This is a genomic window from Aquibium pacificum (assembly GCF_040839445.1).
GTDB lineage: Bacteria > Pseudomonadota > Alphaproteobacteria > Rhizobiales > Rhizobiaceae > Aquibium > Aquibium pacificus.
In genome coordinates this window covers 1-56087 of the sequence record NZ_JBDPGJ010000011.1, presented here as the reverse complement: position 1 = coordinate 56087, position 56087 = coordinate 1, and the positions used below count along the sequence as shown (strand labels likewise).

General features: G+C 65.6%; 57 protein-coding genes, 2 tRNA genes and 2 pseudogenes (1 of these 61 running past the window's edge). 35 read left to right on the top strand and 26 right to left on the bottom strand.

Going from position 1 to position 56087, the window contains the following annotated elements; translation table 11 throughout:
• The 3 genes in view from ABGN05_RS29085 to ABGN05_RS29075 are tightly spaced (each overlapping or abutting the next) and all read right to left on the bottom strand, a layout consistent with a single transcriptional unit that may run on beyond the window.
• A protein-coding gene (locus ABGN05_RS29085) for a sigma-54-dependent transcriptional regulator (RefSeq protein WP_373695997.1) crosses the window boundary here: on the bottom strand, positions 1–53 show its 5' end (the start). It extends 1270 nt beyond the left edge of the window; the window shows 53 of its 1323 coding nt (coding positions 1–53); its start codon is at positions 51–53; its stop codon lies beyond the left edge, outside the window.
• Entirely contained in the window at positions 43–1506 is a 1464-nt protein-coding gene (locus ABGN05_RS29080) for a sensor histidine kinase (RefSeq protein ID WP_367957538.1), read from the bottom strand. Before ABGN05_RS29080 ends, ABGN05_RS29085 begins: the two co-directional genes overlap by 11 nt.
• Entirely contained in the window at positions 1503–2393 is an 891-nt protein-coding gene (locus tag ABGN05_RS29075) for a substrate-binding domain-containing protein (protein WP_373695994.1), read from the bottom strand. The genes ABGN05_RS29080 and ABGN05_RS29075 overlap by 4 nt, the downstream gene beginning before the upstream one ends.
• A gap of 243 nt (positions 2394–2636) precedes the next feature.
• Between ABGN05_RS29075 and ABGN05_RS29070 the strand changes: the two genes are divergently transcribed.
• From ABGN05_RS29070 to ABGN05_RS29055, 4 genes are all read left to right on the top strand, one after another.
• Positions 2637–3158, top strand: a complete 522-nt coding sequence (locus tag ABGN05_RS29070) for an arsenate reductase (azurin) small subunit (RefSeq protein ID WP_367957537.1) — start codon at positions 2637–2639, stop codon at positions 3156–3158.
• 11 nt (positions 3159–3169) lie between these two features.
• Positions 3170–5638 (top strand): arsenate reductase (azurin) large subunit, encoded by a 2469-nt coding sequence (locus ABGN05_RS29065; RefSeq protein WP_367957536.1) that lies wholly within the window; start codon positions 3170–3172, stop codon positions 5636–5638.
• A gap of 123 nt (positions 5639–5761) precedes the next feature.
• Positions 5762–6094 (top strand): c-type cytochrome, encoded by a 333-nt coding sequence (locus tag ABGN05_RS29060; RefSeq protein WP_367957535.1) that lies wholly within the window; start codon positions 5762–5764, stop codon positions 6092–6094.
• Positions 6091–7350: a molybdopterin molybdotransferase MoeA gene (locus ABGN05_RS29055; protein WP_367957534.1), complete on the top strand. Its 1260-nt coding sequence runs from the start codon at positions 6091–6093 to the stop codon at positions 7348–7350. Before ABGN05_RS29060 ends, ABGN05_RS29055 begins: the two co-directional genes overlap by 4 nt.
• A gap of 99 nt (positions 7351–7449) precedes the next feature.
• On the opposite strand, the gene ABGN05_RS29050 is transcribed toward ABGN05_RS29055, so the two are convergent.
• The 8 genes from ABGN05_RS29050 to ABGN05_RS29015 form a co-directional block, all read right to left on the bottom strand.
• Positions 7450–9096 (bottom strand): dihydroxyacetone kinase subunit DhaK, encoded by a 1647-nt coding sequence (locus ABGN05_RS29050; RefSeq protein ID WP_367957533.1) that lies wholly within the window; start codon positions 9094–9096, stop codon positions 7450–7452.
• Between the two features lie 10 nt (positions 9097–9106).
• Positions 9107–10102, bottom strand: a complete 996-nt coding sequence (locus ABGN05_RS29045) for an ABC transporter ATP-binding protein (protein ID WP_367957532.1) — start codon at positions 10100–10102, stop codon at positions 9107–9109.
• The gene (locus ABGN05_RS29040; protein ID WP_367957531.1) at positions 10095–11213 is read right to left on the bottom strand and encodes an ABC transporter ATP-binding protein; all 1119 of its coding nucleotides are present in this window, start codon (positions 11211–11213) and stop codon (positions 10095–10097) included. The genes ABGN05_RS29045 and ABGN05_RS29040 overlap by 8 nt, the downstream gene beginning before the upstream one ends.
• A 4-nt stretch (positions 11214–11217) precedes the next feature.
• Positions 11218–11514, bottom strand: coding sequence for a hypothetical protein (locus ABGN05_RS29035; RefSeq protein ID WP_367957607.1), 297 nt, complete (start codon positions 11512–11514; stop codon positions 11218–11220).
• Entirely contained in the window at positions 11511–12449 is a 939-nt protein-coding gene (locus ABGN05_RS29030) for a carbohydrate ABC transporter permease (protein WP_367957530.1), read from the bottom strand. Before ABGN05_RS29030 ends, ABGN05_RS29035 begins: the two co-directional genes overlap by 4 nt.
• On the bottom strand, positions 12446–13393 hold the full coding sequence (locus ABGN05_RS29025; RefSeq protein WP_367957529.1) for a carbohydrate ABC transporter permease: 948 nt from the start codon (positions 13391–13393) through the stop codon (positions 12446–12448). Before ABGN05_RS29025 ends, ABGN05_RS29030 begins: the two co-directional genes overlap by 4 nt.
• Positions 13394–13471: 78 nt before the next feature.
• Positions 13472–14797 carry an ABC transporter substrate-binding protein gene (locus ABGN05_RS29020; RefSeq protein ID WP_367957528.1) on the bottom strand — a complete coding sequence of 442 codons (1326 nt, stop codon included), beginning with the start codon at positions 14795–14797 and terminating at the stop codon, positions 13472–13474.
• Positions 14798–14922: 125 nt separating this feature from the next.
• Positions 14923–15948, bottom strand: a complete 1026-nt coding sequence (locus tag ABGN05_RS29015; RefSeq protein WP_367957527.1) for a LacI family DNA-binding transcriptional regulator — start codon at positions 15946–15948, stop codon at positions 14923–14925.
• A 169-nt stretch (positions 15949–16117) separates the two neighbouring features.
• Between ABGN05_RS29015 and ABGN05_RS29010 the strand changes: the two genes are divergently transcribed.
• The 9 genes and pseudogenes from ABGN05_RS29010 to ABGN05_RS28970 all read left to right on the top strand — a co-directional run bounded on the left by ABGN05_RS29010 (position 16118) and on the right by ABGN05_RS28970 (position 24269).
• On the top strand, positions 16118–16942 hold the full coding sequence (locus tag ABGN05_RS29010) for an AraC family transcriptional regulator (protein WP_367957526.1): 825 nt from the start codon (positions 16118–16120) through the stop codon (positions 16940–16942).
• Positions 16943–17042: 100 nt separating this feature from the next.
• The gene (locus ABGN05_RS29005; protein WP_367957525.1) at positions 17043–17483 is read left to right on the top strand and encodes an SRPBCC family protein; all 441 of its coding nucleotides are present in this window, start codon (positions 17043–17045) and stop codon (positions 17481–17483) included.
• An 11-nt stretch (positions 17484–17494) separates the two neighbouring features.
• Positions 17495–18289 carry an FAD binding domain-containing protein gene (locus ABGN05_RS29000; protein WP_367957524.1) on the top strand — a complete coding sequence of 265 codons (795 nt, stop codon included), beginning with the start codon at positions 17495–17497 and terminating at the stop codon, positions 18287–18289.
• Positions 18290–18328: 39 nt separating this feature from the next.
• Positions 18329–18763 (top strand): annotated as a pseudogene (locus tag ABGN05_RS28995) ((2Fe-2S)-binding protein); the annotation flags it as partial.
• Between the two features lie 63 nt (positions 18764–18826).
• Positions 18827–20191 (top strand): xanthine dehydrogenase family protein molybdopterin-binding subunit, encoded by a 1365-nt coding sequence (locus ABGN05_RS28990; RefSeq protein ID WP_367957601.1) that lies wholly within the window; start codon positions 18827–18829, stop codon positions 20189–20191.
• Position 20192: 1 nt separating this feature from the next.
• A complete protein-coding gene (locus ABGN05_RS28985; RefSeq protein WP_367957523.1) occupies positions 20193–21200 on the top strand; it encodes a xanthine dehydrogenase family protein molybdopterin-binding subunit in 1008 nt (335 codons plus the stop codon).
• A 185-nt stretch (positions 21201–21385) separates the two neighbouring features.
• Positions 21386–22258, top strand: coding sequence for an AAA family ATPase (locus ABGN05_RS28980; RefSeq protein WP_367957522.1), 873 nt, complete (start codon positions 21386–21388; stop codon positions 22256–22258).
• Positions 22255–23382, top strand: coding sequence for a vWA domain-containing protein (locus ABGN05_RS28975; RefSeq protein ID WP_367957521.1), 1128 nt, complete (start codon positions 22255–22257; stop codon positions 23380–23382). Before ABGN05_RS28980 ends, ABGN05_RS28975 begins: the two co-directional genes overlap by 4 nt.
• Positions 23382–24269, top strand: coding sequence for an amidohydrolase family protein (locus ABGN05_RS28970; protein WP_367957520.1), 888 nt, complete (start codon positions 23382–23384; stop codon positions 24267–24269). Before ABGN05_RS28975 ends, ABGN05_RS28970 begins: the two co-directional genes overlap by 1 nt.
• 648 nt (positions 24270–24917) lie before the next feature.
• Here ABGN05_RS28970 and ABGN05_RS28965 read toward each other — a convergent pair.
• Positions 24918–25883, bottom strand: a complete 966-nt coding sequence (locus ABGN05_RS28965) for a glycoside hydrolase family 25 protein (RefSeq protein ID WP_367957519.1) — start codon at positions 25881–25883, stop codon at positions 24918–24920.
• A 265-nt stretch (positions 25884–26148) separates the two neighbouring features.
• Here ABGN05_RS28965 and ABGN05_RS28960 point away from each other — a divergent pair, with 265 nt between their 5' ends.
• The gene (locus ABGN05_RS28960; RefSeq protein ID WP_367957518.1) at positions 26149–26811 is read left to right on the top strand and encodes a thermonuclease family protein; all 663 of its coding nucleotides are present in this window, start codon (positions 26149–26151) and stop codon (positions 26809–26811) included.
• Between the two features lie 15 nt (positions 26812–26826).
• Here ABGN05_RS28960 and ABGN05_RS28955 read toward each other — a convergent pair whose 3' ends face one another.
• Complete coding sequence (locus ABGN05_RS28955) at positions 26827–27021, bottom strand: hypothetical protein (protein WP_367957517.1); 195 nt, start codon at positions 27019–27021, stop codon at positions 26827–26829.
• 200 nt (positions 27022–27221) lie between these two features.
• Between ABGN05_RS28955 and ABGN05_RS28950 the strand changes: the two genes are divergently transcribed.
• The 8 genes from ABGN05_RS28950 to ABGN05_RS28915 all read left to right on the top strand — a co-directional run bounded on the left by ABGN05_RS28950 (position 27222) and on the right by ABGN05_RS28915 (position 33609).
• Positions 27222–28346, top strand: a complete 1125-nt coding sequence (locus tag ABGN05_RS28950) for an S-(hydroxymethyl)glutathione dehydrogenase/class III alcohol dehydrogenase (protein WP_367957516.1) — start codon at positions 27222–27224, stop codon at positions 28344–28346.
• Positions 28347–28424: 78 nt separating this feature from the next.
• Positions 28425–29243 carry a hypothetical protein gene (locus ABGN05_RS28945; RefSeq protein ID WP_367957515.1) on the top strand — a complete coding sequence of 273 codons (819 nt, stop codon included), beginning with the start codon at positions 28425–28427 and terminating at the stop codon, positions 29241–29243.
• A 163-nt stretch (positions 29244–29406) separates the two neighbouring features.
• On the top strand, positions 29407–29874 hold the full coding sequence (locus tag ABGN05_RS28940) for an MAPEG family protein (RefSeq protein WP_367957514.1): 468 nt from the start codon (positions 29407–29409) through the stop codon (positions 29872–29874).
• Positions 29875–29903: 29 nt separating this feature from the next.
• Positions 29904–30926 carry a methionine synthase gene (locus tag ABGN05_RS28935; RefSeq protein WP_367957513.1) on the top strand — a complete coding sequence of 341 codons (1023 nt, stop codon included), beginning with the start codon at positions 29904–29906 and terminating at the stop codon, positions 30924–30926.
• Complete coding sequence (locus tag ABGN05_RS28930) at positions 30919–31404, top strand: YaiI/YqxD family protein (RefSeq protein WP_373695993.1); 486 nt, start codon at positions 30919–30921, stop codon at positions 31402–31404. The genes ABGN05_RS28935 and ABGN05_RS28930 overlap by 8 nt, the downstream gene beginning before the upstream one ends.
• 143 nt (positions 31405–31547) lie before the next feature.
• On the top strand, positions 31548–32138 hold the full coding sequence (locus ABGN05_RS28925) for a DUF1353 domain-containing protein (RefSeq protein ID WP_367957512.1): 591 nt from the start codon (positions 31548–31550) through the stop codon (positions 32136–32138).
• 149 nt (positions 32139–32287) lie between these two features.
• Positions 32288–33148, top strand: a complete 861-nt coding sequence (gene fghA / locus ABGN05_RS28920) for an S-formylglutathione hydrolase (protein ID WP_367957511.1) — start codon at positions 32288–32290, stop codon at positions 33146–33148.
• A gap of 77 nt (positions 33149–33225) precedes the next feature.
• Positions 33226–33609, top strand: a complete 384-nt coding sequence (locus ABGN05_RS28915) for a helix-turn-helix domain-containing protein (RefSeq protein ID WP_367957510.1) — start codon at positions 33226–33228, stop codon at positions 33607–33609.
• 27 nt (positions 33610–33636) lie between these two features.
• On the opposite strand, the gene ABGN05_RS28910 is transcribed toward ABGN05_RS28915, so the two are convergent.
• Complete coding sequence (locus ABGN05_RS28910) at positions 33637–34674, bottom strand: hypothetical protein (RefSeq protein ID WP_367957509.1); 1038 nt, start codon at positions 34672–34674, stop codon at positions 33637–33639.
• Between the two features lie 78 nt (positions 34675–34752).
• The gene (locus ABGN05_RS28905) at positions 34753–36282 is read right to left on the bottom strand and encodes an NAD(P)H-hydrate dehydratase (RefSeq protein ID WP_367957508.1); all 1530 of its coding nucleotides are present in this window, start codon (positions 36280–36282) and stop codon (positions 34753–34755) included.
• A 304-nt stretch (positions 36283–36586) separates the two neighbouring features.
• Between ABGN05_RS28905 and ABGN05_RS28900 the strand changes: the two genes are divergently transcribed.
• The 6 genes from ABGN05_RS28900 to ABGN05_RS28875 all read left to right on the top strand — a co-directional run bounded on the left by ABGN05_RS28900 (position 36587) and on the right by ABGN05_RS28875 (position 40304).
• Positions 36587–36925: a P-II family nitrogen regulator gene (locus ABGN05_RS28900; RefSeq protein WP_072604158.1), complete on the top strand. Its 339-nt coding sequence runs from the start codon at positions 36587–36589 to the stop codon at positions 36923–36925.
• A gap of 47 nt (positions 36926–36972) precedes the next feature.
• Positions 36973–38382, top strand: a complete 1410-nt coding sequence (gene glnA, locus ABGN05_RS28895) for a type I glutamate--ammonia ligase (protein WP_367957507.1) — start codon at positions 36973–36975, stop codon at positions 38380–38382.
• Positions 38383–38519: 137 nt separating this feature from the next.
• On the top strand, positions 38520–38816 hold the full coding sequence (locus tag ABGN05_RS28890; protein ID WP_367957599.1) for a type II toxin-antitoxin system RelE/ParE family toxin: 297 nt from the start codon (positions 38520–38522) through the stop codon (positions 38814–38816).
• A gap of 1 nt (position 38817) precedes the next feature.
• Positions 38818–39132, top strand: coding sequence for an addiction module antidote protein (locus ABGN05_RS28885; RefSeq protein ID WP_367957506.1), 315 nt, complete (start codon positions 38818–38820; stop codon positions 39130–39132).
• Between the two features lie 46 nt (positions 39133–39178).
• The gene (gene xth, locus ABGN05_RS28880; RefSeq protein WP_367957505.1) at positions 39179–39967 is read left to right on the top strand and encodes an exodeoxyribonuclease III; all 789 of its coding nucleotides are present in this window, start codon (positions 39179–39181) and stop codon (positions 39965–39967) included.
• 46 nt (positions 39968–40013) lie between these two features.
• Positions 40014–40304: a hypothetical protein gene (locus tag ABGN05_RS28875; protein ID WP_367957504.1), complete on the top strand. Its 291-nt coding sequence runs from the start codon at positions 40014–40016 to the stop codon at positions 40302–40304.
• Positions 40305–40313: 9 nt separating this feature from the next.
• On the opposite strand, the gene ABGN05_RS28870 is transcribed toward ABGN05_RS28875, so the two are convergent.
• The 8 genes from ABGN05_RS28870 to ABGN05_RS28835 all read right to left on the bottom strand — a co-directional run bounded on the left by ABGN05_RS28870 (position 40314) and on the right by ABGN05_RS28835 (position 49134).
• Complete coding sequence (locus tag ABGN05_RS28870; RefSeq protein WP_367957503.1) at positions 40314–41114, bottom strand: tetratricopeptide repeat protein; 801 nt, start codon at positions 41112–41114, stop codon at positions 40314–40316.
• A gap of 321 nt (positions 41115–41435) precedes the next feature.
• On the bottom strand, positions 41436–42368 hold the full coding sequence (locus ABGN05_RS28865; protein WP_367957502.1) for a TerC family protein: 933 nt from the start codon (positions 42366–42368) through the stop codon (positions 41436–41438).
• Positions 42369–42543: 175 nt separating this feature from the next.
• Complete coding sequence (locus ABGN05_RS28860) at positions 42544–45453, bottom strand: valine--tRNA ligase (protein WP_367957501.1); 2910 nt, start codon at positions 45451–45453, stop codon at positions 42544–42546.
• A 120-nt stretch (positions 45454–45573) separates the two neighbouring features.
• Positions 45574–46290: a PopZ family protein gene (locus tag ABGN05_RS28855; RefSeq protein ID WP_367957500.1), complete on the bottom strand. Its 717-nt coding sequence runs from the start codon at positions 46288–46290 to the stop codon at positions 45574–45576.
• Between the two features lie 148 nt (positions 46291–46438).
• Complete coding sequence (locus tag ABGN05_RS28850) at positions 46439–47794, bottom strand: TolC family outer membrane protein (RefSeq protein WP_367957499.1); 1356 nt, start codon at positions 47792–47794, stop codon at positions 46439–46441.
• Between the two features lie 179 nt (positions 47795–47973).
• Positions 47974–48645, bottom strand: a complete 672-nt coding sequence (locus ABGN05_RS28845; protein ID WP_367957498.1) for a protein-L-isoaspartate O-methyltransferase family protein — start codon at positions 48643–48645, stop codon at positions 47974–47976.
• 78 nt (positions 48646–48723) lie between these two features.
• Positions 48724–48797 (bottom strand) — tRNA-Cys (locus ABGN05_RS28840).
• A gap of 103 nt (positions 48798–48900) precedes the next feature.
• Positions 48901–49134: a hypothetical protein gene (locus tag ABGN05_RS28835; protein ID WP_367957598.1), complete on the bottom strand. Its 234-nt coding sequence runs from the start codon at positions 49132–49134 to the stop codon at positions 48901–48903.
• 320 nt (positions 49135–49454) lie between these two features.
• Here ABGN05_RS28835 and ABGN05_RS28830 point away from each other — a divergent pair.
• Both ABGN05_RS28830 and ABGN05_RS28825 read left to right on the top strand, forming a co-directional pair.
• Positions 49455–49529, top strand: a tRNA-Asn gene (locus ABGN05_RS28830).
• A 51-nt stretch (positions 49530–49580) separates the two neighbouring features.
• A complete protein-coding gene (locus ABGN05_RS28825) occupies positions 49581–50321 on the top strand; it encodes a class I SAM-dependent methyltransferase (protein ID WP_367957497.1) in 741 nt (246 codons plus the stop codon).
• Between the two features lie 76 nt (positions 50322–50397).
• Here ABGN05_RS28825 and ABGN05_RS28820 read toward each other — a convergent pair whose 3' ends face one another.
• Positions 50398–51087 (bottom strand): DUF1236 domain-containing protein, encoded by a 690-nt coding sequence (locus tag ABGN05_RS28820; RefSeq protein ID WP_367957496.1) that lies wholly within the window; start codon positions 51085–51087, stop codon positions 50398–50400.
• A 166-nt stretch (positions 51088–51253) separates the two neighbouring features.
• On the opposite strand from ABGN05_RS28820, the gene ABGN05_RS28815 reads away from it, so the two are divergent.
• Positions 51254–51445, top strand: a complete 192-nt coding sequence (locus tag ABGN05_RS28815; RefSeq protein ID WP_367957495.1) for a hypothetical protein — start codon at positions 51254–51256, stop codon at positions 51443–51445.
• Positions 51446–51530: 85 nt separating this feature from the next.
• On the opposite strand, the pseudogene ABGN05_RS28810 reads toward ABGN05_RS28815, so the two are convergent.
• Positions 51531–51698, bottom strand: a pseudogene (locus tag ABGN05_RS28810) (EF-Tu C-terminal domain-related protein); the annotation flags it as partial.
• A 167-nt stretch (positions 51699–51865) separates the two neighbouring features.
• Between ABGN05_RS28810 and ABGN05_RS28805 the strand changes: the two are divergent.
• The 4 genes from ABGN05_RS28805 to ABGN05_RS28790 all read left to right on the top strand — a co-directional run bounded on the left by ABGN05_RS28805 (position 51866) and on the right by ABGN05_RS28790 (position 55828).
• Complete coding sequence (locus ABGN05_RS28805) at positions 51866–52978, top strand: glycosyltransferase (RefSeq protein WP_367957494.1); 1113 nt, start codon at positions 51866–51868, stop codon at positions 52976–52978.
• Entirely contained in the window at positions 52978–54687 is a 1710-nt protein-coding gene (locus tag ABGN05_RS28800; protein ID WP_367957493.1) for a sulfotransferase, read from the top strand. The genes ABGN05_RS28805 and ABGN05_RS28800 overlap by 1 nt, the downstream gene beginning before the upstream one ends.
• The gene (locus tag ABGN05_RS28795; protein WP_367957492.1) at positions 54684–55568 is read left to right on the top strand and encodes a glycosyltransferase; all 885 of its coding nucleotides are present in this window, start codon (positions 54684–54686) and stop codon (positions 55566–55568) included. Before ABGN05_RS28800 ends, ABGN05_RS28795 begins: the two co-directional genes overlap by 4 nt.
• Positions 55569–55642: 74 nt before the next feature.
• A complete protein-coding gene (locus ABGN05_RS28790) occupies positions 55643–55828 on the top strand; it encodes a hypothetical protein (RefSeq protein WP_367957491.1) in 186 nt (61 codons plus the stop codon).
• A gap of 83 nt (positions 55829–55911) precedes the next feature.
• On the opposite strand, the gene ABGN05_RS28785 is transcribed toward ABGN05_RS28790, so the two are convergent.
• Positions 55912–56087, bottom strand: a 176-nt coding sequence (locus ABGN05_RS28785; RefSeq protein ID WP_507237410.1) for an EF-Tu C-terminal domain-related protein, incomplete at its 5' end; no start/stop codon positions are given.

The window sequence follows — 56087 nt, the reverse complement described above, 5'->3', positions numbered from 1 at the left end:
CCCATGACCGGATCGTCCTCGACCAGCCCGACGCGGGCGCGCTCAGGCGGCATGATTGCGTTCATGGGATGCTTCCTCCTTGATCGGCAGGATCAGGGTCACGACCGACCCTCCCGACGGTCTTGCTTCGACGGTGGCCCTTCCCCCGCAGGCTTCGACCATGCGGCGCACCATCCAAAGGCCGAGCCCTCTTCCGGCGCGGACGGCCGGGCCGGGATCGTCGTCGCTGAGCATGGCGATCGAATCCCTGGGCATTCCCGGACCCTCGTCCGAGACCCAAATCTTCAACCGGTGCGCCGTCCGCTCGACCCTCAGACCGATTTCGCCTGCCTCCGGCGTGGCGGCGCTGGCGTTGAGCAAAAGGTTCAGCACCGCCTGCCGCACCGGACCGCCAGGGATCGCAGCAGTGAACCCGGCCGGCCAGTCGACCCGCCAGTCCAGTCTCTGCCTGCGCCGGCGCAGCTCGGGTTTCATCAGTACCTTGATGTCCTCGAGGTCGTCGGCGCTCAGAGGCCGGGCGGATCGTTCGGGGCGGTAGGTGGCGAGCGCGGCCTCGACGACCTCGCGGATGCCGTTCAGCCCGCGCTCGATCAGACTGATCGAGGTGTCGCGCACGCCCGGCGTCCGCCCGTGCGTCTTCAGGGTGTCGATGGCGTTGAACAGACCGCCGAGCGGATTGTTGATCTCGTGCGCCATGCCCGAGGCCAGCCGCCCGAGACTTGCCAGCTTCTCCTCCTCGGCAAGCTGCATGGCGAAGTTGGCGCGTTCGCGCTCGGCATGAACGAGCGCATTGTAGCCGCTGAAGAGGCTCGCCACTTCGCCGCCCCGCGACGGGAACTCGCGCGACGAAATGGGTTCGGCGACACCGTTCGCCGCGGCGCGCATGTGATCCTCGAGCACGCGCATCGGCTCGATCATGCGGCGGACCAGCAGGAAGCCGCCAAGCGAGAAGATCGCCGCCAGTACGCCGTTGGTGACAAGCAGCGTCGCCAGGATCTCGCGGCGTTCGGCAAAGATGTGCGAGGCGTCGAAGGCGGTGTGGATCGCACCGATCTTCTGGCCCTGGTAGACGAGGTCGCGATAGGCGAAACCCGTGTCCGCCTCCCGGTCGAAGGTCACCGTGCTCGCCCCGTAACGCGCGGCATAGGCCTCCGGAAGCTCCGAGAAGGACGGGATGCGCGTCGGATCGGTGGCCGCCAGAACCTTGCCGTCGGCACCGGTGACGACGGCCTCGATCGGCGACAGCGCCTGGTAGGACTTTTGCGACCGGTCGAGCGCGTCGAAGACTTCCCAGACGTCGCCGCGCAAGACGGCGGGCAGCACCGCCGCGGTCAATCCGTCGAGATAGCTGCCGGCGAGGCCGTCGATGAAGGCTTCCTGCGTGCGCGACAGGCGGTCGAGCACCCGTTCGGAGATCACCGCGCTGATCGTCACCATCAGCAGCGCCACCAGGATGGGCACGCGGTACGAGACCGGAATGGCGCGGAGGCGACCGAAGACCCTCATCCGAACCGCCTCACCGCATCGACCTTGGCGGCGATCGTGTCGAACAGGGCCGGCTCGGTGGCGACGAAGCCGTCGAGCCGCAGCAGCGCCAGGACCTTGCGGCCTTCCTCGTGACGGTCCATCCCCGTCAATGCGTCCTTGAGGCGGGCGAGGCGCGCGTCGCCGGCAAGCGCGCGGGCCGAGGCGACGGGCGGAAATCCCAGCCATTCGGAGCGGCGCACGATCCGCGTCTGGTCCACGAGGCCGGGCTCCATCTCGCGCATGACGTCCCAGACATAGCCGTCCACGCTGCCGGACTGGGCGAGACCCGACGCGACCGCGCGGATCACGTTGCGGTGGCCGTAGGTGTAGAAGCTGCGGGCGAAGAAGCCTTCCGGCTTCAGCCCGTTCTCGGCGAGTAGTGCGCGCGTGACGAGGAAGCCGGAGTTGGAGTCGGGATCGGAAAAGGCATGAATATCGCCCTTCAGGTCTTCCCACCGCTCGGTTTGCCTGTCGGCGGCGGCGATCAGATAGGACTGGTAGAGCGGCCTGCCGTGCCAAGACGGGGTGGCCACGAGATCGAGCTCCGACTTGAACTGCACGTAAGGATAGCCGCAGATCCACGCCGCATGGAGCTGGCCCGCGACGAGCAGCGCCGTGATTTCCTGATAGGTCCGACGGCTGACCAGTTCCACGGGTTCGCCGATCGCCTCGGTGAGATAGGCGCGCAAGAGCGCGAGCAGTTCGAGATCGTTCGACAGGAAGACCGGCGTCAGGCCGAACTTGAATCCCTCCTGCGCGGAGGCTCGCCCTGGCGCAAGCACGAGCGAAACGGCTGCGCCGCCGCACAGCGCAAGCGCCGAACGGCGGTCGAGACCCTGGCTCGTGGCTGGGTGCCGCGCGGTCACGTCATCGTTCCTCCCGCTGGATAGAATAGCGCCGCGGGGCGTCGAAATCGACCGGAATCCTGAATTTGCGGCTCCGTCCGGGTTTCCGGACCAACGGCGGCGCAGCATGTCCGGAAATCCGGACGCAGCTTTTTCGCACGTTCCGCAAGTGCCTGAATTTGCTCGTGTCGGCCGTTCCTCCCGGACTGGCACCCTCCTTGCAGCATCCCCTCGCGTACCCACTCGCGAACCAGGGAGGATGGAATGGATCGCTGCACCAAATTGGTCGATGTCGGCCGTCGACAGTTTCTGCGAGGCGGCGCACTTGCTGCCGCCGCTACCGCCACCGCCGTTGCGCTGCCAGCCGCGCCAGCAAAGGCGGCTGCCCTTGCGCGGGTCGACTATCCTTCCAACCGGCTTGGAAACGTCGCCGACCTCAAGCCGAACGAGCCGTTCGACGTGTCCTACCCGGACGAGAATGCGCCGGGCGTGCTCCTGAAGCTCGGCACCCCCGTCGAGGGCGGCGCCGGCCCGGACGGCGACATCGTCGGCTTCTCGACCATCTGCCCGCACAAGGGATTTCCGCTCAACTACGTCGCCGCCGACCGCACGCTGAACTGCCCCGGCCACTATTCCCGCTTCGACTGCGAAGCCGGCGGCCAGCAGGTCTGGGGTCAGGCCACGCAGAACCTGCCGCAATACGCGCTGAGGGTGGACGAGAAGGGCGACATCTACGCCGAGGGCGTGGATGAGTTGCTCTACGGCCGCCTGTCGAACGTGCTCTGAGGGAGGGGAAAATGGCCTACAAGCGACAGATCGACCGCCTGCCGATCATTCCGGCTGATGCCAAGAAGCACAATGTCACCTGCCACTACTGCATCGTCGGATGCGGCTACCATGCCTACACCTGGCCGGTGAACAAGCAGGGCGGCACCGACGCCGCCGCCAACGCCTTCGGCGTGAACCTCGCCGAGCAGCAGCCGGCCGAGACCGACGCCTGGTATGCGCCGTCGATGTACAACATCGTCAAGCAGGACGGAAAGGACGTCCACCTCGTCATAAAGCCCGACCATGGCTGCGTGGTGAACTCCGGCCTGGGCTCCGTGCGCGGCGCGCGCATGGCGGAAAACCGCCGCTCCGACAAGACCGGCACCCAGCAGCAGCGTCTGACCGAGCCGATGGTGTGGCGCTACGGCACCTGGCAGCCGACCAGCTGGAACGACGCGCTCGACCTCGTTGCCCGCGTCACGGCCCGCGTCATCGACAAGGACGACGAGGACCACCTGTTCGTCTCGATGTTCGATCATGGCGGTTCGGCCGGCGGCTACGAGAACACCTGGGGCACGGGAAAACTCTATTTCGGCTCAATGAAGGTCAAGAACTGCCGCATCCACAACCGGCCGGCCTACAATTCCGAGGTCCACTCGACCCGCGACATGGGCATCGACGAACTGAACTACGCATACGAGGATTATACGCTCGCCGACACGATCATGCTTGTCGGCACCAACCCGCTGGAATGCCAGACCAATCTGTTCCTGAACCACATGGTTCCGGGCATGCGCAACGGCGCCAAGGTGATCATCGTCGATCCCCGCCGCACCGTGACCGCCAATGCGTGCGAGGTGGAAGCCGGCGCGGACAACGTGCTGCACCTGGCAATCAAGACCGGCACGGATCTCGCGCTGTTCAACACGCTGTTCACCTACATCGCCGACCAGGGCTGGGTGGACAAGGACTTCATCGCGGCCTCCACGCTCCAAGGCGACGTCGCTGTGCCGCAGGACGAGGCGCATCCGGCGGCGCTCGGCTCGTTCGAGATGGCGCGGGCGAAGTGCAAGATGTCGCTCGCCGAAGGCGCGTCGATCACCGGGCTTGCCGAGGCCGACATCGTCAAGGCTGCCGAGTGGATCGCCAAGCCGAACGAGGACGGCTCGCGCCGCAAGTGCGCCACGGGCTACGAGAAGGGCATCATCTGGGGCAACGACAACTACCGCGTCATCGGCGCGCTGGTGAACATCGGCCTGGCGACCGGCAATATCGGCCGGGAGGGCGGCGGCGTCTGCCGTCTCGGCGGCCACCAGGAAGGCTATTTCCGTCCCTCGGACGCGCATGTCGGGCGGCCCGCGCCCTACATCGACCAACTCATCATCGCTGGCCACGGCAAGGTGCATCACATCTGGGCCAACGACCACTACAAGACGACGCTCAACGCGACCGAGTTCAAGCGCGAATACAACCGCCGGACCAACATGGTGAAGGACGCCATGGACGCCCATGCGGGCGCGACGCGGGAGGAACTGGTCGAGGCCATTGTCGGCGCGATCAACGCGGGCGGGCTGTTCTCGGTCAACGTGGACATCATCCACAGCCAGATCGGCCAGGCCGCTCACGTCATCCTGCCGGCGGTCGAATCCGGCGAGATGAACCTGACCTCCATGAACGGCGAGCGCCGCATGCGGCTGGTCGAGAAATACATGGACGGTCCGGGCAACGCCAAGCCGGACTGCCTGATCGCGGCGGGGCTCGCCCAGAACCTCGAGCGGGTGCTGCGCGAGGAGGGCCGCGAGGCCTATGCCGACCAGTTCAAGGGCTACGACTGGAAGACCGAGGAAGACGCCTTCATGGACGGCTATCATTCCGGCAATCCGGAAGTGACCTACGACCGGTTGCGCGCCATGGGCAACAACGGCGTGCAGGAACCCGTCGTCGGCTTCGAGAACGGCCAGCTGGTCGGGACGAAGCGTCTCTACACCGACGGCAAGTTCACGCGGCACGGCCGCGAGGACGGCAAGGCGCTGTTCTGCGGCGGCGAATGGCGCGGGCTGCAGGCGCCCGGCAAGGCCTACCAGAGGGACAACTACGCGTTCCTCATCAACAACGGCCGCGCCAACGTCATCTGGCAGAACTGGTTCCTCGACAAGGCCAACGACTTCGTCTCCGACCGTTTCCCGATCCCCTATATCGAGATCAATCCGGAGGACATGGCCGAACTCGGGGTCAAGGCCGGCGACCTGGTCGAGGTCTTCAACGACGTCGGCGCCACGCAGGCGCTGGTCTATCCGACGCCGACCGCACGGCGGAAGGAGACCTTCATGGTGTTCGGCGCCCCCAACGGCGCGCAGGGCAACATCGTCAATGCCGGGACGAACGAACTCATCCTGCCCAACTACAAGCACACCTGGGCCAACATCCGGAAGATCTCCGATGCGCCGGCCTCGGCGGCGGATCTCTCATTCAAGTCGATGGAGTACAGCGCGGGCTGACCACCGCGCATCGCGCCGCCGGGCAACGGCCCGGCGGCGCCTTCAGCATCAGACCGGAGTGCATCGTGACGTCATCGACCATGACGGTCGTGGGGGGGGGCAGCTTTTGTCTTCGTCGCATCCTTGGCCCACGCCCAGGACACCGAGGCCGGCAAGGGCGTCTTCAAGAAATGCGCCGCCTGCCATGCCACCGACACCACCACCAACAAGGTCGGCCCGCATCTCGGCGACGTTATCGGCCGAACGGCCGGCACCGTCGAAGGGTTCAACTACTCGAAGGCCATGAAGGACGCGGGCGCCGCCGGTCTCGTCTGGGACGAAGCGCATCTGACCGAATATCTCGCAGCACCCAAGGCGAAGGTGCCCGGCACGAAGATGGCCTTCGCCGGCATCAAGAAGCCGGACGAACTTGTCAATCTCGTCGCCTATCTGAAGACCCTGCCGGAGTCACCATGACCCTGACCGCCCTCGCTCTTCCGGATCATTGCGAAGCCGGCGCGACCGGGGCGGTCATTCCCGTCGACATCGCCGCCGCCAAGGCGACCTCGGCGGTGGTGCCGGTCGCAGAGACCGAAACGCTCGACCTGCTCGCCGCGATCGGCCGCGTGCTCGCGATGGACGTCGTCGCAAGCCTGAACCTGCCGCCGTTCGACGCCTCCGCGATGGACGGGTACGCGGTAAAGGCGGACGCCTTCGCGGGACAGGGTCCGTGGCGTCTCAAGGTGACGGGGCGCATCGCGGCAGGCGACACTCCCGCGCAATCCTCTGAAGGCTCGGTCCGCATCCTGACCGGCGCGCCGGTCCCGCAAGGATTCGACACCGTCGTCATGCAGGAGAAGTGCCGCGTCGACGGCGACTCCATCGTCATCGACCAGAAGCAGCGTTCGGTCCAGAACGTGCGGATCGCCGGAGAGGACGTGCGCCGGGGCGAGTCTCTGCTGGAGGCGGGCGAGACTCTGAAACCCCAGCACCTTGCGCTGCTTGCCGGTCAGGGCATGGCCGGGATAGCGGTCCGCAGAAAGATCCGCGTGGGGTTGATATCGACGGGCAACGAACTGCGTGAGCCGGGCCAGCCGATTCATCCCGGACAGATCTTCAACTCGAACCGCGTGATGCTGCGCGCCAGTCTCGACGCGTGCCGCTGGGCCGAGGTGCTCGACTTCGGCATCGTCCCCGACACGCGCGAGGCGATCGCCGCGGCCCTGGCTGGGGCGGCCACGAAATGCGACGCAATCATCACCACGGGCGGCGTTTCGGCCGGAGAGGAAGACCACGTCACCTGGGCCGTAGGCTCCGGCGGCGGCATGCTCGACGTCATGAAGGTCGCAATGCGGCCCGGCAAGCCGGTGAAGGTCGGGAAGCTTGGCGGAGCGCTCTTCCTCGGCCTTCCCGGCAATCCCAACGCCACGCTCGTCACCTTCCGCATGATCGCGCTACCGGCCCTGCGCAGGCTGTCGGGCCTGTCGCACACCGCGCCGACCTGGACGCAGGCCGTCGCCGATTTCACCTACGAGAAACGTCCCGACCGCACGGAATTCGTGCCGGTGTGCCTCGGCGCCGCAGGTTCGGACGGATTGTCGCGTGTCACCATGCTCGGCCGCGGCTCCTCGGCCAGCCTGCGGGCGATCTCGCGGGCGGACGGAATAGCGCTGCTTCCACCGGGCGTGGACCGCGTCGAGCCAGGGATGCGTGTCGTCTTCGAGGCGATCTGAGCCGCCTTGATCATGTCCAACGATGCACGCTGCCCCTGCTCGCCGCCGCGCGGCTAGGGCTACGATCGACGGCGCAAGGTTGCGTCTGCGGTCCCTGCCCTACTCGGCGGCCTCGCCGACGTGCCGTGCCTTGTGCAGCCGCTCGAACAGGCGCGCGACCGCCTCGGCTCCCGGATCATTGATGCCTGCGAGGCGGTCCTGCGAAATGTAGCTGGCACGGCCGGCCTTCGCCTTCTTCATCGACCCCGTCGCGTCGGCGCCCTTTCGGGCCGCCACGGCCGCCGCGCCGAGCCCCTCGGGCAGTGCCGCCAGCGCCGGCATCAGCGCGTCCACCATGGTACGGTCGCCGGGGCCGGCGCCGCCCACCTGGCGTATCCGGTCGAGCCCGGCGGCGAGCGCGGAGATCCAGTCCTTGCCGCCGGCGGAGGCGTCGCCAGCGGCGGTGAAGAAGATCGCGAGCAGCACGCCCGAGGAACCGCCCATGGTCTGGCTGAGTTCCATGCCCACCGCCCGATAGAGCTGGGTCAGGTCGGCCAGCGGCAGCCGGTCGAGCGCGGCGACCAGCGCGCGCGCGGCCGTGGCGAGTGTTGAGCCCGTGTCGCCGTCGCCGGCGCGCGCGTCGAGCGCGTTCAGGTCCGCCTCGGCGGCGATCAGGATGTCGCAGCACGTCTTGATGAGCTCCCGCTTGGCCGCGTTGGCCGACGGCATCGGCTGGATCGGCGTCAGCCCGTCCGGCAACGGCAGGATCTCCACCCGGCCGAACGACGAGAGCCCCGGCCATGCCCACGGCACCACGGGTGCAAGCAGCGCCGTCTCGGCTTCCTTCGACAGCGGCAGCATGGAAAGCGAAAATCCCTGCATGTCGAGCGAGGTCATCATCGCCGCCGGTCCGATGATCCAGCGGATCTGTCCTGCAATGGACGAGCGCGCCAGTTCCTCGGCCAGCACCGACATTTCCAGATGCGTCGCGCCGCCGAGATTGTTCAGGAGCGCCACGTGCGGACCGGGCTTCATGCGCGGCGCCAGCCGGCCGATGACGGCCTCCATCGCCTGCCGGGCATCCTTGAAGCTCACCTGCTCCGCGCCGGCCTCGCCATGGATGCCAAGGCCGAGTTCTGCGTGCCCCGGCCGAATGCGCTCGTCCTTCGGCGAACCGGGGATGGTGCAGGTGTCGAGCGACATGCCGATCGAGACGACGCCGTCGATGACGCGTTTCGCGGCGGCCGTCACGGCCTCCAGGTTCTCGCCGGCCTCGGCCAGAGCGCCCGCGATCTTGTGCACGAACAGCGTGCCGGCCACGCCGCGCGCCTGCGGCAGGTCGGGCAGCGCCACGTCGTCATCGACGATCACCATGTTCACCGCGAGCCCGAAGGCGCGGGCGCGCTCCGCCGCGAGGCCGAAATTGAGCCGGTCTCCGGTGTAGTTCTTCACGATCAGCAGGCAGCCCGCCTTGCCCGTGACGCTCAGGATGGCGGCGAGCACCGCGTCGACCGACGGCGAGGCGAAGACGTCGCCGCAGACCGCCGCCGTCAGCATCCCCTGCCCGACGAAGCCGGCATGGGCGGGCTCGTGGCCGGAGCCGCCGCCCGACACGATCGCCACTTTCGACCTGTCCCAGTCGGTGCGCAGCACGACCTTGATGTGCGGATAGCCGTCGAGCCGGGCAAGCCGGCCTCCAGAGCCGCGCAGGAGACCGTCGATCGCCTCGACGACCAGGGCTTCCTTGCTGTTGATGAACTGCGTCATGCATCCCTCCTCAGATGACACGGTCGCCATGGGCGTCGAAGTAGAGCGGTTCCTGCGGCCTCAGCGAGATCACATCGCCGCTTCGGAGCGGCGTATGCGGATCGGCGAGCGTGACCAGCGGATGGCCCTCGATGGCAAGGTGAAGCCGCGTCTGGTCGCCGAGATGCTCGACCCGCGTCACGCGGGCCTGCCGCCCCTCGCCTTCCCGGATGTGCTCGGGCCTCAGCCCGATCCATTGCGCACCCGCCGGCGCCGGTCCGAACAATCCCGCGGGAAGCGTGTTGATGCGCGGCTGGCCGAGCCTGGTCGCCACGTAGACGCTGACCGGATTCTCGTAAATCTCGCGCGGCGTGCCGAACTGGACCAGCCGGCCGGCATCGAGCACGCCGACATGCGTTGCCATGGTCATCGCCTCGATCTGGTCGTGTGTGACGTAGACGAGCGTCGAGCCGAGGTCGGACTGGATGCGCTTCAGTTCCACGCGCAGGTCGGCGCGCAGCTTGGCGTCGAGCGAGCTCAGCGGTTCGTCCATCAGGAAAACCTGCGGCTTGCGCACCAGCGCGCGGCCGATCGAGACGCGCTGCATTTCGCCGCCGGAAAGCGCGGTCGCCTTGTTGTCGAGCTTGTGGGAGATCTGCAGCACCTCGGCCACCTCGGCGACACGGCGGGCGATCTGTGCTGGCGGCGTGTTCAGGATCGGCGACTTGAGCGGAAACTCGAGGTTCTGGCGCACCGTCAGGTGCGGGTAGAGCGAATACTGCTGGAAGACCATCGCCACGTTGCGCTGCGCCGGGCTGTCCGCCAGCACGCTGCGCCCGTCGATCAGGATGTCGCCCGCGTCCGGTTGTTCCAGCCCCGCGATGAGGCGCAGCGTGGTCGTCTTGCCGGCACCCGTCGGACCGAGCAGCACGACGAATGCGCCGTCGGGAACCGAGAGATCCATGCCGTCGACCGCTACCGTATCGCCGAACCGCTTGGAGACGGACGTGAGAACGACCTCAGCCATGGGTTGTCTCCCTGACCTCGCGCCCGCGTACCGGCTCGCGTTCCAGCGCGAGCGCGCGGCCGGTCTCGGCATCGAACAGCGACAGCGTCTGCGTCACGAAGGAGAGGCCGACCCGCTCTCCCACCTTGACGGGATCCGAGGATGCGATGCGCGCCTTGAGGTCTCCGTTCGGCGTGTCAAGGGTGACGATCTGGGTGGTGCCGAGATATTCCACCGCAATCACATCGCCCCGGTAGGCGCCGTCGTCACTCAGCCGGACGTGTTCGGGCCGTACGCCGAGCGCCGCCCGCGCGCCGCTCGTCGCCTCCAGGGCCTGCGGCACCGGAACCTCGACACCCGAGAGCCGCACCGTCCGGGCGCCCGCCGCGACTTGTTCGTCGAAGCGGAGGAAGTTCATGGGCGGCGAGCCGATGAAGTCGGCCACGAACATGGTGGCGGGGAAATCATAGATGTCCTGCGGCGTGCCCCACTGCTCGACCACGCCGCGGTTCATGACGACGATCTTGTCGCCCATCTGCATGGCTTCCAGCTGGTCGTGGGTGACGTAGACGGTGGTCGCGCCCATGCGGTCGTGCAGGGCGCGCAGTTCCTCGGCCATGCGTTCGCGGAACTCCGCGTCGAGCGCGCCAAGGGGCTCGTCCATCAGGAAGGCCTTGGGCTCGCGCACGATCGCGCGGCCGAGCGCTACGCGCTGGCGGTCGCCGGACGACAGGCCCCCGACCGGCCGATCGAGGATGTCCTCGATGCCGAGGATGCCGGCCACCTCGCCCACGCGGCGGCGGACCTCGGCGCGCGGCATGCCCTGGCTCACCAGTGGATAAGAGATGTTTCGCCGCACGTTCATGTGCGGATAGAGCGCGAACATCTGGAACACGAAGGCGATGTCGCGGGCGCTCGCCGGCACCTGCGCGACATCCTTGCCGTCCAGCAGGATCTGCCCCGAGGTCGGCAGTTCGAGCCCCGCGATCATGCGCAGGGTCGTCGTCTTGCCGCAGCCCGAGGGGCCGAGCAGCATGAAGAACTCGCCGTCCTCGATGGTGAAGTCGGATTCCCGCACCGCGACGAAATCGCCGAATTCCTTGCGCAGGTTGCGGATGACGATCTGCGCCATCGGGCTACTCCGGGAAGTGGCTGACGATGATGAACATCACCGTGCCCACCAGCGTGACAAGGAAGGACCAGGAATAGGCCCACATGAAAAAGGGCTGCATAAGCATCACCACGCCGACGCCGATCGTGATCGACGCCGCCATTTCCCATGGTCCACGGACAAGAATCCGCTGTGCCGGGTGAATGCGATAGCGCGCCTTCGGCCGCTCGTTTGCCGAAGCGGCATCGGGCCGCGGCACGGTGTTTTCGGCGTCGCGTTCCGCCTTCGTCAGCGTGTCGGCGGAGGAGAATGGCTGTCTCATTTGCGCACCGCCCCGAAGGTGATGCCGCGCAGCAGGTGCTTTCGCAGCAGGATGGTGAACACCATCACCGGGATCAGGAACAGGGTGGTGCCGGCGGCGACCGCGGGCCAGTCCTTGCCGATGCCGATGATCGTCGGGATGAAGGGGGGCGCGGTCTGAGCCGTGCCCGAGGTGAGCAGCACCGCGAAGGCGTATTCGTTCCACGAGAAGATCAGGCAGAAGATGGCGGTCGAGGCGATGCCGGTTGCCGCCTGCGGCAGCACGACCTTGTAGAACGCCTGGAACCGCGAATAGCCGTCGATCAGCGCCGCCTCTTCGTATTCGCGCGGGATCTCGTCGATGAAGCCCTTCAGCAGCCAGACCGCGAGCGAGATGTTCACCGCGGTGTAGAGCAGGATCATGCCGAGATGGGTGTCGGACAGCCCCAGCGTGCGGAACATCAGGAAGATCGGGATCGCCACCGCGATCGGCGGCATCATCCTCGTGGAGAGGATGAAGAACAAAAGGTCATCCTTCAGCGGCACCTTGAAGCGGGAAAAGGCGTAGGCTGCGAGCGTGCCGAGGAAGATCGACAGGAACGTCGAACCGAAGCCGATGATGACCGAGTTCAGGAACCGCTCGCCGAACCGGGACGGCCCCGAGATCACCATGTCGTACTGGCGCACGATGCCGTCGTACCAGGTCTGGGGCGGTCCCAGCGCCTCGAGCTGGTCCGGGTTCATGCGCGTGCGCGTGGTAAAGAGATTGACGTAGCCCTCGAGCGTCGGCGTGAAGATCACCTTCGGCGGGTAGGCGATGGCGTCGCTGGGCGACTTGAAGCCGGTGGCGACGATCCAGAACAGCGGGACCAGCGTCACGACGGTGTAGGCAGCCACGAGCAGGCCCGCGATCCACTTCTGCCGCGCAGACGCCTCCGTGATGGAATATCCGCTCATCGCTGCTTCACCTTGTTCAGCGCCTTCACATAGATCGAGGCGAGGCCGAAGACGGTCACGAAGAGGATGATGGCGTAGGCCGACGAGTAGCCTGTCCGCCACTTCTCGAAGGCCTCGCGCTTCAGATTGATCGAGGTGAGTTCGGTGGTCGACCCCGGCCCCCCGCCGGTGAGCAGCGTCACCATGTCGAACATCTTGAAGTTCTCGATGCCGCGGAAGAGCACGGCCAGCATCAGGAACGGCAGCACCATGGGCACGGTGATGGTCCAGAACTGTCGCCAGGGTGAGGCGCGGTCGATGGCCGCGGCTTCGTAGATGTAGTCGGGTATTGAGCGCAGTCCTGCCAGGCAGATCAGCATCACGAACGGTGTCCACATCCAGGTGTCGACAATGACGATCGACCAGGGCGCCAGCGAGACGTCGCCGATCATCGAGAAGGACGACGGATCGATGCCGGTGAAGAAGGAGACCACGTAGTTGAACAGGCCGATCTGCGGCTGGTAGAGGAAGGTCCAGAAGTTCCCCACCACGGCGGGCGACAGCATCATCGGCAGCACGATGATCGTGGTCCACAGGTCGTTGCCCTTGAACTTGCGATTGATCAGCCAGGCGAGCGCGAAGCCGAGCGCCACCTGCAGCACGATGGTCCAGATCAGGAAGTGCGCCGTCGCCTGCATCGACAGCCAGATGTCGCCATCGGTAAGGATGCGTGTGTAATTGCGGATGCCGACCCATTCGAGCTCGGCACCGGCGCGGTTGGCCCGGTAGTTGGTCAGGCTCAGCCGGATGGTCCAGACCAGCGGGAAGATGTTGATCGCCAGAAGCAGCGCAATCGTCGGGGTCACGAAGATCCAGGCCAGCGCCCGGTCCGACAGTCCGCGTGCGCGCGAGGCAATGGCTGGCGGAGTGGCGAAGGCGACGCGCTCGATTGGACTGTGGGTCATGTTCGTCTCTCTGCCCGGGCCGTCGGGTCCGCGCGCGGACCCGACGGTGTCCTCAGGACCTGAACTCAGGTCGTCCTGTCAGAGCTTGCCTTCATCCTCGAAGGTCTCGGTCCAGTCCGCCACGAGGCCGTCGAGCGCTTCCTGGGCGGTGCCCTGCCCGGCCACCACGTAGTCGTGGAAGCGCTTCTGCGTGTCCTGCAGGAGTGTGGCATAGGACGGCTCGGCCCAGAAGTCCTTCACGATCGCCATGGAGTCGAGGAAGGTCTGAGCATAGGGCTGGCTCTGCGGGAAGTCGGGCGCGAGCGTCACCGCCTTCAGGCAAGAGAAGCCGCCCATCGACCACCACTTGGCCTGCACGTCGGGCTGGGCGAACCACTTGATGTACTCCAGCGCCGCGTCCTGCTTGGTCGAGGCGGCGACGACCGATATCCCCTGCCCGCCGAGCTGGGCGAACTGGTCGCCGTCAGGCCCCGCCGGGTTGGCGAAATAGCCGGTCTTGCCACGGCCGACGTCCATGTCGGTCTCGAAGCCCGGCCAGGTGAAAGCGAAGTTCATCTGCAGCGCCACCTGGCCCGATTTGAAGGCGTCGATGCCCTCGGACATGTAGGTGTTGGACGTGCCCGGCGCGACGCAGCAATCATAGAGCGCCTTATAGTATTCGAGCCCTGCGACGGCCCCCGGACCGTTGACGTAGCCTTCCATATCGTAGGGCTTGTCGGGGTTCTCGTACTTGAAGCCAAACGAGTAGAGCACGTCCATCGCGCCCATCGTGATGCCTTCCGAGCCACGCTCGGTGTAGATCGAGGCGCCGTAGACGGTCTTGCCGTCGATCTCGCGCTTCTGGAAGAACTCGGCGATGTCCTTGAGCTCGGCGAAGGTCTTGGGCACCGCGAGGTCGCGGCCGTACTTCTCCTTGAAGGCGGTCTGGATTTCGGGGCGCTCGAACCAGTCCTTGCGGTAGGTCCAGCCGACAACGTCGCCAAAGGCGGGCAGCGCCCAGTAGTTCGGCGTGTTCTTTGGCCATTCGGCGTATCCGGTCACGGTCGCATCGATGAAATCGTCCATCTTGATGCCGTTGGCATCGAAGAAGTCGTTCAGCTTGACGTACCAGCCGTTCTCGGCGGCGCCGCCGATCCACTGGCTGTCGCCGATCATCAGGTCGCAGAGCTGTCCGCCCGAATTCAATTCATTGAGCATGCGGTCGGCGAAATTCGGCCACGGCACGAACTCGAAGCTCATCTTGTGGCCGGACTGCGCCTCGAAGTCCTTAGACAGTTCGACCAGGGCATTCGCCGGGTCCCAGGAGGCCCAGCAGAGGGTGAGGTCTTCGGCCTGCGCGGAATTCGCGGAGAGCGCGGCCGTAATCGAGATGGCAGCGACTGCCGCCAGATGGGCACGTTTCATGATGGATCCTCCCGAGTGGGTGCAAACGCAACGCCTACGACAGGGAGACTAGATGAGGTACGTACCTCATGTCAATCACGTTTCCGCAGGGGAACATTCTCCTCCCGTGCGGGCCGGGAATTCGGTCAGGAAAGATTCTCGCGGACGACGATCTCGATGCGTATGCGCTCCTGCCCCGGAACGATCCCGACGCCGTCGATCTTCGCCCGCAGGATACGCAGCGCGCTCCTCACGATATGGCCGACATCCTGGCTGACCACGGCATCGATATCGCCGCTTCGCAGGGCTTCGCGCGTCACGCTCGTCAGTTCGTGTGCGACGATCGTCAACTGCCGGGCGCGGTGATGGGCGCGCAGAACCTCGACGAGGGCGCGGCTGCCATGGCCGACCGAATAGACCCCCGTCAGGTCTGGGCGCGCATCGAGCACTTCGGAGACGACCCGGGCGGTGATGTCCTCGTCATCGTGGTTCTCCAGCGACGGCAGAACTTCGATCTCGGGGAAGCTCTCGGCCATTACCTGGTCGAAGCCGAGCCGCCGCTCGACGTTGTCGCGCGCCTGCATGGAACTGACGAGCACCATCACCGATCCGCCGCGTTTTCCATGGAATTTGCCCATCAGGAAGGCTGCCGTGCGCCCTCCGGCAATGTTGTCGATGCCGACGAAATGGTCGCGCTCGGTGTTCGGAAGGTCGGAAACGAGTGCCACGATGGGAACGCCGTCGCTCTTGAGGCGCAAGATGGCGTCGCGCACATGCGGCGTCTCCGGCGCGAAGATCGCGACGCCGTCGGTGTTGGCAGAATTGAGGGTGCGCAACGTACGCACCAGCGCGTGGGGATTGCCGGCGGGAAACGACAGCGTGCGGATTTCCGTCCGGTCCGCAGCCGAACTCCTCCCGGCTTCGGCGAGCGCATCGCGCAATGTCGCCACGAACAGTTCCGGCGCCTCGGGCAGGACGAAGGTAAGCCGGTACCGACGCTGCCGGGCGAGATTCGCCGCGGTGACGTCGCGCACATAGCCGAGCTGGTCGATGGCGGCATTGACGCGCTGGACCGTCTTCTCGGTAACGCCCGGGCGGGCGTTGAGAACACGGTCGACCGTGGCGAGGCTCACCCCCGCGGCCCTGGCGATGTCATTGACTGTCGGCCGCATCACAAACCACTCCAGAGTGGCCGAATATCGTGCGTCTCCTGAGGTACGTCAATCATGTCAGTTCTTTCCTCCGATCCGGCAAGCCTCCGGCTACGCGCCGCCTTGACGCCGGAAACTGGTCGGACCAAACTTCGGCCAAGAGCCCGGCAAGGGCTCGTGGGAGGAAAACATGACCGCGATCAGGCTCTACCGGGGCAGGTTCGGGCATTTCTCGTTCCTGAATGCGGCCAGCGATCTGGTGACACATGCCCATGCCGAAAGCCACATCATCATCTGGCTCGACGGCGAACCTGGGCGCATTCAAGTCGGCACCCGGAGCGTTGTGCTCGGACCTAGGACCGCGGTCGGCATCAACTCATTCGAGCCGCACAGCCACAGCTTCCCGGGCGGCGAGCCCGGCCTCTTCCTCGCGCTTTACATCGAGCCGGCCTGGGTGGCCGAACGCCTCGGCCTGCCCCACGGCGCGCCGATCTTCCGCCATCCGGCCATTCCGCTTGACAGCGAACTGCGTTCGATCGCTCTGGGCTTCTTCCGGCAGCTTGCGGACGGCGAGGAGCGGTTCGATCTGACGGCTGGCGAGATGGAGCGGCTGATCGACTGCCTGGTCGAAGCGTCGAGGCCCGGGCGGGCGCCAGGGTGGGATCAGGCCGCGCGCCACCGGCATCTCGACTTCCGTGTACGCAAGGCGGTCGCGCTGATGCGCGCCAACCTCGCCGCCCGCGTGTGCCTGGACGAACTCGCGCGCGCTGTCGGACTCTCTCGTCCGCATTTCTTCGCGCTGTTCAAGCGCGAGACAAACCTGACGCCGAACGTCTACTGGAACACGCTGCGCATGGAGGAGGCCCTGCGCCAGCTGCAGAGTTCCGAGGAATCGCTGACGGACCTCGCCTGCCATCTCGGCTTCACCACGCAGGGCAACTTCACCCGCTTCTTCCGCGACCACGCCGGCGTGCCTCCGACGCTCTACCGGGAGGCCGCGCGCGTGGCGGCGTAACGGTTTTTCATACTCTTCGATAAGCCGCCAAGACGCATTGATAAGCGGAGCGGCGCGGTCCGCCTAGAGTGAGGCTCCCTGAACCGCGCGAGGAGCCGCCATGCCGTCCGTCACGATCTCCAGCGTCATCGACGCGCCCGTCGAGAAGGTCTGGGACCGTATCCGCGACTTCAACGGCCTGCCCGACTGGCACCCGCGGATGGTCGAGAGTCATATCGAGGGCGGCAAGCCGGCGACCGACATCGGCTGCGTGCGCAACTTCAAGGTCGGCAGCGGCGCGACGATCCGGGAGAAGCTGCTCGCCTTTTCCGACGACGACCATCTCGTGACCTATTCGATCATCGAGCACCCCGCGCCGATCTCGAACCACACGGCGACCCTGAAGCTCGAACGGGTGACCGACGGAGACAGGACCTATGCCGTCTGGACCTCCAGCTTCGACGCGCCGGAAGGCGAAGGGGAAACCATCGCCAAGGGTATGGGCCAGAACGTATTCCAGGGCGGCTTCGACGCGCTGAAAAGCCATTTCGCCAAAGCCTGAGGAGGCATTCGATGCCGCTCTCGCTCCAGACGTTCCCGACCGTCGGCGAAGCGCAGTCCGCGCTATCGGCGGGTGCGGCGCGCTACATGGGCGGCGGAACCCTCGTCGTCCGCGCCGCCAACGAGGGCGATCTATCTTTCGACACCTTCGTGCGTGCGACCGACCGGAGCCTGCGCGAGATCGCTGTCGCCGACGGCATGGCGACGCTTGGCGCTTCCGTCACCATGGCCGAGGTCGCCCGCCACCCGGAACTATCGACCATCGCCAAGGCCGCCCGCGCGGTCGGCGGGCCTGCAGTGCGAAACATGGCGACCATCGGCGGCAATCTCTTTGCTCCAGCGCCCTACGGCGATTTTTCCTTGGCGCTGCTCGCGCTCGGCGCGGCGATTCATGCCGGCGGCCGCGAATTGCCCATCGAGGAGTTCCTTGCCGGCCGCGACTCGTTCGAGGGCATCGTCACGTCGGTCCGCTTCCGGCTCCCCGCTGCCGACGCCTTCCGCTTCGCAAAGGTCTCGCGCGTCAAGCCGAAGGGCATCTCGGTGCTTTCGATCGCGGCGGTCATCGAGAAGGCGACGGATGGCGCGGTGGGTGCCGCCCGCATCGCGCTCGGCTGCATGGGCGACCGACCGATGCGCGCGACCGCGGCGGAGAAGGCGCTCGCCGGCAAGGCGCTCACGGAGGAAGGCATTGCAGGCGCCGTCGCGGCCATCGGCGAGGGCACCGCGCCATTCACCGATGCCGTCGCCAGCGCCTGGTATCGCGGCGAGGTGCTGCCCGTGCATTTCCGGCGGCTCATGCTCGCCTGACGCGATATCCACCGAGCCGTTTCGCAAGGGAGGAGACGAATGGCAAAGAAGGTTCCGGTCCAGTTCACGCTCAACGGCGAGGAGCGGGCCGAGTTCGTCGAGAGCGGCGCGACGCTGCTCAAGGCCCTGCGCGAGCGTCTCGGCGACACCTCGCCCAAGGGCGGCTGCCACCAGGGCACCTGCGGCGCCTGCTCAGTGCTGGTCGAAGGCGAACTGGTCTTGTCCTGCCTCACGCTTGCCGAGACCTGCGAAGGCCGCGACGTCTCGACCGCGGCCGGCCTGTCGCAGGACGGCGTCATGCACCCGTTGCAGCGCGCCTTCCTCGACGGGTTCGCGGCGCAATGCGGCTTCTGCACGCCCGGCATGCTGATGGCGGCGAAGGCCTTGCTCGACGAAAACCCCAACCCCAGCCGCGAGGACGTGGTCGAGGCGATCTCTGGCAACATCTGCCGCTGCACCGGCTACGAGCCGATCATCCAGGCCGTGCTGTCGGCCGCCCGCGCCAATTCGCATGTGCCGCATGAGGAACCGCCGATGATCCGCCTCGCCAAGGACTATTTTGCCGATCAGCGGCAGGACGACCTGAAGCAGCTCGGCCAGGGCCTGCAGCGCTCCGACGTGCCCGGCCACGTCACCGGCAAGACCGCCTACTTCGCGGACCGCTCCTTCCCCGGCACGCTTCACCTGAAGATGGTCCGCAGCCCTCATCACCACGCCCGCATCCGTTCCATCGACACGTCCGAGGCGGAGAAGCATCCCGGCGTGGCGAAGGTGCTGACGCACAAGGACGTGCCGCACAACGTCTACACGATCCTGATCCTGATCCAGATCGGCCCGGAGGACGAGCAGGTGCTCGCCGCCGACAAGGTGCGCTGGAAGGGCGAGGCCGTGGTCGCGGTGCTGGCCGACAGCGAGCGCGCCGCCAATGAAGCGGCCGCCAAGGTCAGGATAGACTACGAGGTGCTGCCCGCCGTCTTCGACATCGACGAGGCGCTGGCGCCCGGCGCACCGCTGGTCAACGAGTACCACGGCAACAACTACTACACCTACGACAGCGGCAGCCACCGCAAGGTGCGCTACGGCGACGTCGGGAAGGGCTTTGCTGAGGCCGACCACATCCTCGAACAGACCTACTGGTCCTCGCCGATCGAGCACGCGCCGACCGAGACGACCGGCTGCATCGTGGTGCCGGAGGGGAACGACCGCTTCACCTGCCATACCAACACGCAGGCGATGTTCTTCACGCTCGACAACACCTCCATCATCCTCCAGATGCCCGGCCACAAGCTGCATTTCGTCGGCGGCACGGTGGGCGGCGGCTTCGGCGGCAAGGTGGACGTGACGGTCGAGCCGATCGCCATCCTCGCCTCGAAGCTGACGGGAAAGCCGGTCTCCTTCGTCTATTCGCGCGAGGAGGAAATGCAGGTCTCCTCCGCCCGCGCCGCCGAGAAGATCGTCATCAAGGACGGCATCACCAACGACGGCCGCCTCCTGGCGCGAAAAGTCACCGGCTACACGGACGCCGGCGCCTATTCGCGCCACTCGCCCTACGGCGCGCAGAAGGGCGCTGCCCACTATCCCGGCCCCTACACCGTGCCGAACGTGTGGATCGACACCTATTGCGTCTACACCAACCGCACCCCCTCCTCCGCCATGCGCGGCTTCGGCGTTACGATCGCCGATTTCGCGCTGGAGGTTCAGATGGACAAGCTGGCGCGGCTGATCGGCATGGACCCGCTCGAATTCCGCTTCGTCAACGCCTACCGCGACGGCGACATGAAGGCGCATCGCCAGCCGACGGAAGGCGCGGCGCTGATCGAATGCATGCAGGAAGCATCGAAGACGGCGAACTGGCCGGTCGCCGAAAAATACCTGCAGATGTCGTCCTACGGGGAGAAGTGACATGGCGATCCGGCGCGGCCGTGGCGTGGCGGCGGTCAACTATCCGACCGGCATGAACCTCGGCGGCGATCCCAGCCAGGCGCTGGTACATTCGACGCCGACCGGCAACTTCATGGTGACGCTCTCCTCGGTCGATCTCGGCCAGGGGCTGAAGCAGGTGATGGCGCAGATCTGCGCCGAGACAATCGGCGTCTCGGCCGAACAGGTGACCATCGACACCGCCGACACCGACACCGGCCCGCACTGCATGGGCACCTTCGCCTCGCGCGGCACGCACCGCATCGGCAACGCCGTGATCCAGGCCGCCACGGAAGCGCGGCAGGTGATGCTGGAGGTCGCGGCCGAGGAACTGGAGGTCGACGCGTCCGACCTCGAACTCGACGGCGCCGGCGGCATCCACGTCAGGGGCGCGCCGCAGAAGTCGATCTCGATCTTCGACACCGCGCTCGCCGCCCATTTCCGCCACGGCCGCTCGATCTCCGGCCGCGGCATGTTTTTGATCCCGCGCTCCTATCCCGAGACCGAGACCGGCGCGATGAAGCCGTCGACCTGCTACGCGCACGCCTGCACGGTGGCGGAGGTCGACGTCGATGACGAGACCGGTGAAGTCACGGTGCTGACGGTGAAGAACGTGTTCGAGATCGGCCGGGCGCTGAACCCGAAGATGGTGGAGCAGCAGCTCGTCGGCGGCTCCTGGATGGGCATTTCGCATGCGCTCTACGAGACCACGGAGCCCTATTATCCCGCGCGCGACCATGGCGGCACCGACTTCAACCAGTACCTGATGCCCGGCCCCGGCGACCTCGCCGAGACCGAGATCATCGTGCTGGAACGCCCCTCCGCCGACGGCCCCTACGGCGCCAAAGGCCCCGGCGAGATGTGCGCCAACCCCCAGATCCCCGCCGTCGCCAACGCCATCTTCGACGCGGTCGGCGTGCGCGTCGATACCCTGCCGATCACGCCCGAACGCATCCTGCGGGCGCTGAAGGAACAGCGGGCGGCGGTTTAGGCTGACGGCATGAGGTCGACCCCCACTCCGTCACGCTTCGCGTGCCACCTCTCCCCCGATCGACGGGGGAGAGGAAACGCCGATCGTCAAAGCCGCGATTCCTCTCCCCCGGGCAGGGGGAGAGGTGGCTGCCGAAGGCAGACGGAGTGGGGGTGCTTCGTCTCCACCGCCGGTCGTGCAAAGCGATGCTAGCCGACACCATCGCCCCCTCCCCCGAAGCCGTCGCCGACAGGCTGGCGGAGGCACGCTACGTCGCGGACGAAGGCCTCGCCACCGCAATCTTCCTCGCCATGCGCCTCGGCAAGCCGCTGCTGCTGGAAGGCGCGCCGGGTGTGGGCAAGACGGAGGCCGCCAAGGTGGTGGCGCAGATGCTCGGGTCGGAACTGGTCCGTCTCCAGTGCTACGAGGGCATCGACGCCGCGCATGCGCTTTACGAATGGAACTACCAGCGCCAGCTTCTCGCCATCCGGCAGGCAGGCGAGCACGAGATCGACATCTACGACGACCGTTTCCTGATCGAACGGCCGCTGCTCAAGGTGCTGCGCAGGCCCGAGGCGAGCGTGCTTCTCGTCGACGAGATCGACCGCAGCGACCACGAGTTCGAGGCACTGCTGCTCGAATTCCTGTCGGACTTCCAGATCACCATTCCCGAGCGCGGCACGCTCGCCGCCGCTGCGCGCCCGGTCGTCATCCTGACCTCAAACCGCACCCGCGACCTGGCCGAGGCACTGCGGCGGCGCTGCGTGTACCACTGGATCGGCTATCCCGACGCAGAGCGCGAAGCCCGCATCATCGCGCTGCGCGCCAGCGACGTCGCCGAGGCGACCGCCCGGGCCGTCGCGCGCGCAGTGCGCGACATCCGCGCCAGGCCGCTCGCCAAGCCGCCGGGCATCTCGGAGGCGATCGAATGGGCCAATGCCGCCACCGTGCTGGAAAAAGGCGGCAGCCCATGGCCCGAAGCCTTCCGCCGCGCCATCGGCGTGCTCGTCAAGGACGAGGAGGATCTCGCCTATCTGGCGCCGGATTTCGACAAAATCGTCGAGGACGCCCTGTCGTGAGTGCCCTCGCCCCCGCCGCCGATCACCTTCTCGGCTTCGCACGCCTGCTGCGCTCCGCCGGCTTCGCGGTCGCGCCGGAGCAGTCGATCGCCTTCCTGCGCGGCGTGACGCTGCTCGGCCCCCGCTCCATGGAGGATATCCGCCAGGCGGCACTGGCGACGCTGGCGCCGCAGCCGGATCGCCGCCGCGATTTCGACGCCCTGTTCCGCGCCTGGTTCTGGGGCGACGCCGAACTGGCGGCGGAAGGCGACAGCGACGAGGAGACCCGCGTCAAGGACGGCAACGCGGCCCCCGAACAGGAGGCGGAGGAACCGCGGTCGGAAAAGGGCGGAGCCCTCCCCTCGGGCGCCGAGCGGTTGGGCGCGCGGCGTTTCGCCGGCAGGGACGCAACGCTCGCCGCCTTCGGCCTGGCACTGCCCTCCGCCCTGCCCGTGCGCCGCTCGCTGCGCAGCGTGCGGACCCGCGCGCGCGGCGAGCCAGATCTGCGACGGTCGCTGCGCGCCATCGCCCGGGCCGATGGCGACATCCCCAAACCACCGAAGCGCCGGCGCCCGCTCGTGCAGCGCAAGCTGCTTCTCCTGATCGACATATCCGGTTCGATGAAGCAGCACACCGCGAACCATCTCGACCTCGCGCACACGATCGTGCGCAATGCCGAGCGCGCCGAGGTCTTCACCTTCGGCACCCGCCTCACCCGCATAACGCCGTCGCTGAAGGTCCGCGACCGCGAGACCGCGCTTGCCCGCGCCGCGGGTTTCGTCGAGGACTGGGACGGCGGCACGCGCATCGGGCCAGCGCTGCTCGCCTTCCTCGCCGTGCCGCGTTTCGCCGCCTTCGCACGCGGCGCCTCGATCGTGATCCTGACGGACGGGCTGGAGCGTGGCGGCCACGCCGAGATGGAGGTGGCCCTGCGCCGGCTTTCCGCACGGGCTCATCGCCTGTCGCTCTGCACGCCACTCGCCGCCGATCCGCGCTTCCGCCCCGAGACGGCGGCCCTTCGGGCGGTGCTGCCCTTCCTCGACGATCTGGTCGACGGATCCTCGCTCGAGGCCCTCACCCGTTTCATCCTCTCTTTGGCGCGGCCGGCACCGGCGGCCGATACGATCTGGCGAAAGGCGTCGTGATGCAGAAAATGATCGATTCGCACTTCCACATCTGGCGGCAGGCGGACCAGCCCTGGCTCGTCGGCCCGATGGTGCCGCGCATCTTTGGTCCCTACGAGCCGATCCGCCGCGACTATCCGATGGAGGAGTTTCTCGCCGACCGCGAGGGGCTCGGCGTCGAGCGGGCGGTCTACGTGCAGACCAACTGGGCGAAGGAGGACTTCGAAAAGGAGGTCGCCTTCGTCAGCGAGACCGCCGATCGCACCGGCTGGCCGCGCGCCATCGTCGGCTATGCCGACATGACGGTGGACGACGTGCGCCCGCAACTCGACCGCCTGAAGAAGTACCCGCTCCTGCGCGGCATTCGCATGCAGCTTCACTGGCACGAGAACCCCGCCTTCCGTTTCGCCGCGGATGCAAGGCAGGTGATCGATCCGAAGGTGCGGGCCAATGTCGGCCGCCTGAAGGATTATGGTCTCTCCTTCGACCTGCAGCTCTTTCCCGGCCAGATGCGCGACGGGCTCGACCTCGTCGCCGAACACCCTGGCACCGATTTCATCCTCACCCATGTCGGCATGCTGACGGCAAGCGACGACCGCACGGTCGAGGACTGGAAGGTGGGGCTGCGAACGCTGGCGCAGGCGCCCAATCTCAGCGCCAAGCTCTCCGGCCTGGGCACCTTCGTCCATCGCAACGACCCGGCGCTAATCTCGACGATCTACGACGCCGCCATGGAAATCTTCGGCAGCGAGCGGCTGATGTTCGGCTCAAACTTCCCGATCGAGAAACTCTGGACCAGCTACGCCGACCTGATGCAGGCGCATCGCGCCGCGGCGGAAAAATTCAGCGAGGCTGACCAGGCGAACCTGTTCCACAATACCGCCGCCCGCGTCTACCGGCCGGGATAGACACGGACGACGCGCTGGCCGCGGGGGGCAACCCGTTTCCTTCCCCGGCAGACACGTCGATGGTCCGGAATGGGCCCGGATGGCCTCCCTCGCTTGCCTCGGCGGCGATTCCCAGATCACGCGGTCGGGATGTTCGCGCCGGGCACCATCCGCGGGCAAGCCGCTGCGTGGACAAACCAGCGCCTCACTCAGGCCCTGCCGCGGGCCAACCCCTTGATCCGACTGCCGGCCGCCCGCCGCCGACTGCCGGTCCCGCGAATTCTTGTCCACGCGCCTACGCCGTGTCGCATCATGCTCTCCGTCGCGTCCACCGGGCCTTGGGTGGCTGCCGGGCCGACCAGGGGGACGTGACGGCGTGCGGGATTGGCTTCGTCCGGTTGGCGGGGTCGGGGATTGCCTCGGCAAGGCCCCACGGTCCCGGCCCCTCCGGAGCTGTCGATCCACGGCCTTCGGGCACAGGGTGTGACAGAGGGGGGCAGCAGCGTCGGCGGTGCGCGTCTGACGAGCATCGTTCTAGAAAAACAGCGCTGTCGGACCGTCCGCCAGCGCGCGCACCGCCTCCCTTGGGAGATGGGACCTCAAAGGCCAGACGCGTTGGCGGGCGTGGCGATGATGGAGCGCGCCCGTGACCCGATAGAAGAGATCCGCCTACCCCGCGTTGGCGGCGAGCCACTTGCGCCACTGGCCTTCCGAGCCGACGAAGACGTTGAGGTCGATGCGCTCGTCCACCCCGTGCGACAGGCCCGAGCCCGAATATTGCCAGAACACCCAGTCGCGGCCGGGATAGACCTTTGAGGGGTGCGCGGCGACCGAGCGCAGCCAGAAGGGATGGTTCGGGAAGGCGCCCTTCAGATTGTCGCGGTAGAAATCGGGCGCGGTGTAAATGATGGGCCGCTGCCCGTAGTGCTTCTCCAGCCTGTCCATGAAGACCTGCATCTTTTCCAGGACCTGCTCGCGCGAGGGCCGCTTCTTGCATTCGGACAGATGGTTCCATTCGACGTCGAGTACCGGCGGCAACGCGCCCTTGGCCTTCGGCACGTTGCGGATGAACCAGTCGGCCTGCGAGGAGGCAGTGCGGCACCAGTAGAAGAAATGGTAGGCGCCGCGCGGCACGCCGGCCAGAGCGGCGGCGTTCCAGTTGCGCCGGAACATCGGGTCGAGATGGTCGCCGCCATCCGTCGCCTTGATCCAGACGAAGTTCGCTCCTTGCGTCCTGAGCTTCGGCCAGTCGATGTTGCCCTGCCAGCGCGAAACGTCCACGCCGTGCACGGCCAGGCTCCGCGGCGACGCCTTGCCGAAATTGATCGGGTGGGCGTCGCGAAAGCGCTGCGGATGAACTGTGCCGTCCAGCAGCGCCTTTGCCGCAGGGGACGGCTTGTCGGGCGCGACAAGCGCCGCCTCCACCACGGGCGCGGACGCCTCCGCACCGGTTCCCGCGGGTTCATCCTGGGACGCCATTTCGTTCGCTTCAGCAACGGGGGCGTCGGGGCGTGCGATCGAATTCGTCACCTCCATCGAGGGACGCGGAACCAGCTCTTCGAGCCCGGCACTTCTGGTGCAACCGGTCAGGATGGCGCTGGCAAGCAGGATCGTCGCTAGTCGAGACGTACGCATGAAAACCCCGGACGCAAGGTACTGTTCGGGTGGACGCGGGCCGGACGCCGCACGCACTCTCCATCGAAGTGAACAGGAAATTACCAACAAAGACTGAATCCGAACGAAACCGCTGCGATTCTCTTGCGTCCGACGGCGCAAGAGCGCGCCGCCCGCCCGGCGCGGCGAGCCTTTGCGATCGGCGGTCTCTAAAATCGTTATCCCGACGTTAACCGATCCCTAGCTTCGACCCGACAGGATGCGCCCGACCGGAAACGAGGCGCGGATGGCTGGCGAGAGATTCGGATCTACGAACGAAAAATCGACCGCAAGTGCATCGGGAAAACCGCAGCCCAGGCCACGGCAGGCGCCGCCGAAGCGGCCCGCATACAGGCCGGGAACCTCGCTGACCTTCGGCTTCCTCGTCCTCGCCGTCATACTGGCGGCCGCCGCGTTGCCATTCCTCGCCGGCGCCGCGCAGACGCCTGACGTGGTCGGCTATTTCGCATCGGACGGCCCCCGCCAGACCTTGCGCGGCGACGTGGTGCTGCGGAGTGCGCGCGGCGGCGATGCTCGCCAGCCATTGAACGGCCATCCCGTCCGGCAGCAATTCTCGATCTGCGGGGCGTCGAAGCGCGTCAACTGCGTGGTCGACGGAGACACGTTCTGGCTCGACGGTGTCAAGATACGCATCGCCGACATTGACACACCCGAGGTTACGGGACCCGCTTGCGCGACCGAGAAACAGCTGGCGGGGAAAGCGACGCTTCGCTTGCAGTTGCTCTTGAATTCCGGGGAGTTCGAACTGCGGCGTAGCGACCGTGACGAGGATCGTTACGGCCGCAAGCTGCGTACCGTGCATCGCGACGGCCGCTCGATCGGGGAGATACTCGTCGCGGACGGCCTCGCCCACGAATGGCGGGGCCACAAGGAAAGCTGGTGCGGCTGAGCCACTCTGGGCCGCCTAGCCAACGACCTCCATCGCGGGACCGGCGGGCCGCGGCAGAATGATCGTTCCCCCGGGCGGGGTGGTGTTCGCACGCGCCTGTGCCTCGTCCAGCAGCGAGCGGATGTCCTCGGCCTTGATCCCGTCGCGCGCCATGAGCTTGCGGATGATCGGTTCGCTCAGCAGTTCGTCGATGGTCGTATCGCAGTGCATGTCGTCTCTCCCAGGGCCGCCACCCGCTGAACGGTGACTTAGCCAATCCGCATGACCCGACGATGTCCGTACGGTGACGAATTGTTGCCGGAACCGGCAGCAACGCGACCGACCCGGACCGGTTCCCGGCCGCGGGCTTGCCCGCCCCGAGAAATCCTGAAATCTTGCCGCGCAAATCGAGGATCAGGAAGGACCACCCCATGAAGACACGCGCCGCCGTCGCCATAGCTGCCGGAAAACCGCTCGAGATCATGGAGGTCGACCTCGAAGGTCCTCGCGCCGGCGAGGTGCTGGTCGAGGTCAAGGCGACCGGCATCTGCCACACCGACGAATTCACGCTGTCCGGCGCCGATCCCGAGGGCCTTTTCCCCGCGATCCTCGGGCACGAAGGCGCGGGCGTGGTCGTCGACGTCGGGCCGGGCGTCACCTCGGTGAAAAAGGGTGACCACGTCATCCCGCTCTACACGCCCGAATGCCGGCAGTGTCCGTCCTGCCTGTCGCGCAAGACCAACCTGTGCACCGCGATCCGCTCCACCCAGGGCCAAGGGCTGATGCCGGACGGAACCTCGCGCTTCTCGATCGGCGGCGAGAAACTGTTCCACTACATGGGCTGCTCGACCTTCTCGAACTTCACCGTCCTGCCGGAGATCGCGGTCGCGAAGGTCAACCCCGACGCACCGTTCGATACGATCTGCTACATCGGCTGCGGCGTGACCACCGGCATCGGCGCCGTCGTCAACACGGCCAAGGTCGAAATCGGGTCGACGGCCGCCGTGTTCGGCCTCGGCGGCATCGGCCTCAACGTCATCCAGGGGCTCAGGCTCGCGGGCGCCGACATGATCATCGGCGTCGACATCAACGACGACAAGAAGGAATGGGGCGAGAAGTTCGGCATGACGCATTTCGTCAATCCGAAGAATTGCGAGAACGTCGTCGCCGAGATCGTCAACCTGACCAAGCGCGGGGCCGACCAGATCGGCGGCGCCGACTACACGTTTGACTGCACCGGCAACGTCAAGGTCATGCGCCAGGCGCTGGAATGCGCCCATCGCGGCTGGGGCGAATCGATCATCATCGGCGTGGCCGGCGCCGGCCAGGAGATCGCCACGCGTCCGTTCCAGCTCGTCACGGGCCGCACCTGGAAAGGCACCGCCTTCGGCGGCGCGCGCGGCCGGACCGACGTGCCCAAGATCGTCGACTGGTATATGGAAGGCAAGATCCAGATCGACCCGATGATCACCCACAAGCTCTCGCTCGACGAGATCAACAAGGGTTTCGATCTGATGCATGCGGGAGAGAGCATCAGGAGCGTGGTGGTCTACTGACTCCCTGCGGAACCCGCTTGCCTCACGAGCATTCCCCCGAGACACGGCCCTTCCGGCCGGATGTTGCCCGGAGCCACGATGAGACCTTTCGCTCTTTCCATTTTCGCCAGCGTGCTCGCGCTGTCCCTCGCAGCCTGCAGCGACGAGAAAACCGATGGAGCCGCCGTGCCCCCGACGGCCGATCCGCCGGCGGCAGCGGAGTCGTCGCCACCGGCCACACCGGACGGAGGTGACGACGCGGCCGAGCGGGATCGCGCGGTCAACCAGCTTCGCGACGGCGCGAAGTCGATCGCCGAGGGCGCCGGCACCTTGCTCAAGCAAGGCCGCGACGCAGCCGAACAGGCGATCGAGGACGCCGGTCCGGCCATCGACAAGGCTGGGGACTATGCCCGGGAACTCGGTCGCATCGCCAAAGGTGCTGCAGAGCAGGCGGCGGCGGAGCTTCGCAACGCCGCCGAAGACCTCAACCGCCGTATCGAGGAATCGAAGACCGACGCCGAACTCCCCGAGGGCGACCCGCAGGCGCGGTTGGCGGCGCCGGAGCTTCTCAGAGTCGACACCCTCTCCGCCGCCCGCGCCCGGCCAGCGGGCGTCGGCCCGGATTACGTCGGCGTGTGGGCCGCCGATGCAGCCCAGTGCAGCCGCATCGACCAGGAGCCGGTAGAACAGATGGCCGTCATCACGCCGACCACCATCCGCCGCTACGAGAGCCTTTGCAACATCGAGGAGGCGCCGCTCGCCGACGGTATCGTGACGCTTGCCGCCTCCTGCATCGCCGAAGGCGAGACGGAGGATCGCCAGATCCGGCTTTCGCTCACCTCTCCCGACCGGCTGGAAATCGGCTCTCCCGAGACCCCGGTGCAGGCGACGCTCGTCCGCTGCCATCTCGGCGGATAGGCTCTGTACCCTGGCTGGACGCGCGCGTCGAAGGGTCAACCGAGTCGCGAGGGGCCGTTCGGCACGGGATCGAGGTACGCCGTCATGGCGTGTGGGCGCTCCGAAAGACGATGTGGTAATGTACCCGCCTTGGCGCAGACCGCCGGAATCAGGGGGAACAACCGTGGATGGCATCAGCCTTGAGAACCCGCTGGTGGGGACCTATGCCATCGCTGCCTGCCTGATGATTCTGAAGGCGGTATCGATGTCCTGGCTGACGGTCTGGCGCATGATCCAGGAGAAGGGCGGCTACCGCTCGCCCGAGGATCTGCGCAGGACCCGCCTCAATCCGAGCCCGGATCCCAAGCAGCTCGAACCCAACGAGCGCGTCGAGCGCATCCGCCGAATCCACCAGAACGACCTCGAGAACATCCCCTTCTTCCTTGTCGCGGGGTTCCTCTTCGTCCTGGCGGAACCCCCGCTCTGGCTCGCCTGGTTGCTGCTGTACGGCTATGTCGCTTCGAGGCTCCTGCATTTCGCGGCCTATTTTACCGCCCAGACGCACGACATGCGCGCCAATCTCTGGACAGCCGGCTCGCTCATCCTGGTCTTCATGACCATGTGGGCGCTCCTTGCGGCCCTCGTGGCCTGAAACGTTCCGCCGAACCAAGCCGAGGAAATATGCTCTTCCCCACCACCATCGCCGGCAGCCTGCCGAAACCGCACTGGCTGGCCGAGACTGAAAAGCTCTGGCCGAAATGGCGCTTCGAAGGCGCCGATCTCGACCGGGCCAAGCGCGACGCCGCGCTCGTGTGGATCAAGGAACAGGAGGATGCCGGGATCGACATCGTCTCCGATGGCGAGCAGTTCCGCCGCCATTTCGTGCACGGCTTCCTGGAGAACGTGGAGGGTATCGACTGGCAGCTGATGACGCCGATGGGCATCCGCAACAACCGCTACGTCGCCGACGTGCCGACGGTGACGGGAGCCCTGCGCCGCACGCGGCCCGTGCATCGCGACGAGGCCGCCTTCTGCCGCGCGCACACCAGCCGCAAGCTGAAATGGACGCTGCCGGGGCCGATGACCATCTGCGACACCCTGGCCGACACCCACTATGGCCGTCGCGCCGACATGGCGATGGCCTTCGCGGAAATCTTGAACGAGGAGGCGCTGGAGCTCGAGGCGGCGGGCGTGGACGTCATCCAGTTCGACGAGCCGGCCTTCAACGTCTTCATGGACGAGGTCAACGACTGGGGCATCGCCGCGCTGGAGCGCGCGGCCCGCGGCCTGAAGTGCGCCACCGCCGTCCACATCTGCTACGGCTACGGCATCGAGGCCAACGTGAAGTGGAAGGAGACGCTGGGCAGCGAATGGCGGCAGTATGAGGCGATCTTCCCGGCGCTGAACCTCTCCTCCATCCAGCAGGTGTCGCTCGAATGCGCCAATTCGCGCGTGCCGATCTCGCTGATCGGCCTCTTGACGGACAAGCAGATCCTCGTCGGCGTCATCGACGTGGCGACGAATGCGGTCGAGACGCCGGAACAGGTGGCGGCAACGATTGCCGAGGCACTGAAGCACGCGGAGGCCGAACGCATCCAGCCCTGCACCAATTGCGGCTTGGCACCCTTGTCGCGTGAGGTGGCGGTCGGCAAGCTGAAGGCGCTCGGCGACGGCGCGGCACTGGCCCGCAAGTACATTGCCTGAGCCGGCCGACATAAGGCCCCCGCAGATCTTCGTCGATGCGGACGCCTGCCCGGTCAAGAACGAGGCCGTCACCGTCGCGCAACGCCACGGCCTGATCGTCACCTTCGTCTCGAACGGTGGCCTGCGCCCTTCCCGCGATCCCATGATCCGCAACGTCGTCGTCTCGAAGGGAGCGGATGCGGCCGACGACTGGATCGTGGAGAACGCCCGGCCGAACGACGTCGCAGTGACGGCGGACGTGCCGCTCGCAGCCCGGCTCGTGCCGGCGGGCGTCCACGTGATTGGCCCGACCGGAAGGCCGTTCACGCCGGAATCGATCGGCATGGCGGTGGCCATGCGGGATCTGAAGCAGCATCTTAGGGAAACGGGCGAAGACCGCGGCTTCAATCGGAGCTTTGCCGCGCGCGACCGATCGGAATTCCTCAGCGCTCTCGACCGCACGGTGCGTAGGGCGATGAACGCCGGCAGGGAGCCTTGATTGCCGGCGCCAGGGCCGAATGCCTAATGGCGCACGAACTGATCGAAGCCGCCTGCGTCTGCGAGTGTGAAGCAGATCACGCCGTCCGCTTCCACTCCAGCATATCATCCACTGCATGGCTCGTCGTCGCGCGAGAGGATCGCATGGCAGCACACTTCATCGGCACCGTCTCCGTTACCTGGCTCGAGCAGCCGGGCGATGACCGCGACATGAAGCTGACAAAGGCCTTCACATTCGTCGACGCGGCCGGCCTGAGATGGACGGCGAAGAAGAACGCCGTCATCAACGGCGCATCGATCCCGCGGATTTTCTGGACCACCTTCGGTCCGCCCTTCGTGGGCGAATACCGGCGGGCTTCGGTCGTCCACGACCATTTCTGTGACGTTCGCACGCGTTCGGCAGAGGCGACCCACCACATGTTCTACGAGGCCTGCCTGGCCGGCGGCGTCGGCATGATCAAGGCCAAGACCATGTACACGATGGTGAAGACCTTCGGGCCGAACTGGAAGACACTCTCGGGCGCGCTGGCCATCAACGGTGTGGAGGTGCTCGCGAAAGGTCAGAAGGTGACGGTCTACCGGACGATGGGCGCGGACGAGTTCGCCCGGCTGGAAAAGTGGGTCGAGGAACGAAACCCCTCGATCGAGGAGATCGACGCCGAGATCGAGCGGCGGTCGCGCGAAATGCCGGTTCTGCCGCCGGAGGAAGAACGGCCGGAAGCGGCAGTGATGTAGTGCCGGCCGGCTTGCCGACCTCCATCCGCAACGGGCGGGTTTGGCGTTCCGGCCCCTTCGTGCTAGGAACGGACACTCTCCTCCGCCTCCCCAGGCGACACCAGACAGTTCAACATCGAGACCTCCGGCACCCGTCGGACGCGCGCAGCATGAGCATCAAGACAGTTTCGACAGCGAAATCCCATGGCGGCGTGCAGAGCGTCCACAGCCACGCCTCCGAAGCCTGCGGCTGCGACATGACGTTCGCGGTCTTCGTCCCGCCGCAGGCCGAAGAAGGCCCCTGCCCAGTGCTGTGGTATCTGTCAGGCCTCACCTGCACTCATGCAAACGTCGTGGAGAAGGGCGAGTACCGGCGCATGGCGGCCGAACTCGGCCTGATCGTCGTCTGCCCCGATACCAGTCCGCGCGGCGCGCATGTGCCGGACGAGAAGGACAACTGGCAGTTCGGTTCGGGCGCCGGTTTCTACGTCGACGCCAGCGAAGCGCCCTACGACACCAACTACCGCATGTATTCCTACGTCGTCGAGGAACTGCCGCGGATCGTTTCGGCCAATTTCCCTGCCGACATGAACCGCCAATCAATCTTCGGCCATTCCATGGGCGGCCACGGCGCGCTCACCATCGCGCTTAGGAACCCGAAGCGCTTCAGGAGTTGCTCTGCCTTCGCGCCGATCGTTCATCCGTCCGACGCCGACTGGTCCGCCCGGGCGTTCGAGCGTTATCTCGGTCCCAACCAGGCCGACTGGCGCACTCATGATGCCTGCTCGCTGATCGAGGACGGATACCGCTTTTCGGAGTTCCTCGTCGACCAGGGCAAGGCCGACAGTTTCCTTGAGGACGGGCTCAAGCCCTGGCTGCTCGAGGAGGCGTGCCGAAAGGCCGGCATCCCGCTCAAGCTGCGCATGCAACCCGGATACGACCACTCCTACTTCTTCATCTCCACCTTCATGGACGACCACCTGCGCTGGCATGCCCAGCGTCTCGGCATGCTCGAAGGCGACGTCACCTGACGTTCGTCGCGGCGCCACGGAGTTCGATTAAAGTTATCTATGGCAACAAAGATCCGCAGTTGGAGGGAAACCGTTCCATGGCAGTCGTGACATCCATCCACAACCGGCTCCCGGATTCCGACACGTTCGGAGGCCGCCTCTCACGCATCCGCGACGCGCAGGGCATGACGACTGCCGCCCTGGCGCGCCGCGTCGGCGTCAGGCAGAAGACCATCGAGCAATGGGAGAGCGACCGCTCGGAACCCAGCGTCGAGCGGCTGTCGCTTCTGGCGGGCATACTGAACGTCAATCTGGTCTGGCTGCTGCACGGCGTGGGCGATGCCCCCGCCGACGAGATCGGGCCCGACCCACTCGCCGCCATTACCGTGCAACTGGAACGGCTGAAGCGCATGCACGAGGATACCGGCCGTATCATCGACCGCATCCAGCGCGAACTGACGCGCCTCGAAGAAGAACGCTAAGCCCCGCCCGGCGGCGGGTTGCCGCCGTCAGGCCACCCGATCGATCAGTTCCCGTATCGACGGGTGGATCGAGCGCGACTCCCGGCCGATGAAGGTCAACAGCGCCCGCTCGTTCTCGTGGATGTCGCCGTCGCGGGTGATGCGATCCACCAGCCAGGCGGCCTCGTCCGCATCGATCGCTTCTGCGTCCGCCTCGGCCTTCTCGCGCGAGGCGTTGCGTTCGGTCCAAGCGCCTTCCATCCCGTTCGATCCGCGATAGGCATCGAGCACACCGGACAGGCCGCCCGAAAGCATCCGCTGGAAGAACCCCGCCAGGTTCACGTCGGTGCCATCCAGGAACGCATCCCGCCTCAACGCCTCCTCGCGCGGCGGCGGGGCGTAACCCGACGCGCACATGACGAAGTTCGCGATCGCTTTGACGAACAGGTCGGTCCACTCCGGATGATTCACGGCATCCTTGATCCGCTCGTTCAGATCGAAGAGCGCCTCCGCCTCCTCGCGGCTGATGCCGATGCCGGCCTTGCCGCCGAAGGCGAACAGCACGCGGCGCAGGACATCCACTTCGGCCTTGCCGACCGCGCCCGGTGTGAATTCCGCCCCCGAGACCGTGCGCGCGTCGCTCTCGACCACCGCGCGGGCGACGAGGTCCAGCGCGGCGGCGGACAGCCTCGCAGGGGCCGACCGCGCGCGTTCGAGGACCGCGATGGCGACTTCGACCTGCATCAGGCTTTCCGCATGGCCCGCATCCGACATGCAGGCGATCAGCCAGTCGGCATTGTGCTCGGACACGTATCCGGCCGGCGCCTCCTGGTGGACGACGTAGTCGGCCACGGCCTCGATCAGGAAGCTCCGCCATTCCGGACAGGCCCCCCCGGCCTGGCTGTCGATCTCGAACAGAGCCTCGGCCTCCTCGCGGGAGACCAGCCCATCGCCGAACACGTCCCGGCGAAGCGCAATGACATCATCCGCCGAGATCCGGTCCTTGCCGAGGAAACGGGCGAGAACCTCGCCTGCCACTGGCGCGCGCAGTGCCGCCTGCCCTGTCGATCCTGCCGTCGAAACCATTGAAAGTCTCCCGATAACTCACCGCGACCGTAGCAGGACCGGCTTGAGAAACGGCAAAAGAGACTGGTTAGCGGGTGGTTAGGAGGACGACCCCTGCGAATCACGCAATCCGGCAAGGACCGCAGGCAGGAGGCCGGGAAGATCCTCCGCGATCAGACCCGGTCCGAACCGCGCACCCGCTTCGGCATGCAGCCAGACACCAGCCGCCGCGGCCTCGAAAGCCGGCATTCCCTGCGCCAGCAGTCCGGCCACGATGCCCGCAAGCACATCGCCGGAGCCGGCCGTCGCCAGAAAGGGGGTCGCATTGGTGTTGATCGCGGCACGCCCGTCTGCGGCAGCGATCACGGTGTCGGGTCCCTTGAGAACGACCACGGCATGCGACCGCTCCGCCGCCCGGCGTGCGCGCTCCAGCTTCGAGAGACCGGCAGCATCGGCGAGGTCAGGGAAGAGCCTGCGGAATTCACCCTCGTGCGGGGTCAGGACTGCGCAACCCCGTCCAGTTTCCGATCCGATCGCGGCCAGCGCCTCGAACAGCCTGTGCGGGGCATTTTCGAACGAGGTGATCGCGTCTGCGTCCAGGACCAGGCCGAACGGCCTGCCCGCGGCAAGGCGGGCCAGCGCGAGCACGAATTCGGTGCATCGCTCGCCCACCCCGAAACCCGGGCCGATCAAGGCTGACGTCATCTTCCTGTCCGCCGCGAACATGACGGCTTCCTCGGGAGTGTCTGTCCGCTTCAGCATCACGGACGTCAGGTGCATGGCGTTCACCTGTACCGCTTGCCTGGGCGACAGAACGGTGACGGCCCCTGCTCCCGCCCTTGCGGCCGAGATCGCGGCCAGCCGGGCCGCACCGGTCGCCGAGGGTCCGCCGGAGAAAACGCCCACGTGGCCGCGCGCATATTTGTGCGAGCCACTGTCGGGCCAGGGAATATGGGTACGCCAGAGTTCGGGAACGCTGCGGAACGTTCGCGACCCGATGTCGGCCAGGACGTCGGCCGGAATCCCGATATCGACGAGAATCGTTTCGCCGCAAAGGTCGCGCCCCGGATAGAGGAGATGTCCGGGCTTAAGCCGGAAGAAGGTGACCGTGAGGTCCGCCCTGATCGCGATGCCGAGCACGAGGCCGGTCTCGCCCGAAAGGCCGGAAGGCAGATCGACCGCGACGATTGGGGCGCCCGATGCATTCGCCCTCTCGATGACTGGGGCATGCGGTGCGCCGATCTCGCGCACCAACCCCGCTCCAAAGAGGGCGTCGACAATGACGTCCGATGCCTGCGGCGCGAACGCGTCGAACCCGAGCAACGGCAGCCGCATCTCCGCAAGCGCGCCTTCGGCATCGCTCCCCGGCCGTGGGTGCCCCTCGCAATGGACGCGCACGTCCACGCCGGCTTCTGCCAGGAGCCGCGCCGCGACGAAGCCGTCGCCGCCATTGTTGCCGGGTCCGGCCAGCACGTGGACCGTTTGCGCCTGCGGATACCGCGAAAGGATTTCGCGCGCGACCGCCGAGCCTGCGTTTTGCATCAGCGCCGGCCCGTCGAATGGTCCGCGCGTGATCGCCAGCCTGTCCGCTTCGGCCATCTGCGCGGGAGACAGAAGTTCAATGCCCATGGGTAACCCCGTCGATGGTGGCGCAGAGTAGACAGTTCCGGAGGAGCCGGGCAAACACTTCGTTCCTGCTCATGATGTTTGCGGCTTGCGTATTTTTTGGGCAGGCAGCATGGTGATCAGGAAGCCATTCGGCTCGCCCGATGTGACCCCCGTAAGCGCTGCGACGCAAAACCCGGAGTGATATTGCGGCGTCCCGTGAATCGCTGTCGCTCCCGCCCAGCTATCCCCGTCTGGCATGCTTCGTGCTTGTGGGTCGGCGAAGCGGGTTCGATCTGCCGCTCAATCCATCGGAGGCCCCCGTCTAATGAAAAAAATCGAAGCGATCATCAAGCCGTTCAAGCTTGACGAGGTGAAGGAAGCCCTTCAGGAAGTTGGATTGCAGGGGATCACGGTGACGGAAGCCAAGGGCTTCGGTCGCCAGAAGGGTCATACCGAACTGTACAGAGGTGCGGAATATGTCGTGGACTTTCTGCCCAAGGTGAAGGTCGAGGTGGTCTTGGGCGACGAATCCGTCGAAGCCGCGCTGGAAGCGATCCGCAAGGCGGCGCAGACTGGCCGGATCGGCGACGGCAAGATATTCGTATCCAACATCGAGGAAGTCGTCCGTATCCGTACAGGCGAAACCGGAATAGACGCTATCTGAGACGGCATTCGGCTTCGAAGAGAAAACCGTCAGACAAGGGATGAGACATGACGACAGCAAACGACATCATGAAGCAGATCAAGGACAACGACGTTAAGTTCGTCGACCTGCGCTTCACCGATCCGAAGGGCAAGATGCAGCACGTGACGATGGACGTCGTGGCTGTCGACGAGGACATGTTCGCCGACGGCGTGATGTTCGACGGCTCCTCGATCGCGGGCTGGAAGGCGATCAACGAGTCCGACATGGTGCTCATGCCCGACACCGAGACGGCGCACATGGATCCGTTCTTCGCGCAGTCGACCATGGCCGTCGTTTGCGACATCCTCGACCCGATCTCGGGCGAGTCCTACAACCGCGACCCGCGCGGAACCGCCAAGAAGGCGGAAGCCTACATGAAGTCCGAAGGCATCGGCGACACCGTCTATGTCGGTCCCGAGGCCGAGTTCTTCGTGTTCGACGACGTCAAGTACAAGGCCGACCCCTACAACACCGGCTTCAAGCTCGATTCGAGCGAACTGCCGTCGAACGACGACACCGACTACGAGACCGGCAACCTCGGCCACCGGCCGCGCGTCAAGGGCGGCTACTTCCCGGTTCCGCCGGTCGATTCGCTGCAGGACATGCGCTCCGAGATGCTGACGGTCATGGCCGAGATGGGCGTGGTCGTCGAAAAGCACCACCACGAGGTCGCGGCTGCCCAGCACGAGCTCGGCATCAAGTTCGACACGCTGACGCGCAACGCCGACAAGATGCAGATCTACAAGTACGTCATCCACCAGGTCGCCAACGCCTACGGCAAGACCGCGACCTTCATGCCGAAGCCGGTCTACGGCGACAACGGCTCGGGCATGCACGTGCACCAGTCGATCTGGAAGGGCGGCAAGCCGACCTTCGCCGGCAATGAATACGCGGGGCTGTCGGAGAGCTGCCTGTTCTACATCGGCGGCATCATCAAGCACGCCAAGGCGATCAACGCCTTCACCAACCCGCTGACCAACTCCTACAAGCGCCTGGTGCCCGGCTTCGAGGCTCCCGTGTTGCTCGCCTACTCGGCGCGCAACCGCTCGGCCTCCTGCCGCATCCCCTTCGGCTCCTCGCCGAAGGCCAAGCGCGTCGAGGTCCGCTTCCCGGATCCGGGCGCGAACCCCTATCTCGGCTTCGCTGCGATGCTGATGGCCGGCCTCGACGGCATCAAGAACAAGACCCACCCCGGTCAGCCGATGGACAAGGATCTCTACGACCTGCCGCCGAAGGAACTGAAGAAGATCCCGACCGTCTGCGGCTCGCTGCGCGAGGCCCTCATGAGCCTCGACAAGGACCGCGGCTTCCTCAAGGCCGGCGGCGTCTTCGACGACGACCAGATCGACGCCTACATCGAACTCAAGATGCATGAAGTCATGCGCTTCGAGATGACCCCGCATCCGGTCGAGTTCGACATGTACTATTCGGTCTGACCGGATCCATTTCAGGTGGACAATCGCGAGCCGGGGCATGTCCCCGGCTCGTTTCGTTAGAGAGGCAGCATGTCTCCCCAACTACGTTCGGACCCACGGATGCTTGACGGATTGTCGTTTTAAAACTACTATCGTTCATATTCGAGCTGAAGCAGACGCAGACGTTCAGGAAGTGGTGGACGCGCCTCAAGGATGAGCGTGCCCGCGGTCTGATCTTCGCACGGCTCGACCGACTGGCCTACGGACACGTAGGCGACGTCAAGCCGGTGGGTGGCGGCATAAGCGAGGTGCGTATCCACCATGGTCCCGGTTACCGCGTTTATCTCCAGCAACGCGGCAGCACCCTCATCATCCTCCTGTGTGGCGGCGACAAGAGCACACAGGCCAAGGACATCAGGACCGCCAAACGTCTGGCTGAAGAATGGAAGGAATGACGTGGCCGAGATACTGACGACTTTCGACCCAGCCGAGGGGCTGACCTCCGACGAGGCAATCGCGTCCTTCATGGCGGAGGCGTTCGCTTCCGAGGATGCGGGATACATCGCGCATGCGCTCGGCGTCGTGGCGCGCGCGAAGGGGATGACCCAGATCGCGAACGAGACAGGGCTTTCGCGCGAGCAGCTCTACCGTTCGTTCAGCGACAAAGGGAACCCTACCCTCAAGACGACCATCGCCGTCATGAAGGCCCTCGGCATCGAATTGACGGCCAGACCCGCACATTCCCTGGCTGGCCCGAGCCAAGAAGGATGAGTATGGTCGGAAGGCCGATGAGTGCGGACGGCGGGAAATTGAGACCATGAAGATCGCGACCTGGAACATCAACGGCGTCAAGGCGCGGATCGACAATCTCGTCACCTGGCTGAAGGACAGCCAGCCCGACATCGTGTGCCTGCAGGAGATCAAGTCCGTCGACGAGAACTTTCCGCGGCTCGAGATCGAGGCGCTCGGCTACCACGTGGAGACGCATGGCCAGAAGGGCTTCAACGGCGTCGCCATCCTGTCGAAACTGCGCTTCGACGAGGTGACATGCCGGCTGCCGGGGAACGACGGCGACGATCACGCGCGGTTCATCGAGGGCGTCTTCTCAACCTCGGCCGGCGCGCTGCGGGTGGTGTCGCTCTACCTGCCGAACGGCAACCCGGTCGGCACTGAAAAATTCACCTACAAGCTCGGCTGGATGGAGCGCCTGGAGGCGTGGGCGAAGGACCGGCTCGCGCTCGAAGAGCCGATCGTGCTCGCAGGCGACTACAACGTGATCCCGCAGCCGATCGACGCGAAGAATCCCGACGTCTGGGTGAACGACGCCCTCTACCAGCCGGAGAGCCGATCCGCCTTCCGGCAACTGTCCTGGCTCGGCTTCACCGACGGGATCCGCGCCGTCACGGACGAGGCGCTCTACACCTTCTGGGACTACCAGGCCGGCGCCTGGCAGAAGAACAACGGCATCCGGATCGATCACCTGATGCTTTCGCCCGAAGCCGCCCGGCACCTCCAGGCGGCGTCGGTGGAAAAGCACGTGCGGGCATGGGAAAAGCCCTCCGACCATGTCCCGGCGGTCGTGGAACTGGCGATGAGCGCGGTCTGACGGCCGCTTCTGGCGCAGCGACGCATGGTCGTGCTATGATTGCTGGATGAAGAGACTTGCGCTCCTCTCGCTGACGATCGCCTGGGCTGGCCTCGCGCTCCCCGGACCGGCCACGGCGGACGAGTGCATGTGCATCGCCAACGGCCAGCGGTACTCGCTCGGTGAGACCGTTTGCCTGAAGCTTTCCAGCGGTTCATGGCTGGCGCGATGCGGACGTGTCCTCAACAACACCTCGTGGGAAAAGATCGGCGACGGCTGTCCGGTCTCGTCGATCAACGCGCCTCAATTGCCGGAAACGCCACAGCAGCGGATGTCGAAGCCTCAGAGCAAAGGCTGATCGGCGCGGCTACTCCGCCGTACCCTTCTGCAGGATGTCCTCGGCGAGCGCGATGGCAGTGCGGCGGTCGGATTCGCCCGCCAGCGAGAAGGCTTCCTCCTGCAACTCGCGTATCCAGACCTGATCGCCCGCGGGAGCACGTTCCAGCGCCGCGGTCATCATGGCGAGGCCCTTGACGACTTTTCCGCTCTGGAAAAGGAGATTGCCGAGCGTCGCCTGGGCGCCCGCGTGGCCCTTCTCGGCGGCGAGCTGGAGCCAGCGGCCCGCCTGCTTGACGCTCGCCTTCACGCCCTCGCCGCTCAGGAACATCCTGCCGATCTCGTATTGGGCGTTCGGGTTACGGTAGGTCGCGGCAGCGCGCATGTAGTAATCCTGCGCTGCGACGGGGTTGGCCTTCACCGGCGTACCGGGAATGCCCTTGCGCAGATACCCGGCGACGGCGACGAGCGCGTCGGAGACATAGGTCTCATCAAGGCTGCCCGGCTCGACGTCCTGCTGGACGATCTCGTTGAACGCCTTGAAGGCCTCGTAGTCGTCGCGGCGGATGCCGTCGCCCTCGGCGTACATGCGCGCCAGCTTCCAGCGCGCCCCGAGCTGGCCATTCTCGGCGGCATAGCGGTATGCCTCGACCGCCTCCTGCTTGTGGCCCTGCTTGTAGGCGAAGAAGCCGTTGCGGAAGACAGCCCAAGGGCTGGTTTCCCGCTCCCTCATCGTGTTCGGATCCAGCGCATAGGAACTCTGGGCTGCCGAGAGGCAGCTTCCGAAGGCAACACAGACCAGGACCTTGCGGGTCCACTCAGACATGGACATGGCCGTCAAATTTTCTCTCGCCCGGTCGATGATTCCGACGGTGCGGAAGATGCGGCCCATCGTGCCGCTGCCGCTGCCAGTTCTGGAATATCGTTCCGACGTTCATTCAAATTCACACCGCGGAGCGGCAGGCACCCTGTTGAGATGCAGCTTTCGCCGCGCTCGGTGAGGAGACCAGTTGCGACCCGTTTGTGGCGGCATCGCGGCGATTGCCTTCCTCACTCCTTCTACAACACGGCGCGTTGAAAGAGTGTTGCCGAATCGACACTCGTTCGAACCAGGTGAATAGATTCGGCTCCGGACGAGACGGAAGCGAGCCCGTCAGCCGTGGCCTTCGCCCGACTCCTTCTCCCGCGTAAGGATGGAGGCGATAACGGAGCCGAAGATGATCAGCGCCGTTACGATGAGCGCGACCGTCGACGGGATCTTGATGAAATGGGCGAGCAGCATCTTCGCGCCGATGAACATCAGAACCAGCGAAAGCCCCGTCTTCAGGTGATGGAAATCTCGCATCATGCCCGAGAGCACGAAGAACAGCGCCCGCAGCCCCATGATGGCGAAGACGTTGGAGGAAAAGACGATGAAGGGATCGTTCGAAATCGCCAGGACGGCCGGGATGGAATCGATCGCGAAGACCAGGTCGGTGAACTCCACCGTCGCCAGCACGACGAACAGGGGCGTCATGTAGAGCAGCCCCTGCCGCATCACGAAGAATTTCGAGCCCTCGTATTCGTTGGTCACCCGGCCGGTTTTCTGCAGCCACCGCACGATGCGGCTGTCGCCGGGATCGATCATCTCGTCTCCCGCCATCATCATCTTGTAGCCGGAGAATACCAGCAGGGCGCCGAGCGCCATGCCGACGACCGCGAACTGGTCGACGATCTTCACGCCGGGCACGATCAGCGACAGTCGCATGACGATCGCACCGACGATGCCGTAGAAGAGCACGCGGTACTGCGCTTCGGGCGGGACCCGGAAGTAGGTGAAGATGAGCGCGATGACGAAGATATTGTCGAGCGAAAGCGCCTGTTCCACCAGATAGCCGGTGAGGAACTCCGCGCCGCGGGTCGGCCCCGCGAAATAGAAGACGCCGGCGGCAAACAGCATCGCCAGCGAAACGTAGCCGCCTACAGTGACCAGCGCCTCCCGCTTCGAGATGACGTGATCCTTCCGGTGGAGGACGAACAGATCGAAAAAGAGGATCGCGGCGACGAACGCCAGGAAACCGGGCCAAAGCCACTCATGATGGATCATTGAAAAGGATGCAGGTTGCGCCGCGTCAGCGCGCTGTCGATCGGTCCGACATCACAGGCGACGCCTCGCCTGTCAGAGGGGCCCGGCCCGGGTGACGCGCCCTATGTGCGCCCGAACCCGCTGGTTTGCAAGGCCGGACCGGACTTGCCCGATCGGAGTCCGGGCCGGGACAGGCTCAGATCGCCGACCTGACCCGTTCCAGCGCTACCTTCAGGCGGGCCAGCATGGCCTTGAACTCGTCCAGCTTCTCGCGTTCGGCCGCGACGATTTCTTCCGGTGCGTTGGCGACGAACTTCTCGTTGGAGAGCTTTTTCTCGATACGGGAGATCTCGCCCTCGGTCTTGGCGATTTCCTTGCCGATGCGGGCTTCCTCCGCGGTGAGATCGATCAGGCCGCCGAGCGGCAGGCAGAAGGTCGCCTCGCCGACGACGATCTGCGCTGAGCCTTTCGGTGCCTCGACGTCGGAGTCGGTGATATCGCCGATACGCGCCAACCGGCGGATCGCGGGACCATGCCGGCTGATGCGTTCCCGGGTCTCCGAAGATGCGCCGACAACGACCAACGGCGCGATCGCCGCCGGCGGCACGTTCATCTCGGAGCGGACCGAGCGGATTCCCGATACGAGTTCGACGAGCCAGTTGATCTCGGCCGCTGCCTCGGCGTCCTCGAAAGCGGGAGCCGGCCAGGACGTCAGCGCCAGCACATCCTCCCGCTGCGAGCCTTCCGGTGCCGTCAGCGCCCAGAGTTCCTCCGTCATGAACGGCATCATCGGGTGCAGGAGCTTGTAGATCTCGTCGAGCACATGGGCGACGCAGGCGCGGGCCTCGGCCTTGGCTGCTTCGTCTTCACCGGCGAAGACAGGCTTCAGGAGTTCGAGATACCAGTCGCAGAAGAGGTTCCACACGAAGCGATAGGCCGCACCCGCCGCATCGTTGAAGCGGAAAGCTTCGATGCTCCCGGTCACCTCGCGGATGGCGCGGGTCAGTTCGGTCAGGATCCAACGATTGACCGTCAACTTTGCGTCGTCCGGCCGGAATGACGGATCGAACCCGGCTCCGTTCATCCCGGCGAAGCGCGTCGCGTTCCACAGCTTGGTGCCAAAATTGCGGTAGCCAGCGACGCGCGCGGGATCGAGCTTCACGTCCCTGCCCTGCGCCGCCATGATGGCGAGCGTGAAGCGCAGCGCGTCGGCGCCGTACTCGTCGATCAGTTCCAGCGGGTCGATGACGTTGCCCTTGGACTTCGACATCTTGGCGCCGTCCTTGTCGCGCACCAGCGCATGGACGTAGACCGTGTGGAACGGCTCCTCTTCGGTGAAGTGCAGACCCATCATCATCATCCGGGCCACCCAGAAGAAGATGATGTCGAAGCCGGTCACCAGCACCGAGGTCGGATAGTAGGTCTTCAGTTCCTCGGTCTCGTCGGGCCATCCGAGCGTCGAGAACGGCCACAGGGCGGAGGAGAACCAGGTGTCGAGCACGTCCTCGTCGCGCATCAGGATCTCGCCCGGCGCGAAGTTCTCGAGCTTGTCCTCGACCCAGGCCTTCCAGGGCGTGTCGACTGCGAGATAGTATTCGACCGCTTCGTCGAGCGCTTCCTTCTCGGTCCTGGCGACGAAGATGTGGCCGTCCGGGCCGTACCAGGCCGGGATCTGGTGGCCCCACCAGAGCTGGCGCGAAATGCACCAGGGTTGGATGTTCTCCATCCAGTCGAAATAGGTCTTCTCCCAGTTCTTGGGCACGAACTTCGTGCGCCCCTCGCGCACGGAGGCGATCGCCGGCTTGGCCAGCGTCTCGGCATCGGCAAACCACTGGTCGGTGAGCATCGGCTCGATGACGACGCCGGAGCGGTCGCCGAAGGGCTGCATGATCTTCCTGCTCTCGACGAGCGGAACCGCGTTGCCGTCGGCGTCCGTGACGCTGACGGCGAGGCCTTCCATGGTGATGGCCTCCACGATCAACCTGCGCGCTTCGTAGCGGTCGAGACCCCGGTAGGCATCGGGGACCAGATTGAGCGCGTCGACATCGGATTCGGACGGCAAATCTCCGCTGCGTGCGATCTCCAGCGCCGCGGCCGCGCACACCGCATAGGGCTCGCCGTCGTCGCGCATCGCCGCCTTGGTGTCCATCAGGCGATAGAGCGGGATGCCGTTGCGGCGGGCGACCTGATAGTCGTTGAAATCGTGCGCGCCGGTAATCTTGACCGCACCCGAGCCGAAGGCAGGATCCGGGTACTCGTCGGTGATGATGGGGATCAGCCGCCGGTGTTCCTTCGGCCCGACGGGGATCTCGCACAGCTTTCCGACGATCGGCGCATAGCGCTCGTCCGACGGATGAACGGCCACCGCCCCATCGCCCAGCATGGTCTCGGGCCGGGTCGTCGCAATCGAGATGTAGTCGCGTTCCTCCTCGATGGTGACGTTTCCGTCCGCGTCCTTCTCCACGTAGCGATAGGTCTCGCCGCCGGCCAGCGGATACTTGAAGTGCCACATGTGGCCGTCGGCTTCGCGGTTCTCCACCTCCAGATCGGAGATCGCGGTCTCGATTTCCGGATCCCAATTGACCAGCCGCTTGCCGCGAAAGATCAGACCCTGCCTGTAGAGGTTGACGAACACTTCTATGACGGCGCGGGACAGCCCCTCGTCCATGGTGAAGCGCTCGCGCGACCAGTCGCACGACGCGCCGAGCCGCTTCAGCTGGTTGACGATCGTGCCGCCGGATTCGGCCTTCCACTGCCAGACGCGATCGATGAAATCCTCGCGCGTGAGGTCGCGGCGGTGGATCTGCTGTTCCATCAGCCGGCGCTCGACGACCATCTGGGTGGCGATCCCCGCGTGGTCCATTCCTGGCTGCCACAGGACGTTCTTGCCGCGCATGCGCTCGAAACGGACGAGGATGTCCTGAAGCGTGTTGTTGAGCGCGTGGCCCATATGGAGCGAGCCGGTCACGTTCGGCGGCGGTATCACGATGGTGAAGGCCTCGGCGCCGTGCGCTGCTCCGGCGCCGGCACGGAACGCGTGCTCCTCCTCCCAGCGGCGGGCTATCTTGGGCTCGACGCTCCTGGCGTCGTAGGTCTTGTCCAGCATGTCGGGATGTCCGCGCTCGCGAAATTCAGAGCCCGGTGTAAAGCCGAAGGGTCATGGCAAGTCAACCGCAGCCGATCGAAGCCGGGTGCGCCCCCTAGACCGTCGCGGCAAAGGCGGCGGTCAGCTGCCGCGCGCGACGCGCTCGATCTCCTCGCGAACAAGCTTCTCGACGATCGTGGGGAGATTGTTGTCGAGCCATTCCTGCAGCATCGGCCGCATCATCTCCGCCGCCATGTCGTCGAAGCTGCGCTGGCGGCTGGCCATGAAGGCCTGTGACAGTTCGCCGAACGCCGCGGCGACCTGTCGGCCGGTGTGTTCGGATATGATGGACGGCTTGTCGGCGGGCGGTTGGGTGGTGCCTTCCGACGAGGCATCCGAATTCGCCGCTGCCGGCACTTCTATCTCATCCTCTTCGGTCATTGTGCCGAGGAGATCGTCGGCCAGATCGATCGCAGGCTCTTCCGCGAGTTCCTCCGGTTCGTCCGGACCGGCCTGTTCGGTCGCGTCGACCTCGGGGACCACTGCGGCCTGCGGTCTTGTCGTCTCGACCGCTTCGCCCATGTCCCGCAGCGTCACGTCCGGGGCCTGCAATTCCGGGACCTCGGCGGTTTGCCGATTCTCCGGCGCCGGAACGTCGAACTCCCTGCGGAAGGCCTCGACGTCGCTCTTGCGCGGCGCGCTGTGTGCCACGAAGGGGGTGGCTTCCGCGTCGGGTTTGCGGACCTGGTCGCTGTCTTCGATGATGCGGCGAATGGAGGCGAGGATTTCCTCCATCGACGGCTCGCGTTGCGCGCCACCGGTTTGTGGCATCTTCAATTCCGCCGCTGGGCTAGCCATCGTCCGCATCTCCATTCCGCTCGGGAATACGACCCCGAATCAATGCGAAAAGCCTAGCGGAGGGAACGCCGCGAGAGAATCCCCGCGGCAGCGGAGATTTGGTTTCGCACAAGATTGGGCCGGGAATTATCCCGCGGCAGAGCTGCGCTCAGCGGCTGTCCGGCGTGCGCAGGCCGAACCACTTGTCCTTGACCGCTTCGTAATGCTCCTCCGGCCGGTACTCGGTGACCTGGAGGCCGAGACGCTGGGCGCTGAGTTCTCCCACGGCGGAGAGGATGGCGAAGCTCGCCAGAACGTAGTCGTGCTCGGCGCTCACCTGATTGATCTGGGCGGTGATGACGTCCGCCTGCGCGTTCAGCACGTCGAGCGTGGTGCGCTGGCCCACGTTCCGCTCCTCGCTCACGCCTTCGAGCGCGAGCTGGGCGGCCGAAATCAGTTCGCGGTTCGCCGCTACCAGTTCCGCGCCGGCATCGTACTGCGCCCAAGCGGAAGTGACCGCCGCGCGAACCTGGTCGAGCGCGACATCGACCTCGATTCGCGCCTGGCCGAGCGATTCCTTGGACTGCCTGACCAGCGCGGAAGCGCGTCCGCCCTGATAGATCGGAATGGACAGGCTGATGCCGATGCTACCGACGGTCGAACCGCCGTTCGTGCCGATGTCGGGCGTGCGATCGCTGAAGCTCCTCGACACGCCCGCGCTGGCGCTGACGCCCGGAAGCATCGCTCCCTCGGCCGAATTCACCGAGAAGCCAGCCGAATCCACGAGGTGGCGGGTGGCGAGGATGGCGGGATGCTGGGCGATTGCCTGCGAGACCGCGGCTCCCAGATCGTTCGGCAGCAGCTTCGCCAGCGGCCTCACCGGCTGAAGATTGTTCGGTTCGTCGCCGACGATCTGCCGGTAAATTGCAGCGCTGGAGGCAGCCTGTGCGCGCGCTGCGGTGCGTTGCGCGACCGCCGAGGAGCGGCTGGCTTCGGCCTGCGCCACGTCGGTTCTCGTGCCCTCGCCGACCTCGAAGCGCGACCGCGCTGCCCGGACCTGCTCTTCGAGGAATTCGAGGTTGCGCTCGCGCAGCACCGCGATCTGCCGGTCCCGGATCACGTCCAGATAAGCCGCGGCAGCATTGTAGAGTATGTTCTGCTCGGTGTTTCGCAGCGACTCGCGCGACGCGAAGACGCGCGACTTGGCCGAAAGGACGTTGTTCTTCGTCTGAAAGCCATCGAAGAGGGTCTGGTTGATCTGAACCCCGAAGGAGCCCGTCCTCAGGTCGGTTCCGGAGCTGTTCTGGTAGTTCAGCGAGCCGGTCGCGGCGATCGTGGGACGGTAGCCGGACTTGGCGATCGGCACGTTCTCATCGGTCACGCGAACGCCGGCCCGGGCGGAATTCAATTCAGAATTGTTCTGGTAGGCTCGGGTCAGCGCCCCGAAGATGGTCTCGGCACGGGCGGTGCCCGGGAAGGCCAAGGCGACCGAGATCAACAACGCTGCACACAGCTTTTTGCTCATCGACGCCACGACTATTCCTCTCGACACCACCGGAACCGCCGCCTCCGCCAACTCGCGGAATCAGCGACCCGGTGCACCTAACACGTCAGCCCGGCCCTCGCCCACGCAAAACGCCAAGCGGCGCCGCGAATGTCTTTCCGTGTTGCAACATGACGCCACTCGCCACTACGCGCAAGCTCTCAGAACTCGAACGCGGGCTCACTCTGGAAACCCGGCAGAGGCTTGATCGCGGCGTTGAAGCCGCGGCGCCCGGAAACGACACCGGAATGCCGGACGTAAAGCCGCGCGACTCCCGCGTTTCCATACCCTTCCACGGCGACAAGCCGTCCCCCGTCCTTCAACTGGGCCAGGAGATTTTCCGGCACCTTGTCCACAGCTCCTTCGAGGACGATCACGTCGTAGGGCGCTTCGGAAGGATAACCCTCTGCCAGCGGCCCCTGCACGACAGCGACGTTGTCGTAGCCGAGCTCGGACAGGGTCGAGGTGGCGTCATCTGCAAGTGTCGGATCGCATTCCAATGCGATCACGGAGCCGGCGACGAGCGAGAGGATGGCGGCCGGATATCCCGTGCCCGTGCCGACATCCAGCACCACGTCGTCCTCGTCGATGTCGGCAAGTTGCAGCATCTTGGCGAAGGGAGACGCTTCCATGAGAAAGCGGCGATCGGGAGAACCGGGTGGCGTGATCTCGATGTCCTCGTCCAGATAGGCGAAGGCCTTGCGGCGGCTGGGGACGAAGGCTTCCCTTGGAACTTCCTGGAAGGCGTCGAGAAGGGGAATACGGTTGACGTCGGTGGTGCGCAACTGGCTATCCACCATCTTGGTTCGCAACTGCAGATAGTCAGCGCTCATGTGTGGTGTCGGCCTCCGCCACCTGCCTGCGAAACCCCAAATGCCCCGTCAACGGGGTACGGGGGAACAGCCGACGCTTGGAGGCCTCGCCCGGAATCGAACCGGGGTGCAAGGATTTGCAGTCCTCTGCGTAACCACTCCGCCACGAGGCCCCGTAGCATCCGCTGTCTACGGGCGACCTGTTAACAGAGGGTCACCGGACCGACAAGCGGTGTCTCTCAAAATCACCAGCCGCCGGCGAATTGACGCATCCGGTCAGCGGCCGGAGCCCTTCGGGCGGCGGCGCCGCTCCCAGCGCAGGGCAAGCTTTCGCCGCCAGCGCCGCACGAGCGCCACGTCGTAGGACAGCACGAGAAAGCCGGCCGGGATCATCCAGAAGCCGAGGACCGGCAGGAAGCCGAAAGTCCCGAGCACGATCAGCGATGCGCCGATCGGGATGCGGGCGATCCGGGAACGAGGCATCGGAACACGCCGTCCGAAAACCCTTATCGCCGGACCGTCGGCAACGTGTTCGTCGCCGCCGAAGGACTCCTGCGCCCGCGACACCTGCTCCGCCTCGATAATCTTCTCGCCCAAGATCTTCTCCTTGCCGCGATCGCCCAGGCCGCGGCAGCCGAAACCCTAGGACAGATGCAGTTTCGCCCGCGGTTCTTCAAGCTCCGACGCCCGCTTCCGGTTCCCAGGCGCAGAAGCGCCCAGGCGACAAGCCGGCAGCCAGGAGAAAAGCGGCATTCGAAAAAAAACCAAAACGAGCTTGGCAATCCGGAACGGGTTTTGCTATAGGCTGCCGCACTTCGCCAGAGCGCTGTTCCCCGGTAGCTCAGTGGTAGAGCAACCGGCTGTTAACCGGTTGGTCGCTGGTTCGAATCCGGCCCGGGGAGCCACTTCCTCTTCATCATGACCTATTTGGCAGGGCCGGAGCCCAACTGACGAGCATGTCCCTTCTGGAACGACTCTGCCGGAAATTCCTGAAACGCAGAGGATATCACGTCTCCTCCGGTACCCAGGATCACGATGATTACACGCTTTTGCGGTACGAGAAGAACGGCATCTTCGACTATGAAGGGTATGTCGAGGTACAAACGCGTGGCAACCACGAGAAGATCGACAAGATCTGGGCCGACGAGCCCACGATCGAATTGATCTGCGGGTATTTGCGCGCGTCCCTGCCCTTCATACGATCCGGCCTCTGCCACGGCTCTCGAAACGGGGCGGAGGTTAGGTGGTTCCGCAAGCACCTCGACGGGATCGAGGTGATCGGCACCGACATTTCCGACACGGCCGGCAACCACGGGCTCGTCCAGTGGGACTTCCACGAACCGCGTGACGACTGGAAGGGGCGCTTCGACTTCATCTACACGAATTCTCATGACCACGCGTACGATCCGCGGAAGGCCTTCGCCACCTGGGTGGGCCAGCTGTCGCCCGGCGGCAAGCTGCTCATAGAGCACACCGTCATGCATTCCGCGGAAGGTGTCTCGCAGCTCGATCCGTTCGGGGTGGATGCACGCGTCATGCCGTATGTCCTTCTCGATTTCGCGCAAGGCTCATACGCGGTGACGCGTATCCTGAAGCCCGGGCACCGGAAGGCCGGTTCACCGATCTGGGTATTCGTTGTCGAAGCGTTGCCCGTCCGCGTCCCGGCCGACCCCTCCGCCGTGTCGGCAGCTTTCTGAACGGGCAAATACCGGAGAAAACGCCAAATGAGGCCGCGCCCGAAGGCGCAGCCTCGTAGTTGGTCAATGATCCTGCTCAGCCGCCGTTGACCCAAACCACCGTGCGGCTGCCTTGGTTGACCAGGACCGGACCGGCGTCGGTATAGACATAGGCATAGGCGGGATCCATGGGGATCTCCACGAGCTGGACGTCGGCCGGTACGGTCGTCCCGACCTCGACGGTTCCGATTGCGACCGGATCGACAGGGTTCTCCTGCACGTAAGTGACGGTCTGCGGAGGAATCACGTAGCCCGGCGAGTAGACGACTTCGCGCGAGTCGGCGCGCACGATCACGGGCCGTCCGTTCACGTAGACATACGCGTATTCGGGATAGTCCGGGATCGGAGCCAGCACTGCATCCGAGCGGATCACCGTGCCTTCGCCGAGATCGCCCTCGATCATCACCGGCTCTACGGGATTGGCTACGACGTAATCGACAGCAGGTTCGGGTACCGATGCGGCAGCGCCGAGCATGGCACCGGCGAAACCGCCGACCACCGCACCGACCGGGCCGCCGACAACAGCACCTGCGATGGCGCCGGTCGCGCCGCCGGCCGCAACACCAGTGTCCATGTTCTCATTGGTGCTGTTCGTGATCTGATCGCCGTCCTGAGTGGCCTGCTCAGCCGTGGGCGAATTCGCCGGAAACTGTCCCGATTCCTGAGCCTGGGAGACGCCGGTTGCCAGCATGATCGCGGCAGTTGAGGCTAGTAGCTGTTTGCGCATCTTTCAAATCCTTCTCGTTTGCCCTTCCGACCCAGAAAGCCATGCCTCCCTCTTAGGTTCCCCCTGTTTGGTAACGTTGCGTGGTCGGGAAGACACAAAACGTTTGATGTCGGCTGCCACGCAACTTTGATGATCTCCGTGCGCTTTCGGCGAAAGGAGACCAACCATGGGCATGATCAGAAAGCTTATCGTACTCGGTGCGGCGAAGAAGATTGCAGGCATGCTGATGAAGCGACATCGCGCGGCGGCGGCAACTTCGTCCGGGGCGGCAGCCGCCCTGGCGGCGCACTCTAAGGACGCCGCGACACAGGCGCGCTCGGGCCATAACAGCAAGGCTGCCAGCGCCGGAAGTCACTGAGACCGGAAACAGCCTCCCGCAAAGCTAAAAGGCGCGCCTCTCGGCGCGCCTTTTTGTTTTGACGTTCGGTAAATAGGGCGGGGCGTTACTCGACGATGCTCGCCACGATGCCGGCGCCGACGGTGCGGCCGCCTTCGCGGATGGCGAAGCGCAGCTTCTCCTCCATGGCGATCGGTACGATCAGCGTCACGTCCACCGTCACGTTGTCGCCCGGCATCACCATCTCGGTGCCTTCCGGCAAGGTCACGATGCCGTCATCTCGGCATCCGCCGTGCCATCGGATGTTCCGGCCGCGACTCGTCTGGCTGCATCGCGCTCGTACGGGAGCCGGGCAAATGCCAGCGGCAACGCCACGTATGTGCTTGTATTCACTTGCCCGGCCGAGACATGGCATGTAAGCGCTGACCAATGAGCCTCGCCGTGACCGAACACCGAATACCGATGCCGCATCTTCTTCGCGACGGTCCGATCGTGTTCGTTGCCGGGCCCGCCCTTGGGCACGTGGGCCGCATGGCCGTCATCGCCAGACGACTGAGGATCCGGACAGACCGGCCCATCGTCTTCGTCACGCCCGGAAATGCCCGCTACGCCGATTCCGTGTTGAACGACGCGTTCCACCTGGTGCGGATCCCGATTCCCGACGAGTCGCACAAGCGGCCTGCCGAGGCTTTTGCCGACGGACTGGAAGCGGTTCTGACCGAACTGAAGCCGCGCGTGCTTGTATGCGACCTATGCCCGCTGAGGTGGCTTTCGGCCGTCCGCTTCCCTGATTGTCCCCGCGTGATGATCACGAATTTCTTCCTCGCAGGACTTCTGCCGGTGGAGACCCACCAGAGCCGGTGGTTGCGCGACGAGGATGAGTATTTCACCGCGCTTCGCAAGCGGCGCAGTTTGCAGCCGTTCGGATCGCTCCGCGATCTCTATTCGGCGGAAAAGGTCTTGCTGGCGGATCCGCCGCCATTGCTCGAAGCTCTCGGCTCATTGCCATCCGGCTATGTGCCGACCGGCCATTGCAGCTTCCATACAGGCGGCACTCTGCCGGAGCCACTCGAGCGGATGTCCGACCTTCTCCTTCTGTCGATGGGGAGTACGGGGGCACTCACGATGGACGGCGCGTTGACCAAGCGCATAGCGGCCTGGTCGCAGAGTTCGAGCATCGTATATGCGGGAAGCCGTGCCGACGAGATGCGCGCGGCAGGCGTGGCGGAGGAATGCTACGACTGGCTGCCGCTGGACCCTGTCCTCGAACGGACCAGGGTGACGGTCACCCATGGCGGCGCAGGATCGACCTACATGGCGCTGTCGCATGGGGTACCGGTCGTGGTGAACCCGACGCTCCGGAACCACCGCGTTCTTGGGGAATGCATCGAAGCAGCCGGTATCGGCCTTTGCATCGGCGCCCCCAGCCATCTGAAGAAATTCGATACAGTCGGATTCGCTGGCATTCTTGAAAGGACCCGCCGGTTTTCGGAACAGGCATCCGGGCTGGATGGGGCGGACATCGGCGCCCGTGAGATCGAGGACCTCGCCTGATGCTCGGCACTTTCAGACACCTCGTCGTCGTCACCGGCTGCCAGCGCAGCGGCACCACCTTGCTCGGACAAGCCATCGGCGCCCATCCCCAGGCCTTCATGGTCGATGAACCGGATGGGCTCTACTCCTGGTTCCACAGCCTGAAGTCGACGGGGGCAGACACCGAGGAGCCCTGGCGGCGAATGGTGACCGCTGCCGATACCAAGTATCTCAAGCCGCACCGTCGGCTGGTTGCCGATGGTGCGGACGATCCGCCGAAGTTCCGGGACCACATCACGCATCTGGTCCTGAAGGCTCCAAACCTCGTGTACGAGTATGACGCCCTCGCATCGCTCGGCATCAAGACCAACATCATCTACCCCGTGCGTGATCCCCGCTCCGTGGTCGCCTCGATGTCCAAGCTCACCCACATCCCGATGGTCCGGAACCAGCTCGCGCTGATAGGCCGGCATCACAGCCTCGCGACGGAGTTGGCCGACGAGATGGAGATGCTCGCCGACCCCGACACGCCGCAGCATGTCAAGCGCGCTGTCGTGTGGCGCATCAAATCCGGCCTGCAAGAGCGCTTCGAAGCACGCGGACTGCCGGTACTGTCCTTTCGCTACGAGGACTTCGTCACCGATCCCGGCGCCCTGATGTCCCGGATCGCCCTGCACGCGGGGCTGGCGTTCGATCCGGCGATGCTGTCACACCAGTCGGTGTATCGCGGGTTCGGCCCCGGCATGACCGAGCGTGCCCGGCCGATTGACCGCTCGTCGCTGACGACCTGGGGCGACCGGTTGACGCCCGGCGAGCAGAGGGATGTCGTGCGCGTCACCGCTGCCGAGATGAAATCGCTGGGATATGACGCCGAACCCGGCGGTCAGATCGCATCGCCGGCCATCGCTCGAGCCGGCGTTCCTCTGGAAGCACTTCGGGCACCGGTCATCGCTACCGGACGTGGCGGTTCGGGTACGAGGCTTCTGACCGAGGCCACCCGCGCCTCTGACGTCTTTCTGGGCAACCGCCTCAACGCCTCGGGCGATTCCGTGGAATGGGTGGATCTGATCTATGAAATGACCATCCAGCACGAGACCGGCTCGGCGCCGCCTTGCGGCTGGAGCGCGCTCCTTCGGAAGAAGGCCGCGGGGATCCTCGGACAGGACCGGTGGCGAGGAGACCAGCCTTGGGGCCTGAAACTGCCCGAGGCCATGCTTGTAGTGCCTGAGCTTTTCACGGCGTTCCCCGAAGCGCGACTGATTCATCTGGTGCGACACCCGGTTTCGATCAGTTTACGCCGTACCCACATGACATCTCGGACCGACAATGCGGTTGGACGCGCCGTCCTGGCCGCTGCCTACCGAGCGGCGGGCCGGGATCCCGGCCTGATCGAGAGCGACGGCGAGTATCGGAACAACGCTCTCTCCTGGCTATACCAGGTCGGGCGCGTCGCTAAGTTCTGCCGCGGGAACCTGCGGCCGGACCAGTATCTCCACATCCGGTTCGAGGATTTCTGTACCGACCCGGCAGCGTCGACGGCACGGGTCGCCGCGTTTCTGGGAAGCGGCGACGCAGCCGGGACAATGGCAGGTCCGGCGATCGATCCCGCGCGTGCGGTCGCCTGGAGCGCGGACGCGCAGGAGCAGGCAGCCTGGGTCTGGGATCTTTGCGGAGCGGTGGCAGCAAGGTTCGGCTACGGCCCCGACCCTCGATCGGACCTGCCGGAATGAAACTGTCGATCGTCGTCATCTTTTTCAACATGCGTCGAGAGGCCGCGCGGACGCTCTACAGCCTGAGCCACAGGTATCAGCGCGGCGTGTCGGTGGAGGATTACGAGGTCATTGCCATCGACAACGGATCGGCGCAGCCATTGACGCCTTCCGAGGTTCTCGAGTTCGGCGGAAATTTCCGCTACCACTTCCATGCGACCGGAAGCGTGTCTCCGGTCGGGGCGATAAACCTTGGAGCCGAAATGGCCCGGGGCGAGGCCCTGGCCGTTGTCGTCGACGGCGCGCGCATGGCCTCCCCCGGCCTGGTGTGGCGGACCCTGGAGGCTTGGAAACTCGCCAGGGAGCCCTTCATATGCGCCCGGGCCTGGCACCTGGGGCCGGACGTGCAATTCCATTCCATGCAGCAGGGCTACGATCAAGCCGCCGAGGATGCGCTGCTGGAGCAGATCGACTGGAAGAACGATGGCTACCGGCTGTTCGACGTTTCGACCATTGCGCCCTCCTCCCGGGGCCATTTTCCGTCGGAGTGCAGCTGGTTCGCCATGGCTCGCAGCACGTTCGTGTCCATGGGCGGCTTCGATCCGCGGTTCCAGAGCCCAGGGGGCGGCTTCTGCAATCACGAGTTTCGCGACCGAGCGGTAAAGTGGCCTGGCATGCGCGCGATCCTGCTGCTGGGCGAGGGACTGTTCCACCAGGTTCACGGCGGCGTCGCCACGAACGCTTGTCCAGACGAACATCCGGGAAAGGCGTTCTTGCGGGAATACGAGAGACTGTGCGGCCGGAAATACATGACCGCGCCGGTGCCTGATCCGATCTTTTCCCGGTGGACGCCGATATTGGGTCGGAAGATCGACCGGCACACGACGACGATCTCCCGGTGAAGTGCTGATCCGCGCGGCACGCAACCTCGAAAGCCCATGTGCGTTTTCTGCCCGAAGGAGACACGAGAATGGGCATGATCAGAAAAATGATACTTCTCGGCGCGGCGAAGAAGATCGCGGGCGCCTTCATGAGGCGGCGGCGCTCGCCTGCCGACAGCAGCGGAGCCGGCCCCGCCCTGGCCGCGCACTCGAAGGACACTGCCAGCCGCGCCAGGTCGGGCCAGAACGGCAAGGCCGCCGGCGCCAAGAGCGCTCACTAAGCGGCCGAGCGCGTTCTCAGACGATAAAAAATGGCGCGCCGTCGCGGCGCGCCATTCGTTTCCTCGGCGGTGAGCCGTTTCGTCTACTCGACGATGCTCGCCACGATGCCGGCGCCGACGGTGCGGCCGCCTTCGCGGATGGCGAAGCGCAGCTTCTCCTCCATGGCGATCGGCACGATCAGCGTCACGTCCACCGTCACGTTGTCGCCCGGCATCACCATCTCGGTGCCTTCCGGCAAGGTCACGATGCCGGTCACGT

Coding starts and splice junctions, on each gene's coding strand:
- ABGN05_RS29080 (WP_367957538.1), bottom strand. CDS start 1,506: ATGAGGGTCTTCGGTCGCCTCCGCGCCATTCCGGTCTCGTACCGCGTG.
- ABGN05_RS29070 (WP_367957537.1), top strand. CDS start 2,637: ATGGATCGCTGCACCAAATTGGTCGATGTCGGCCGTCGACAGTTTCTG.
- ABGN05_RS29065 (WP_367957536.1), top strand. CDS start 3,170: ATGGCCTACAAGCGACAGATCGACCGCCTGCCGATCATTCCGGCTGAT.
- ABGN05_RS29055 (WP_367957534.1), top strand. CDS start 6,091: ATGACCCTGACCGCCCTCGCTCTTCCGGATCATTGCGAAGCCGGCGCG.
- ABGN05_RS29050 (WP_367957533.1), bottom strand. CDS start 9,096: ATGACGCAGTTCATCAACAGCAAGGAAGCCCTGGTCGTCGAGGCGATC.
- ABGN05_RS29045 (WP_367957532.1), bottom strand. CDS start 10,102: ATGGCTGAGGTCGTTCTCACGTCCGTCTCCAAGCGGTTCGGCGATACG.
- ABGN05_RS29040 (WP_367957531.1), bottom strand. CDS start 11,213: ATGGCGCAGATCGTCATCCGCAACCTGCGCAAGGAATTCGGCGATTTC.
- ABGN05_RS29035 (WP_367957607.1), bottom strand. CDS start 11,514: ATGAGACAGCCATTCTCCTCCGCCGACACGCTGACGAAGGCGGAACGC.
- ABGN05_RS29030 (WP_367957530.1), bottom strand. CDS start 12,449: ATGAGCGGATATTCCATCACGGAGGCGTCTGCGCGGCAGAAGTGGATC.
- ABGN05_RS29025 (WP_367957529.1), bottom strand. CDS start 13,393: ATGACCCACAGTCCAATCGAGCGCGTCGCCTTCGCCACTCCGCCAGCC.
- ABGN05_RS29020 (WP_367957528.1), bottom strand. CDS start 14,797: ATGAAACGTGCCCATCTGGCGGCAGTCGCTGCCATCTCGATTACGGCC.
- ABGN05_RS29015 (WP_367957527.1), bottom strand. CDS start 15,948: ATGCGGCCGACAGTCAATGACATCGCCAGGGCCGCGGGGGTGAGCCTC.
- ABGN05_RS29010 (WP_367957526.1), top strand. CDS start 16,118: ATGACCGCGATCAGGCTCTACCGGGGCAGGTTCGGGCATTTCTCGTTC.
- ABGN05_RS29005 (WP_367957525.1), top strand. CDS start 17,043: ATGCCGTCCGTCACGATCTCCAGCGTCATCGACGCGCCCGTCGAGAAG.
- ABGN05_RS29000 (WP_367957524.1), top strand. CDS start 17,495: ATGCCGCTCTCGCTCCAGACGTTCCCGACCGTCGGCGAAGCGCAGTCC.
- ABGN05_RS28985 (WP_367957523.1), top strand. CDS start 20,193: ATGGCGATCCGGCGCGGCCGTGGCGTGGCGGCGGTCAACTATCCGACC.
- ABGN05_RS28980 (WP_367957522.1), top strand. CDS start 21,386: ATGCTAGCCGACACCATCGCCCCCTCCCCCGAAGCCGTCGCCGACAGG.
- ABGN05_RS28970 (WP_367957520.1), top strand. CDS start 23,382: ATGCAGAAAATGATCGATTCGCACTTCCACATCTGGCGGCAGGCGGAC.
- ABGN05_RS28965 (WP_367957519.1), bottom strand. CDS start 25,883: ATGCGTACGTCTCGACTAGCGACGATCCTGCTTGCCAGCGCCATCCTG.
- ABGN05_RS28960 (WP_367957518.1), top strand. CDS start 26,149: ATGGCTGGCGAGAGATTCGGATCTACGAACGAAAAATCGACCGCAAGT.
- ABGN05_RS28955 (WP_367957517.1), bottom strand. CDS start 27,021: ATGCACTGCGATACGACCATCGACGAACTGCTGAGCGAACCGATCATC.
- ABGN05_RS28950 (WP_367957516.1), top strand. CDS start 27,222: ATGAAGACACGCGCCGCCGTCGCCATAGCTGCCGGAAAACCGCTCGAG.
- ABGN05_RS28945 (WP_367957515.1), top strand. CDS start 28,425: ATGAGACCTTTCGCTCTTTCCATTTTCGCCAGCGTGCTCGCGCTGTCC.
- ABGN05_RS28935 (WP_367957513.1), top strand. CDS start 29,904: ATGCTCTTCCCCACCACCATCGCCGGCAGCCTGCCGAAACCGCACTGG.
- ABGN05_RS28925 (WP_367957512.1), top strand. CDS start 31,548: ATGGCAGCACACTTCATCGGCACCGTCTCCGTTACCTGGCTCGAGCAG.
- fghA (WP_367957511.1), top strand. CDS start 32,288: ATGAGCATCAAGACAGTTTCGACAGCGAAATCCCATGGCGGCGTGCAG.
- ABGN05_RS28915 (WP_367957510.1), top strand. CDS start 33,226: ATGGCAGTCGTGACATCCATCCACAACCGGCTCCCGGATTCCGACACG.
- ABGN05_RS28910 (WP_367957509.1), bottom strand. CDS start 34,674: ATGGTTTCGACGGCAGGATCGACAGGGCAGGCGGCACTGCGCGCGCCA.
- ABGN05_RS28905 (WP_367957508.1), bottom strand. CDS start 36,282: ATGGGCATTGAACTTCTGTCTCCCGCGCAGATGGCCGAAGCGGACAGG.
- ABGN05_RS28900 (WP_072604158.1), top strand. CDS start 36,587: ATGAAAAAAATCGAAGCGATCATCAAGCCGTTCAAGCTTGACGAGGTG.
- glnA (WP_367957507.1), top strand. CDS start 36,973: ATGACGACAGCAAACGACATCATGAAGCAGATCAAGGACAACGACGTT.
- xth (WP_367957505.1), top strand. CDS start 39,179: ATGAAGATCGCGACCTGGAACATCAACGGCGTCAAGGCGCGGATCGAC.
- ABGN05_RS28875 (WP_367957504.1), top strand. CDS start 40,014: ATGAAGAGACTTGCGCTCCTCTCGCTGACGATCGCCTGGGCTGGCCTC.
- ABGN05_RS28870 (WP_367957503.1), bottom strand. CDS start 41,114: ATGTCCATGTCTGAGTGGACCCGCAAGGTCCTGGTCTGTGTTGCCTTC.
- ABGN05_RS28865 (WP_367957502.1), bottom strand. CDS start 42,368: ATGATCCATCATGAGTGGCTTTGGCCCGGTTTCCTGGCGTTCGTCGCC.
- ABGN05_RS28860 (WP_367957501.1), bottom strand. CDS start 45,453: ATGCTGGACAAGACCTACGACGCCAGGAGCGTCGAGCCCAAGATAGCC.
- ABGN05_RS28855 (WP_367957500.1), bottom strand. CDS start 46,290: ATGGCTAGCCCAGCGGCGGAATTGAAGATGCCACAAACCGGTGGCGCG.
- ABGN05_RS28850 (WP_367957499.1), bottom strand. CDS start 47,794: ATGAGCAAAAAGCTGTGTGCAGCGTTGTTGATCTCGGTCGCCTTGGCC.
- ABGN05_RS28845 (WP_367957498.1), bottom strand. CDS start 48,645: ATGAGCGCTGACTATCTGCAGTTGCGAACCAAGATGGTGGATAGCCAG.
- ABGN05_RS28825 (WP_367957497.1), top strand. CDS start 49,581: ATGTCCCTTCTGGAACGACTCTGCCGGAAATTCCTGAAACGCAGAGGA.
- ABGN05_RS28820 (WP_367957496.1), bottom strand. CDS start 51,087: ATGCGCAAACAGCTACTAGCCTCAACTGCCGCGATCATGCTGGCAACC.
- ABGN05_RS28815 (WP_367957495.1), top strand. CDS start 51,254: ATGGGCATGATCAGAAAGCTTATCGTACTCGGTGCGGCGAAGAAGATT.
- ABGN05_RS28800 (WP_367957493.1), top strand. CDS start 52,978: ATGCTCGGCACTTTCAGACACCTCGTCGTCGTCACCGGCTGCCAGCGC.
- ABGN05_RS28795 (WP_367957492.1), top strand. CDS start 54,684: ATGAAACTGTCGATCGTCGTCATCTTTTTCAACATGCGTCGAGAGGCC.
- ABGN05_RS28790 (WP_367957491.1), top strand. CDS start 55,643: ATGATCAGAAAAATGATACTTCTCGGCGCGGCGAAGAAGATCGCGGGC.